Origin of the sequence: Pseudomonas sp. CFBP2511 (assembly GCF_030209255.1) — a bacterium.
In the GTDB taxonomy this organism is placed as follows: Bacteria; Pseudomonadota; Gammaproteobacteria; order Pseudomonadales; family Pseudomonadaceae; genus Aquipseudomonas; species Aquipseudomonas avellanae.
This window is the reverse complement of sequence record NZ_JARVSI010000018.1, coordinates 55,719-113,389: the sequence shown is the minus strand read 5'-3', so window position 1 is coordinate 113,389 and position 57,671 is coordinate 55,719. Positions and strand designations below refer to the sequence as shown.

General features: G+C 58.0%; 48 protein-coding genes and 1 pseudogene (2 of these 49 cut by a window edge). 23 read left to right on the top strand and 26 right to left on the bottom strand.

Annotated elements, in window-relative coordinates:
• Positions 1-1,189, bottom strand: partial view of an McrC family protein gene (locus tag QRN38_RS15605; RefSeq protein ID WP_057419018.1) — the 5' portion only. The gene continues 98 nt to the left of window position 1, outside the view; only the first 1,189 of its 1,287 coding nucleotides appear in the window; the start codon lies at positions 1,187-1,189; its stop codon lies beyond the left edge, outside the window.
• The gene (locus QRN38_RS15600; protein ID WP_057419017.1) at positions 1,186-2,739 is read right to left on the bottom strand and encodes an McrB family protein; all 1,554 of its coding nucleotides are present in this window, start codon (positions 2,737-2,739) and stop codon (positions 1,186-1,188) included. Before QRN38_RS15600 ends, QRN38_RS15605 begins: the two co-directional genes overlap by 4 nt.
• Before the next feature lie 368 nt (positions 2,740-3,107).
• Here QRN38_RS15600 and QRN38_RS15595 point away from each other — a divergent pair, with 368 nt between their 5' ends.
• From QRN38_RS15595 to QRN38_RS15575, 5 genes are all read left to right on the top strand, one after another.
• Positions 3,108-4,574, top strand: a complete 1,467-nt coding sequence (locus QRN38_RS15595; protein ID WP_057419016.1) for a DUF6861 domain-containing protein — start codon at positions 3,108-3,110, stop codon at positions 4,572-4,574.
• Complete coding sequence (locus QRN38_RS15590; protein WP_233594476.1) at positions 4,571-5,143, top strand: hypothetical protein; 573 nt, start codon at positions 4,571-4,573, stop codon at positions 5,141-5,143. Before QRN38_RS15595 ends, QRN38_RS15590 begins: the two co-directional genes overlap by 4 nt.
• Before the next feature lie 36 nt (positions 5,144-5,179).
• Positions 5,180-5,740, top strand: coding sequence for a hypothetical protein (locus QRN38_RS15585; protein WP_081025497.1), 561 nt, complete (start codon positions 5,180-5,182; stop codon positions 5,738-5,740).
• Positions 5,741-5,845: 105 nt separating this feature from the next.
• Positions 5,846-6,346: a hypothetical protein gene (locus tag QRN38_RS15580; protein WP_057419028.1), complete on the top strand. Its 501-nt coding sequence runs from the start codon at positions 5,846-5,848 to the stop codon at positions 6,344-6,346.
• A gap of 466 nt (positions 6,347-6,812) precedes the next feature.
• Complete coding sequence (locus QRN38_RS15575) at positions 6,813-7,388, top strand: BRO-N domain-containing protein (protein ID WP_057419015.1); 576 nt, start codon at positions 6,813-6,815, stop codon at positions 7,386-7,388.
• 52 nt (positions 7,389-7,440) lie between these two features.
• Here QRN38_RS15575 and QRN38_RS15570 read toward each other — a convergent pair whose 3' ends face one another.
• The 5 genes and pseudogenes from QRN38_RS15570 to QRN38_RS28315 all read right to left on the bottom strand — a co-directional run.
• Positions 7,441-7,731 (bottom strand): hypothetical protein, encoded by a 291-nt coding sequence (locus QRN38_RS15570; RefSeq protein WP_057419014.1) that lies wholly within the window; start codon positions 7,729-7,731, stop codon positions 7,441-7,443.
• Positions 7,732-8,122: 391 nt separating this feature from the next.
• Entirely contained in the window at positions 8,123-11,239 is a 3,117-nt protein-coding gene (locus QRN38_RS15565) for an autotransporter serine protease (protein ID WP_057419013.1), read from the bottom strand.
• 107 nt (positions 11,240-11,346) lie between these two features.
• Positions 11,347-14,352 carry an autotransporter serine peptidase EprS gene (eprS, locus tag QRN38_RS15560; protein ID WP_057419012.1) on the bottom strand — a complete coding sequence of 1,002 codons (3,006 nt, stop codon included), beginning with the start codon at positions 14,350-14,352 and terminating at the stop codon, positions 11,347-11,349.
• A gap of 756 nt (positions 14,353-15,108) precedes the next feature.
• Entirely contained in the window at positions 15,109-16,143 is a 1,035-nt protein-coding gene (locus QRN38_RS15555) for a methyl-accepting chemotaxis protein (protein WP_375233361.1), read from the bottom strand.
• A gap of 249 nt (positions 16,144-16,392) precedes the next feature.
• Positions 16,393-16,662, bottom strand: a pseudogene (locus QRN38_RS28315) (PAS domain-containing protein); the annotation flags it as partial.
• 274 nt (positions 16,663-16,936) lie between these two features.
• Here QRN38_RS28315 and QRN38_RS15550 point away from each other — a divergent pair.
• On the top strand, positions 16,937-17,281 hold the full coding sequence (locus tag QRN38_RS15550; RefSeq protein ID WP_057419010.1) for a topoisomerase DNA-binding C4 zinc finger domain-containing protein: 345 nt from the start codon (positions 16,937-16,939) through the stop codon (positions 17,279-17,281).
• A gap of 43 nt (positions 17,282-17,324) precedes the next feature.
• Here QRN38_RS15550 and QRN38_RS15545 read toward each other — a convergent pair whose 3' ends face one another.
• The 3 genes from QRN38_RS15545 to recQ form a co-directional block, all read right to left on the bottom strand.
• Complete coding sequence (locus QRN38_RS15545; RefSeq protein WP_057419009.1) at positions 17,325-19,517, bottom strand: motility hub landmark protein FimV; 2,193 nt, start codon at positions 19,515-19,517, stop codon at positions 17,325-17,327.
• 96 nt (positions 19,518-19,613) lie between these two features.
• The gene (locus QRN38_RS15540) at positions 19,614-20,048 is read right to left on the bottom strand and encodes a MarR family transcriptional regulator (protein ID WP_003381003.1); all 435 of its coding nucleotides are present in this window, start codon (positions 20,046-20,048) and stop codon (positions 19,614-19,616) included.
• Between the two features lie 93 nt (positions 20,049-20,141).
• Positions 20,142-22,271 (bottom strand): DNA helicase RecQ, encoded by a 2,130-nt coding sequence (recQ, locus tag QRN38_RS15535; RefSeq protein WP_003381004.1) that lies wholly within the window; start codon positions 22,269-22,271, stop codon positions 20,142-20,144.
• A 176-nt stretch (positions 22,272-22,447) separates the two neighbouring features.
• Here recQ and QRN38_RS15530 point away from each other — a divergent pair, with 176 nt between their 5' ends.
• The 3 genes from QRN38_RS15530 to QRN38_RS15520 all read left to right on the top strand — a co-directional run bounded on the left by QRN38_RS15530 (position 22,448) and on the right by QRN38_RS15520 (position 23,855).
• Positions 22,448-23,035: a UPF0149 family protein gene (locus tag QRN38_RS15530; protein WP_005767637.1), complete on the top strand. Its 588-nt coding sequence runs from the start codon at positions 22,448-22,450 to the stop codon at positions 23,033-23,035.
• A 10-nt stretch (positions 23,036-23,045) separates the two neighbouring features.
• Positions 23,046-23,447, top strand: a complete 402-nt coding sequence (locus QRN38_RS15525) for a YbaN family protein (RefSeq protein WP_007245678.1) — start codon at positions 23,046-23,048, stop codon at positions 23,445-23,447.
• A gap of 174 nt (positions 23,448-23,621) precedes the next feature.
• On the top strand, positions 23,622-23,855 hold the full coding sequence (locus QRN38_RS15520; protein ID WP_230857739.1) for a hypothetical protein: 234 nt from the start codon (positions 23,622-23,624) through the stop codon (positions 23,853-23,855).
• 51 nt (positions 23,856-23,906) lie between these two features.
• Here QRN38_RS15520 and pap read toward each other — a convergent pair whose 3' ends face one another.
• Positions 23,907-25,403 (bottom strand): polyphosphate:AMP phosphotransferase, encoded by a 1,497-nt coding sequence (gene pap, locus QRN38_RS15515; protein ID WP_057418506.1) that lies wholly within the window; start codon positions 25,401-25,403, stop codon positions 23,907-23,909.
• Between the two features lie 147 nt (positions 25,404-25,550).
• Between pap and mnmC the strand changes: the two genes are divergently transcribed.
• The 4 genes from mnmC (at position 25,551) to QRN38_RS15495 (ending at position 31,974) form a co-directional block, all read left to right on the top strand.
• Positions 25,551-27,533 carry a bifunctional tRNA (5-methylaminomethyl-2-thiouridine)(34)-methyltransferase MnmC2/FAD-dependent 5-carboxymethylaminomethyl-2-thiouridine(34) oxidoreductase MnmC1 gene (gene mnmC, locus QRN38_RS15510; protein WP_057418505.1) on the top strand — a complete coding sequence of 661 codons (1,983 nt, stop codon included), beginning with the start codon at positions 25,551-25,553 and terminating at the stop codon, positions 27,531-27,533.
• A gap of 226 nt (positions 27,534-27,759) precedes the next feature.
• Positions 27,760-28,428, top strand: a complete 669-nt coding sequence (locus QRN38_RS15505; RefSeq protein WP_057418504.1) for an ABC transporter ATP-binding protein — start codon at positions 27,760-27,762, stop codon at positions 28,426-28,428.
• Entirely contained in the window at positions 28,428-30,905 is a 2,478-nt protein-coding gene (locus tag QRN38_RS15500; protein WP_011103640.1) for an ABC transporter permease, read from the top strand. The genes QRN38_RS15505 and QRN38_RS15500 overlap by 1 nt, the downstream gene beginning before the upstream one ends.
• The gene (locus QRN38_RS15495; RefSeq protein ID WP_057418503.1) at positions 30,895-31,974 is read left to right on the top strand and encodes a lipocalin-like domain-containing protein; all 1,080 of its coding nucleotides are present in this window, start codon (positions 30,895-30,897) and stop codon (positions 31,972-31,974) included. The genes QRN38_RS15500 and QRN38_RS15495 overlap by 11 nt, the downstream gene beginning before the upstream one ends.
• A 15-nt stretch (positions 31,975-31,989) precedes the next feature.
• Here QRN38_RS15495 and QRN38_RS15490 read toward each other — a convergent pair whose 3' ends face one another.
• Together QRN38_RS15490 and QRN38_RS15485 are read right to left on the bottom strand one after the other, a co-directional pair.
• On the bottom strand, positions 31,990-32,394 hold the full coding sequence (locus tag QRN38_RS15490; RefSeq protein WP_057418502.1) for a type II toxin-antitoxin system HicB family antitoxin: 405 nt from the start codon (positions 32,392-32,394) through the stop codon (positions 31,990-31,992).
• A 35-nt stretch (positions 32,395-32,429) separates the two neighbouring features.
• Complete coding sequence (locus QRN38_RS15485; protein WP_011103638.1) at positions 32,430-32,612, bottom strand: type II toxin-antitoxin system HicA family toxin; 183 nt, start codon at positions 32,610-32,612, stop codon at positions 32,430-32,432.
• 284 nt (positions 32,613-32,896) lie between these two features.
• On the opposite strand from QRN38_RS15485, the gene QRN38_RS15480 reads away from it, so the two are divergent.
• The 4 genes from QRN38_RS15480 (at position 32,897) to QRN38_RS15465 (ending at position 38,000) form a co-directional block, all read left to right on the top strand.
• A complete protein-coding gene (locus QRN38_RS15480; RefSeq protein WP_057418501.1) occupies positions 32,897-34,669 on the top strand; it encodes an N-acetylglutaminylglutamine amidotransferase in 1,773 nt (590 codons plus the stop codon).
• Positions 34,670-34,672: 3 nt separating this feature from the next.
• Entirely contained in the window at positions 34,673-36,421 is a 1,749-nt protein-coding gene (ngg, locus tag QRN38_RS15475) for an N-acetylglutaminylglutamine synthetase (protein WP_044392447.1), read from the top strand.
• Positions 36,422-36,503: 82 nt separating this feature from the next.
• Positions 36,504-37,700 carry an osmoprotectant NAGGN system M42 family peptidase gene (locus QRN38_RS15470; RefSeq protein WP_005616285.1) on the top strand — a complete coding sequence of 399 codons (1,197 nt, stop codon included), beginning with the start codon at positions 36,504-36,506 and terminating at the stop codon, positions 37,698-37,700.
• A gap of 72 nt (positions 37,701-37,772) precedes the next feature.
• Positions 37,773-38,000, top strand: a complete 228-nt coding sequence (locus tag QRN38_RS15465; protein ID WP_004879420.1) for a YheU family protein — start codon at positions 37,773-37,775, stop codon at positions 37,998-38,000.
• Between the two features lie 2 nt (positions 38,001-38,002).
• On the opposite strand, the gene csrA is transcribed toward QRN38_RS15465, so the two are convergent.
• The 4 genes from csrA to QRN38_RS15445 all read right to left on the bottom strand — a co-directional run bounded on the left by csrA (position 38,003) and on the right by QRN38_RS15445 (position 40,220).
• Complete coding sequence (gene csrA, locus QRN38_RS15460) at positions 38,003-38,197, bottom strand: carbon storage regulator CsrA (protein WP_010220168.1); 195 nt, start codon at positions 38,195-38,197, stop codon at positions 38,003-38,005.
• A gap of 169 nt (positions 38,198-38,366) precedes the next feature.
• Complete coding sequence (locus QRN38_RS15455) at positions 38,367-38,699, bottom strand: YnfA family protein (protein WP_011103636.1); 333 nt, start codon at positions 38,697-38,699, stop codon at positions 38,367-38,369.
• 223 nt (positions 38,700-38,922) lie between these two features.
• Positions 38,923-39,738, bottom strand: coding sequence for an SDR family oxidoreductase (locus tag QRN38_RS15450; protein WP_057418500.1), 816 nt, complete (start codon positions 39,736-39,738; stop codon positions 38,923-38,925).
• A gap of 104 nt (positions 39,739-39,842) precedes the next feature.
• Positions 39,843-40,220, bottom strand: coding sequence for a DUF2784 domain-containing protein (locus QRN38_RS15445; protein ID WP_057418499.1), 378 nt, complete (start codon positions 40,218-40,220; stop codon positions 39,843-39,845).
• Between the two features lie 324 nt (positions 40,221-40,544).
• Here QRN38_RS15445 and QRN38_RS15440 point away from each other — a divergent pair, with 324 nt between their 5' ends.
• Positions 40,545-40,703, top strand: a complete 159-nt coding sequence (locus QRN38_RS15440; RefSeq protein WP_002552554.1) for a DUF3309 family protein — start codon at positions 40,545-40,547, stop codon at positions 40,701-40,703.
• A 130-nt stretch (positions 40,704-40,833) separates the two neighbouring features.
• On the opposite strand, the gene QRN38_RS15435 is transcribed toward QRN38_RS15440, so the two are convergent.
• The 3 genes from QRN38_RS15435 to QRN38_RS15425 form a co-directional block, all read right to left on the bottom strand.
• The gene (locus tag QRN38_RS15435; RefSeq protein WP_010202721.1) at positions 40,834-42,492 is read right to left on the bottom strand and encodes a cation acetate symporter; all 1,659 of its coding nucleotides are present in this window, start codon (positions 42,490-42,492) and stop codon (positions 40,834-40,836) included.
• Positions 42,489-42,800, bottom strand: a complete 312-nt coding sequence (locus QRN38_RS15430; protein WP_002552552.1) for a DUF485 domain-containing protein — start codon at positions 42,798-42,800, stop codon at positions 42,489-42,491. The genes QRN38_RS15435 and QRN38_RS15430 overlap by 4 nt, the downstream gene beginning before the upstream one ends.
• 247 nt (positions 42,801-43,047) lie before the next feature.
• Entirely contained in the window at positions 43,048-43,902 is an 855-nt protein-coding gene (locus tag QRN38_RS15425) for a glycine betaine ABC transporter substrate-binding protein (protein WP_057418498.1), read from the bottom strand.
• A gap of 1,065 nt (positions 43,903-44,967) precedes the next feature.
• Here QRN38_RS15425 and mlaY point away from each other — a divergent pair.
• The 3 genes from mlaY to QRN38_RS15410 all read left to right on the top strand — a co-directional run bounded on the left by mlaY (position 44,968) and on the right by QRN38_RS15410 (position 47,804).
• The gene (gene mlaY, locus QRN38_RS15420; protein ID WP_007245694.1) at positions 44,968-46,266 is read left to right on the top strand and encodes a lipid asymmetry maintenance lipase MlaY; all 1,299 of its coding nucleotides are present in this window, start codon (positions 44,968-44,970) and stop codon (positions 46,264-46,266) included.
• The gene (locus QRN38_RS15415) at positions 46,259-47,071 is read left to right on the top strand and encodes an MlaA family lipoprotein (RefSeq protein WP_005767596.1); all 813 of its coding nucleotides are present in this window, start codon (positions 46,259-46,261) and stop codon (positions 47,069-47,071) included. Before mlaY ends, QRN38_RS15415 begins: the two co-directional genes overlap by 8 nt.
• A gap of 133 nt (positions 47,072-47,204) precedes the next feature.
• Positions 47,205-47,804 (top strand): DcrB/PsbP domain-containing protein, encoded by a 600-nt coding sequence (locus QRN38_RS15410; RefSeq protein ID WP_010202718.1) that lies wholly within the window; start codon positions 47,205-47,207, stop codon positions 47,802-47,804.
• A gap of 26 nt (positions 47,805-47,830) precedes the next feature.
• On the opposite strand, the gene QRN38_RS15405 is transcribed toward QRN38_RS15410, so the two are convergent.
• Positions 47,831-48,739 (bottom strand): LysR family transcriptional regulator, encoded by a 909-nt coding sequence (locus tag QRN38_RS15405; protein WP_057418497.1) that lies wholly within the window; start codon positions 48,737-48,739, stop codon positions 47,831-47,833.
• A 110-nt stretch (positions 48,740-48,849) separates the two neighbouring features.
• Between QRN38_RS15405 and QRN38_RS15400 the strand changes: the two genes are divergently transcribed.
• Positions 48,850-50,067, top strand: a complete 1,218-nt coding sequence (locus tag QRN38_RS15400) for an MFS transporter (RefSeq protein WP_007245697.1) — start codon at positions 48,850-48,852, stop codon at positions 50,065-50,067.
• A 296-nt stretch (positions 50,068-50,363) separates the two neighbouring features.
• Positions 50,364-51,440, top strand: coding sequence for a diguanylate cyclase (locus QRN38_RS15395; RefSeq protein WP_057418496.1), 1,077 nt, complete (start codon positions 50,364-50,366; stop codon positions 51,438-51,440).
• Positions 51,441-51,444: 4 nt separating this feature from the next.
• Here QRN38_RS15395 and QRN38_RS15390 read toward each other — a convergent pair whose 3' ends face one another.
• From QRN38_RS15390 to QRN38_RS15370, 5 genes are all read right to left on the bottom strand, one after another.
• Positions 51,445-52,317 carry a hypothetical protein gene (locus tag QRN38_RS15390; RefSeq protein ID WP_044392429.1) on the bottom strand — a complete coding sequence of 291 codons (873 nt, stop codon included), beginning with the start codon at positions 52,315-52,317 and terminating at the stop codon, positions 51,445-51,447.
• Positions 52,318-53,149: 832 nt separating this feature from the next.
• Complete coding sequence (locus tag QRN38_RS15385; protein ID WP_007245701.1) at positions 53,150-53,869, bottom strand: hypothetical protein; 720 nt, start codon at positions 53,867-53,869, stop codon at positions 53,150-53,152.
• Positions 53,870-54,057: 188 nt separating this feature from the next.
• Positions 54,058-54,336: a helix-turn-helix domain-containing protein gene (locus QRN38_RS15380; protein WP_161797814.1), complete on the bottom strand. Its 279-nt coding sequence runs from the start codon at positions 54,334-54,336 to the stop codon at positions 54,058-54,060.
• Between the two features lie 484 nt (positions 54,337-54,820).
• Positions 54,821-56,137: an MFS transporter gene (locus QRN38_RS15375; protein WP_005767577.1), complete on the bottom strand. Its 1,317-nt coding sequence runs from the start codon at positions 56,135-56,137 to the stop codon at positions 54,821-54,823.
• Positions 56,138-56,311: 174 nt separating this feature from the next.
• Positions 56,312-57,671 carry the 3' portion of a TonB-dependent siderophore receptor gene (locus QRN38_RS15370; RefSeq protein ID WP_057418495.1) on the bottom strand. It continues 815 nt past the right edge of the window, so only the last 1,360 of its 2,175 coding nucleotides appear in the window; its start codon lies off the right edge, out of view — the gene reads right to left on this strand; its stop codon occupies positions 56,312-56,314.

The following is a 57,671-nucleotide window of genomic DNA, read 5'->3' as shown; positions in this document are numbered from 1 at the left end:
CCTCCGAAAACTCAAAAACCGGCAACGCCTCCTGAAACGCCCCTCGCTTCGGATAGATCAGCACCAAATCCCCCTGCCCACCCAGATACTTCTGCCCATAAGCAAACAACTGATAAAAATCAGCCTGGCTCAGACCATAGTTTTTGCTGCCCATCTCGCTGTCGAGCCGCTTCCATTTGGTGTCCAGCACCCAGCTCTTCTCTCCCTGCGTAATCATCAGATCAGGCCGCAGTTGAAAAACCTTCTTGCCCTCATGAGTACACAGATACTCGCTGCTGCGCTGGGTATGCAGCGTAGCGTCTGGCGGCAGTGAATCCCTCAGGCATGCGGCCACGTAGCGTTCAAACAGTTTCTCCATCGGAAACAGCAGGCTCATGCCTTGCCACTCACCTGCAATCGCCAGTGGCGTTTGCTGTTGGATGATGAGTTCACACCACGGCTTTACCGGTTGGTAGTGAGCCATCAGCCGATCGCGACGCCACTGTTTAAAATCTTGAGTCGTATCTCGGCTGGAGGGGATCTCTAGCAGCAGTGAGCGCAGCTCATGAGCCAAGCGCCAGTTAATAGGGTCTTGAGTGGTTTTGCAGACGATGTCTAACGCTGTTTTGATGAGGCGGTTCTCTGCCCGATCGGGTTGGAATATGTCGTGGCGGATTTGGAATTGGTGCTGTCGGCCAGGTGGTTGGCGCATCTGTCGGGCGGTGTTGAGTTGGCCGCGTAGATACCGCTGTTCTTCTTCCACGCGCTGGTAGTCGAAGCGAAGGCCGCGCTTTATTAGGTGGTCGAGCGCTTCTAGAAAGCTGCTCATAATCCATTCAGTCAAAGGTGCATCGAAGCGCTGCAACGCGGTTGCACCAACCTTGCGGGTCGGCAGGTCCAGTGACTTCTGAATCATGCGTCTGAGCAGAGCACGGCTTTGCCGGACGCAATCACCTTGTTCGAAATGCTTGGGCAGGATTTCGATTCGCGTGCCGCAGGGTGTTTCAAGCGCGCCAACGTAATTGTCGAGTTTCAGCCAGCAGCGGCCTTCAACTTGCACCAGCGCTGCGCCAGCTTTGCTAAAGCGTGAACTGGTTTCGCAGAGCCAGTCGAAGGCCGAGGGCGACACTTGGGCTACGTCGAGCGTCGGGTTGGGAATATTGCCGGTGGTTAGCCGAGCATATTCTCGGACCGTAACAGTGGTTTTCACCCCTGCTGCTCGCTGAGAAACTTAATGATCTTGCGTCCGAGGCTCCGCGTATTCAGCTCGCTACCCGACGCGGACGTAATGGAGATGCCGTGCTTGCTCGCAAGTTCGCGCAACAGCGGCATTGCGGGCTTAATGTGCTGACCTCCGCGATACACATCGATACGACCATCGGCAGACTGCCTTATATCTATCCCGTCTGCTCTGACGTTTTTTGCTTCCAGCGGCGCACCGACTTTCAGGTTGTGATCAATCACACCCAGGTACGATTCAATCTTCTGGAACGCTGGCAGATTCAACTCCCAACGCTCATTGCTCTGGCCAACCGTGACCGTATCCCCAAACAACGCAATGAGGTCTTGGCTCGGCTGAATCAGAAAACTATTTTCCGGGGCCTTGCGCTGATCGTTGAGAACCCACTGAATGCGCTGCCAATCTTCGAAGAAATACTCCTGAAGTAGCGGCAGGATTTGCTCACGGAAGATGCCTTCCAACCGCTCCAACGTAGGCTCATCCTTGAGCGGCATGAAGTACGCGTGGCCAAGGCAGTGGTCTCGATCAAGCAGGGCCGCTATGCGTTGATTCATCACGCTGAGCAATTCGTCGATGGCGATGCCATCAACTTCTACTTCATCAAGCAACTCTGGATTAGGCGGGACTTCGATGAAGGTGAAGCGACGACGCAGGGCGATATCCAGCGCGGCCAAGGATCGGTCAGCGGTGTTCATGGTGCCGATCAGGTGAATGTTGCCGGGGATGCTGAAACGTTCTTTTGAGTAGGGCAGCGTGACTTCCAAAGCCTCGTCTGCGCCTGCTCGCTTGGAAGGTTCAATGAGCGTAATCAGCTCACCGAAGATACGCGAGACATTGCCACGATTGATCTCATCAATGATCAACACCTTCGCGTCGCTATGTTGAACGAGGGCAGGCTCAAATAAGCCCTCCTCGTTTTTGCCCAGCATGTGCTCGACCATTGATGGCAAGAAGTTCTTGTAGCCGTTCACCAAGAACGGATCAAGGACGGAGCCCGGCACTTTCTTGTCCCAGCGACCATTTCCCAGTTCTTCGATAGTGAACGTGCCGGCGTCTACATAAGAAGCGAGCGTATTCAGCAGGCTCATGCCGATGGGGAGGTGTTTACCTTGGGGCTTCTCTATCTCAACCACGTCAGGCGTGGCGCGGGTCACTTTATAGCCTGTGCCGTAGCGATCACCGACCTTGAATGCACGGTACTTTCCGCTCAGTTCAGTCGCAACTGACTCGCAAAGACTCTTAAAGACGCCAGACACCACTTCGTAACGGATCTGACCTTGCTCGTCAGTTGTAGCGCGTAGCCCTTCGACAAAATCTTCATAGCTGAAGCTCTGATGAAAGGTCACAAAGCGTACGTCGCCTGCTGCGAGCAGTTCGTCGAAACGAGCCTTCAGCGCTGATCGGCTACCAGCATTTTTAGCAAGAAAAGGCTGATCAAGGATCTGCAACGTCGCTTCGACTGTGGCGTAGGTTTTCCCCGTACCGGGCGGACCGAAGAAAATCTGATTAAGCGAAGGCATTGCCGAACGTCCTTGTAGGAAAAGTCCGACAACAGTATCTAGATCGCCAGCATGGGTAAAGCGAAGTTCCGAGAACAGCCGCTCTGGATGAGGCATGCGAGCAGTCCGCCAAAGGTGCAGCACTTCTCTTTTTTGATAATCCACCGAAAATTTTTTAAAGCGTTACGCTCAGATAAAATGTAGATAAATCAAGGCACAGCGGTCGATACGTCTCTGACGATATCGAATGATGACTTATTGGCATTATTGCCGTCCGTTGCCCTGATGAGAAAAATGGCGTTGCCCGAAACCTTATCGGGCACGTTAGAATTCGAAGGCTCAGGGAGCGAGGCTCGGGACTTACCTCTTTCAAGGACAGGGATGAGTGAATGGATCTTTTAGCCAATGTTCCCAGGTGGGACGATGTCGAGCGAAATCTCGAAAACAAATTCAGCCATCTGAATCAGTCTTTCGATCAAGGCTGGGAGAGCGCTTACGATGGTTGGAACGGCTTCACGCGACGAGTCAGTAACGAGGCCACGCTGGCCTTCGGCAGTATCGGCGGAAACCGCATCGAGTCGGTGAGATCGGCGATGGCCAAGTCCTACCCGATCATTCAGCTGAATCTGATGCGCAAGTGGGCTTCCATTGATATCACGGAAATTCTTCCTGTCTTGCTGCAACTGGTCAAAGAGGTCGCCATGATCATGGGCGGCAGCGTCGCCGTCGGGACTCTGGTTGGTGGCGCTGCTGGATCGCTTGCATTCGGGCTGGGTGCTGTACCCGGAGCCATAGTCGGTGGTGGCATAGGCGCTCAAGTAGGCAACTTGATTCTTCTGGGCATGGGGCTTTCAGCCATCGCCGAGTATTTCTATCAAGGGCTGCCTGCTTGTCTCGCAACCATTTATGACGGCATGGTCACAGCCTGGAACGCAGAAGAAGGTGTCAAACCGCCAGGGCTTGATCCCACAGGGGCTTCTGCATGGTTGATTGATGAGCGTATCGACGCAGCCGCACGGCAACTTGCCAGAGGTCAGGAGCAATTAGTCATGCTCTTACTGACCGCTATTGTTACCTACATCACACGAGGTCAGATCAAGGCCGGGGTCGTAGGCAGCCTGGATGGCATTGCGGCACGCAGCGCGAAGCTTCAAGCGGACATGACCAACAAGCAAATTGCAGGTTGGCTGGCTCGCAACGAGCAGAAGCTGCTGGCGCACCCAGAATTGCGGGTTACGGAATCAACGCCGCTAAAAATGACAGAGCCCAGATCTGACAGCATTGGCCGACCGTCAAACACTAGCAACGACGCGGTCAAAAATCCCGAACCAATACCTAAACCGGTCTACGAGAAACCGAAACCTCCAGAAGAGATGCCGGATGAAATTCCGGCAACCTCCGCCTTAGCCAGAGACGGTTTGCGTGAAGACCTGGCCGAACAGGCAGGCATACCTCGAAACATCGTGGACAAACCTGAGAGTATTTGGGGAAAAACCATAGAGGATATCAAGCAGTCGTTTACTATGGATGGCGCAACAGTGACTGATGTGCCGCCTAGGGCTAAATCTTCAAAAAACGCTCAAATATTTGAAATTAAAGGTAGTGCTACGGGAATAAAAGAGATTCAATACAGCCCTTCAACTGCCGGAAAATTCACACCTTCAAAACATATTGGCGAATACTACAAGATCACTTACATAGACAAAAGCAAAATAAAAATAATTGACCCTATCGAATACAAACCAACATTCGAAACCGGCGGAATCGTAAACTACGATAACAACACCATATATTTAAACCCACAAGGCCGGCGCGTTTTATTTGACTCAACTAAAAATATTTGGACACCAGAATGACATCAATAAATGATTATAAAATATCATGGGACGCACCGATTATTCCTTGCCGCTCACTGGCTGGCATACCTTTAAACGCATGTGCTGGCGCACTCGAGAAAATACTATCTAGCTATCTCATAAACACCACAGATAAGCTATATAGATTCAAAAATGGCCCGACACTTCGTTTACACTTATATTCCATGGATGATAACGGCGACGGCGGCTATCAATTTAGGCTTTCCGATGAAGGAATAATACATAAAAACCTTAAAGGAACACCTGCTTTATCTATTGAAGTCAGAAACAAAAAAGTCTTTACTTTAACCGCATATAATTTCAGCTTTCCGAACGATCCTGCAAGTGACTTTATTTACAAAGGATCTTTACCAGGCGGTATAAAGCTAGGCAGCCCAGTGTCGGATCTCCTCCCTCTGACGCAACTAGATTTCGATGAAGGCGAAGAGTGGTTTTATACAGACCGACTTTATGGGGAGGTTGAAATCACAGGTTGGTGTGTTCCCCTAGAGGACAAACCCAACCAGATCATTACAGCAATATGCGTAGTACCGGATGAGCAACCATGAATACGAAATTATTTAAGGAGCCAGGAGGTTAAAACCATGTCAACTGAAGACTTTAAAATCTCATGGGAAGCGCCCATCATCCCATGTAAATCGCTGGCTGGCATCCCCGTGCATGCCAGTGCAAAACTCTTGAAATCTGTACTCGCTCGGTATGTGGTGGATGAAGAGGGCCTGCTGTATCAGTTTGAAGACTCTCCAATTCTAAAGATGGAAATTTACGAGCCTGATTCAGATGGCGATAGTGGCTACGCATTCTCGCTTTCTGACGACACGGTAATAAACAGACTACTTAAGGGTAAGCCAGCGCTGTCCATTTCATTAAGAAACGATAAAGTCACTTTTATAAAAATTTATACCTTTAGCTTCTCTGGAGATGAAGCTGAAAACTATATTTACAAGGGGACTCTTCCTGGAAATATCGGTCTGGGGAGTTTAGTTTCCGAACTTCTACCCTACACCCGACTTGAGCTCGATGAGACCGAAGAGTTTTTCTACACTGACGCTAAATATGGTGAGGTCGAGGTGACTGGTTTGGGTGTCCCTCTTGAAGACGAACCAGATCAGCACATCACCGCAGTTTGTGTTATACCAAAATGAAATCGAAAATCCAAAACCTAAGGAGATGCACCAGTGTCAACTGAGGATTTTAAAATCTCATGGATAGCACCCATAGTTCCATGCAAATCGCTGGCTGGCATTCCCATGTATGCCAGTGCAAAGCTCGTGAGTTCCGTGCTTGATCGGTACTTGATAGATGAACAGAACTCACTTTATCAATTCGAGGACTCCCCAATTCTAAGATTAAAAACTTACAACCCGGACTCTAATGGCGAAAGCGGTTACGAATTTTCGCTTTATGACGATACAGTTATAGACAGACTACTCAAAGGGATACCTGCGCTATCTATTGTGTTGAGGCACGAGAAAGTCACTTTTTTAAAAGTCGATAACTTTAGCTTTCCGGGCGACTCTGCTGAGCAATTTATATACAAGGGAGAATTGCCCGGAGGACTTGTTTTAGGAAGCAATGTATCAAAGCTACTGCCGCTAACAGATCTGGATTTCGATGACGCCCTGGAATGGTTCTATACCGATAGTAAATATGGAGAAATCGAGATAGGCGGATGGGGTGCTCCACTCGAAGAAGAACCAGATCAGATAATTAACAGTATATGTATCATACCTAGCCAGGCTCCGGCATGAGCTATTATTTATAAATAGCTTTCAATATACAGCTTACACACTACCTGTATAAGTACCTTTTGAAAACCCTATATCTTTTCTTTGTTATTCGCACACGGCCAAACTTAGATTTAAAAATTCTCATTCACGCCCTGAAATTTTGGTCCCTAGACAGCAGTTGAGCATGCGACGCAGAGCGTTGGAACGATAGGAGTTGCTGAGATCCGATGTACGCCTGAAAAATCAGAAAACCCTGACAGCCTCACCCTCCTCAGTCCGATATCTAAATATCGCTACCGCCCGTATCGTATGCGCCGGTGCCTAAGAAACACCCAACGTAGACACAGTGAGTTCAAGCATTAGCTCCAGATTCCAATCGTTCTGATTGAACGGGAATCTCGACTTTGCTGAGCCGCTCAGTTGGGATTTCTTACGCCCGCTCTGCGTTGGTCTTTAACGTTATTTCAGCTCATACGTAGAGGTCAGCATGTTAAACAATCTTTTCCGGGGCAGTGCTCGTCAGGCACAAGAGGTTTTTACCGGTTTTACCCCAACCCCCTTCCACCGCCACAACCGCCAGCTCCTCGCCCTCCTCCTCGAAAACCAACCTTGGTTCAGCGCCCGCGATCTGGGTCGCATGATCGGCTGGCCATTGAACGAGCGGACGCTGCGCAAGCTGGACGCAGACCAACACCGGACGATCACGCTCGACCTGCACGGCGAAGCTGAGCCGGAACTGATGATCAGTGAGTCGGGGGCGTACGCGATGATGGTGCATCACTATCACGCGGAGAATCGTGGCTTGCGGCAGTGGATTACCAACGAGGTGGTGCCTGCGTTGCGAGATGGGCAGGTGCCGTTTGATGACTGTACGCCGAACCTGAGCATGCTGCAGTGGCCGGGGTTGTCGGTGAGTATGTTGCACTGGCACGGCGAGCCGTGGATACGGTTGCGGGATATGCCGATGCTGTTGGCGCACCCGCAGATGCAGGGTGATGCGCGGCCGCATCGCTTGGCGAAGTCGTGGTGGCGGGCGGTGCTGCCTGTTTCTCGGTTGGGTTGAATGCGGAGTGATGGCCGTGACATGTCGGTGACGGCAATTGTGTCTCGTCGGATCAGTTTTTCAGGCGGCGGCGGTAGTCGCTGATCATTTCTTTGGTGACGTCTTCCTTGAAGCAGGTGGGTGCGTAGCCGCCTTTGCGGCTGTACGCGCTGCGTTTGCCACATTGACTGCCATTGCTGGCAGAGTTGTAGGGGCACGGGCAGCGGCCGGGGTAGCTGTCGATGGATTCCTGGATGATGGCGTTGACGATTGAGACGTCTGTAACTTGGGTTTCTCTGGCGTGTGCGGAGAAGGCGCAGAGCAATGCGAGTATGGCGACGAAGCCTGTCCCTGTCTTTTTCATGGCTATTCCTTAGCGAGTGCAGACGGGTGTCTGTTGCAAGGTTTTACCATGATGCTATTGGGCCATCAAACTTTGTTTATTGAGGTGGTTGTTGGGGATTCGGGTTATTTGAGAAGATATTTTTTGGAGAGGTTTGAATAGCCCGACCTTGAGACTTGGTTTGCAAATGATGTACCGCATACATAGGTCTTGCTGCCGGTTCCCGGCAGATCGCGAACAAGTTCGCTCCTACGCCCTCCGGGCAGAAGCTTGGATTCGTGGGTAATCTGATATTTGCCTGATGGCTTGAATGTGACGCGGAGCGTCACGAAATGCATGCCAACGCGGAGCATTGGCACGATAGGTATTACCGAGTACCTGCGGGGCTACTGCACCCCGCAAGCATCCTCCATCAGAACTGCCAATCCAGCGACAAGCCCACACCGTGGGTCTTATCCCGCGCACCCAGCAAGCCGTTGTAGTCCAGGTTGATGCGTGCGTCCTTGCCCAGCGCCAGGCTGGCGCGGGCGCCGACTGCGGCGGCGTCGCGGTCCATTGAGACGCTTTGGGTGTTGAAGCTGTTGCCTGCGCTGGCGAAAGCCAGGTGTTGTTCGGCCGAGGTGTCGCTCAGGTTGTGCTGCCAGCCGAGGGTGGCGGAGACGTCGAGTTTTTGGGTGTCGTTGAGGTTGAAGCGGTTGCCGGCGCGCATGCCCAGGGTCGAGAGCACGGTGTCGCGGGTGTCGTCGCTGCTTTTAAGAGCCGTGGCGCCGCCTTTTTCGGTGAAGCTGTCGCTGTCGAAGTGCACGTAGGCCAGGTTGGCGAACGGTTCCAGTGTCAGCGGTTGCAGGTTGAGGCGGTAGGCGGCTTCGGTGAAGACCTGGCTCGACTGGGCATCACGTTTGACTTTCTGGCGGTCGGAAAACGCGCCGAATTGCAGGTCGCGTTTCACGTCGATGCGGTGCCAGCTGTGCGAAGCGCCAGCGGTCAGGCGCAAAGGGCCCTGTTCGTGGCCGATATACGCGCCCAGGTGGTAGCTGTCTGCCGAGGCACGCGAGTGGGTGTCGTCGCCCAGGCTGAGCGAGGTGTCGCTGTAACCTGCCATTGCGCCCAGTCGGGTGTGATCGTTGATCAGGCCATCGACGCCTGCCAGCAGGCCACCAAGCGATGAGGTAGAGCTGGCAGCGTCGCTGCTGCCGGCGTTTTTGCCCCACGCGCCGAGTGCCTTGACCCACACCGAGTTGTCTTCGCTGCCCGGCACTGGCTGGTCGTACAGCCCAGCGACGCGCAGGCGATCACCCACGGCGTCGCGCAGTTGGCGGCTGTCGTTGATCAGTTGCGTGGCGATGGCTGGATGCACTTCGCCCGACAGTTGGGTGAAGGCGCGGCGGGCGGTGGCGGTGTCCGGGCTGAGGATGACGCTCTCGTACACCGAATTGCCAACACTCAGTTGTTCGATGGCTTGGGCCACGCTGCGCTGGTTGTCGGTTTGCGCAGCGCTGGCGAAGCTGTCGCCGTTACGCTCAAGGGCCAGGGTTACGCCGCTGCCGGTGTAAGCCAGGTTGCCAGCGAGGAACGCGTAATCGTCGGTGACCGAACCGAACTGGCCCTGAATGCCCCCAGCCGCTTGCAACACGTTGTATTGGCGGCCGATGACGCTGCGGGTCTGGTTGCTGCTGAGCAAAGCGGCGTTGTCGTTTTCCAGCGTCAGGGCCATGTTGGCGCCGCTTACGGTGGCGGTGCCGCCGACCACGATGCGGTCGCTGGCGGTGGGTGACAATTCCACCGCGTAGGTCGAGCCCGGCGTCAGGTTGAGGTCGCCCGCCACTTGCAGGGTGCCGATGGAGTTGCCCGGCGCGACGGTGCCGCCCTGGTTGGCGGTCAAGGACGCAACGCTGCCGTTGCCGCCCAGTACGCCGCCGTTGTTGACGGTGACGGCCGAGGCCAGCGAGCCGTTGATGGCCAGGCGTCCTTGATTGACCAGCGTCGGGCCGCTGTAGCTGTTGGCCCCGCTCAACACCAGCGTGCCAATGCCTTGTTTGGTCAGGCCACCGTGGCCGGCGATGGCGTTGCTCCACACGTCCAGCCCGCATTGCAACCCGGTGCAGGTGCGCTGGGTCGGTTTGCCGGCATCGACAATCGCGCCGACGCCGGGTAAATCCACGACGAACTGACTGTCGCCATACGCGCCGTTGATGCGGAACTCAGCCGGAATGTCTGCCTCGGTGACGAACATGCTCGGGCCGTTGACGGCTTTGCCGAGGTTGATCATGCCCCAGCCGTATAGCGCATCGACGCCCGGTGCGCCGAGGTCGGTGGCGGTGGTTTTCAGCACGTCGGCGACCTGTGCGCCGTTCATGTACGGGAAGCGCTCCATCAACACGGCCATGCTGCCTGCCACGTGCGGTGCGGCCATCGAGGTGCCGTTTTTGTTGGCCCAGCCGACGGTCAGGTCTTCGAGGCTGGTGCCGTTGAGGACCGAGCTATAGATGCGCGTGCCCGGTGCCGAAACGCAGAAGCTGGCGGTGTAGCCGCAGCGCGACGAGAAGGTGCTCAGCGTGTAAGGCGTGGTCGCGGCGGCGGCAGCGTCGGGGTTCTGTTGCAGGGCTGCAACGGTCAGCCAGTTGGGGGCGATGCCCGGTACGAAGTAACCGAGCCCGGCCATTGCGTCGGGGTTGTTGAGGTTGTAGTCGTTGCCCGCGGCGAAAATGGTCACGACACCGCTGCGCGCTGCGTCAATCGCACCTTGATACGCGCCGCCCGGGCGGGTGCCGAGGATCTGGCGGATCTGGTCGAACTGCACTTGCGCGTCCTGCACGGTGAAGTGCGGGAACGCCGGGTCGCGACCGCCTTTATCGAAGCGATCAGTGATGCCGATGCCCCAGCTGTTGTTGATGACTCTTGCGCCGCTGTTGACCAATGCGTTCCAGCCCGCTTGATACACCGCGCCGTCGTTGCCCAGCACGATACCGTCTTCCGGGCCTGGGTCGCCGTTGTCGGCGCTGAGGATTTGCGCGTTGTAAGCCACGCCGTGCATCGGCCCGCCATCACGGTCGCCACCGGCGATGCCGCCCACGTGGGTGCCGTGGTTGCCAAGTTTGCCACCGGAGTCCAGGGTCGGTGCGCCGTCGTAGCGGAAGGCGTCGCCCGCCTTCACCGGGATGTACGGGTCGGTGTATTCGCGAATGCCGCTGGTGACCAGATTGACCACTTTGTTGGCGCTGGAGAATTCCGGGTGCGGGGCGTAGACCGGCTGGTCGAAGATGCCCAGTTTGATGCCTTTGCCACTGTAGCCAGCGGCGTAAGCCTGATCGGCGTTGATCGCGCCCAGGCCCCAGTCGGCATTGAATTCGGCGCTGCGCCAGCTGGCGGCAGTGCCCGCCTGCCCTGCTTCCACGTAGGGCGCAGCATGTGCCACGCCCAAGGTCGCGAGGTAACAGGCCAGTGCGCCGCAAGAAGCGCGGTTGATGGCCCCAATGGCATGGCGCAGCGGTGTGACAGAGGTGTGTCGGGTGGTGGATGCATCTTTCATGAAACTACCGTCCTTAGTTAACGCGCACGAATCCGCGCGCGCATGCATCTGCATGCGCGTCGTTCTTTTTGGTTGGGGGCTTGGGTTGGAGTTGGGTACTGCCTGCGTCAGAACTGCCAGTCAAGGCTCAGGCCAACACCATGACTTTTTTCACGGCTGGCCAGTTGGCCGCTGTAATCGAGGCTGATCCTCGCGTCCTTGCTCAGCGCAACGCTGGCGTGGGCGCCGACCAGTGCCGCATCGCGGACCAGCGGCGAGCTTTCGATGCCGAAACTGCCACCACCCGAGGCGAATGCCAGGTGCTGTTCGGAATCGATGCTGCTCAGGTTGTGCTGCCAGCCGAGGCTGCCGGTCAGGTCGACCTTTTGCCGTTCGGTGATTGCGATTGTTTTCAATGCGCGCAGGCCGAGGGTACTGAGCACGGCATCACGGTTATCGCTACCGGCAGACAGCGCCGCCGCATCGCCCTTCTCGGTGAAGCTGTCGGTGTTGAGGTGGACGTAGGCCAGATTAGCGAACGGCTCGAGGGTCGCGGGTTGCAAGCGGATGCGATACGCCGCTTCGGTGAACACTTGCGTGCTCTGGGCATCGTGTTTGGTTTTTTCCTTGCCTGCTGCGCCGCCGACCTGCACGTCACGTTGTGCATCGATGCGGTGCCAGCTGTGTGCGCCGCCGAGGGTCAGGCGCAGTGCGCCGATTTCATGGCCGACGTAAGCGCCCAGATGGTAGCTGTCCACCGAGGCCCGGGAATGTGTGCCCGAGCCCATGTTCAACGAGCTGTCGCTGTAACCCGCGACGGCGCCCAGACGCGTGTCGTCGGCAACGTTGCCATCGACGCCCGCCAGCAGGCCGCCAAGCGAGGTGGTGTAACCGGCGGTGTCATCACGCGAATCGGTCTTGCCCCAGGCACCCAGGGCCTTAATCCATACATTGTCTTGCGCTGCAGTGTTGCCCTCGCTGCCAAACACGCTGGCCCCAAGACGCTCGCCCACCGCATCGCGAATCTGCCGGCTGTCGTTGATCAGCACGCTGCCAATCGCCGGGTAAATCTCGCCGGACAATTGCTGAAAGCTGTCGCGGGCAGACGCCGGGTTTTGCGTGAGTAACAGGTTTTCGTACACCGCGTTGCCTGCACCGAGTTGTTCGGCGGCCGTCGCCACGGCAGCTTGGTTAGGGGTTCGTGCAACGCTGTTGAAGGCGGCTGTTTGCTCGATGTTCAACGCAACGCCGGTGGCTGCGTAGTCGAGTCGGCCGCCCAGAAAAGCGTAGTTTGAAGTGACTGAGCCGAACTGGCCGTTGATGCCATTGGCGGCCTGCAGCACGTTGTACTGACGGCCTGCAACGCTTTGGGTGGGTACAGAATTCAAGGCAACCGGGGTGTTGTCCAGAAGCGCCAGGGTCATGTTGGCACCTGACACGGTGGCACTGCCGGTGGCGACGATGCGGTCGCTAGCGGCGGGCGAAAGCTCTACGGCGTAGGTCGAACCTGGCTCAAGGAGGACGTTGCCGTTGACCTGCAAGGTGCCGATGGAATTGCCCGGCGCGACCACGCCGCCGTTACGCGCAGTCAGCCCGCCGATCTGGCCATTGCCGCCCAGCGTGCCGCCCGCGTTGACCTGCACGGCGGACACCAGCGAGCCGTTGACCGACAGCACGCCGCCGTTGACCAGCGTTTCGCCACGATAAGTGTTGGCACCTTGCAGAATCAGCCGGCCCGCACCGGATTTGATCAGGCTGCCTTGGTACTGGCGCTGTGCAGCGGCGGCAGTACGGGCGCTGCCGGTGGCGTAGTCGGCCTGGTCCTGCTGGCTGGCAGTGCTGGCGACGCCGTTTTGCCAGCCTTTGCTGATCAGTGTTTGCTGCCATGTGGCGTGTTCGGCAGTGTCTTCGGCCTGACGCTGAATCAACGCCTGATCGGAGATATTGTTGCTCCATGTATCGGTCAAGCCTGTGCCGAGGTTGGCGTCGAAGGTGCCGAGCAATTGACCGGGACCGCGCATCGCCCGCTCCAGATTGGCCACGCCCCAACCGACGCTGGTGGTCGGTGCCTGAGTGACCGAGCCATCGAGCTGGGTGGCGGTGGTCAGCAGCACTTGCAGCGCCTGCTCGTTGTTCAGGTACGGGAAGCGTTCCATCACCAGCGCCAGTGCGCCGGTGGCATGCGGTGCAGACATTGAGGTGCCGGACTTGATGCCGTAACCGCCGCCTGGCACGGTGCTGTTGATCAGCCGGCCGGGCATGGTGATGCACCAGTATTTGGACAGGCCGCACTGGTTGTAGCGTTGACCGTTGGAGGCGTCGAGGCCCGACACGGCCAGCCAGTGGCCTTCGAGGTCCGGCTCGAAATACGGTAAAGAGGCGCGCACGCTGGCGTTGGCGTAGCCGGAGTTGCCAGCGCTGAACACGTTGATCACGCCCTTGCGTGAGACGTTGGCCGCTTCATCCAGCCAGGTGCCACGGTTGTAATGCTGGGCATAGGCGGCGCGCACGCCCGACTCGGTGGCGTAGGTCACGTCGGCCGGCTGGCTGCCCCAGCTGTTGTTGATGGCGCGCACGCCAGCATCAGCCAGTGCGCCGTACACCGCCTTGAAATACTGCGGGTCCGGGTTGGGGCCGAACAGGAAGCTGTCGTTCTGATTGGTGTTACCAACGTAGATTTGCGCGTTGTACGCCACGCCATGCATCTCCACGCCATCGCGCGCCGCGCCCATGGTGCCGGTGACGTGCGTACCGTGGGTGTCGTTGTTGGGGTTGATCGCGCCGGTGACGCTGAACGGTGTGCCGTTGACGTAAGTGCCCGTGGCGGTTACTGCCTGAAAGCGGGACGGGCTGGCTTCTGGGTGAGACGGATCGAAACCCGAGTCCAGCGCACCGATCTTGACCCCTGCGCCCGTCATGCCAGCAGCGTAGGCCTGATCAGCCTGAATGCGGCCCAGGCCCCAGTCACTTTGGAACTCTGCTGAACGCCAACTGGCCGCATCACCCAACTTTCCCTGCTCGACATAATCAGCGTAGGCCGAACAGCCGAAAGTAAAAGACAGCGCGCACAATGCACCAGCTGCTACGGTTTTTGAAGAATAACGGGCAGCACTCACACACTTCGACTTTTGCATCCCTGCACACCTGCTAATGGTCGGCTCCTGATTGAGCGCAGCCAAAACATAGTCCGCAGTTACATACTTGGCAACCGTTTTATTTCAGTTTTGATACAGAGTGACAGGTATTCACGAGTGCCATCTTTGGGTATTTAATCCAGTGATATCTGCATGAATTTATTGAACTTATTTGGTTTATTAACGCAATCCACTCAAATCGATAGTGGCTATTTAGTTGTACACAAATGTATTCGAGCGTTGATTAAAACCTTCAAGGTCAACACTAACTTGATGGGCGACGATGGAATTGTCGGACAATATAAATTATTGATTAAAACTGTTATGCCTTGTCGCACAGCAAGGAATAGGCATTAAGGTAATTAGTGACACACGTTAACTAAAGTAATAAGAGGACGCAGAGCGTCCGGAACGGCATGCGACGCAGAGCGGCGCACGATAGTTGATATCAATCATCGTTCCCTACGCTCCAGCGTGGCAATGCAGTTCGCGACGTTCTGCGTCGCAAAAGAGGACGCAGAGCGTCCGGAACGGCATGCGACGCAGAGCGGCGCACGATAGTTGACATCAATCATCGTTCCCTACGCTCCAGCGTGGGAATGCAGTTCGCGACGTTCTGCGTCGCAAAAGAGGACGCAGAGCGTCCGGAACGGCGTGCGACGCGGAGCGGCGCACGATAGTTGACATCAATCATCGTTCCCTACGCTCCAGCGTGGGAATGCAGTTCGCGACGCTCTGCGTCGCACGTTGTTGAAATTACCGGCTGAAGCGCTCTGCCAGGCTGTGCAGGTATTGCGCCATTTCTTCCAGTTCGGTGCTGATCTGCGAGCCTTGCTGTGCCTGGCCGGCGCTTTGGTCGCAGAGTTGGGCGATGCGGGTGATTTGCTGGCTGATGTTTTCCGCGACGTGGCTTTGCTCTTCCGACGCCGAGGCCATTTGCTGGCTCATGCCGGTGATGCGCGTTACCGATTGGCTGATACCGTCCAGGGCTTTCTGCACGGCTTCGACACTGGCGACGCTTTCCTTGGAGATCTGCTCGCCTTTGTTGGCAGTCAGGACCGCACGGGCGGCGCCGTCGCGCAGGGAGGTGATGATTTGCTGGATCTGTTCGGTCGAGGTCTGGGTGCGTGACGCCAGCGAACGAACTTCGTCGGCGACCACCGCAAAACCACGCCCTTGCTCACCGGCACGCGCCGCTTCGATGGCGGCGTTGAGCGCCAACAGGTTGGTTTGCTGGGCAATCGAGGTAATCACATCGACCACGCTGCCAATCGACTGCGTGGCATCGGCCAGTTCGCCCACCGCCTGACCGATGTCAGTAACCGAGTTGGCCATGTGCCGAATCGCCAACAGGCTGTCATCAGCCAGACCACGCCCCTGCTGCGCCAGCTTGTCGGCTTCTTCGGCAGCATGGGCAGTGCTCTGTACGTTGTGCGTCACTTCCTGAATGGTCGCCGCCATCTGGTTGATGGCCGTGGCCGACTGATCGGCCTCGCTGCGTTGCTGATCAAGCGACTCGGCCTGGCGCAGCGACAATTGCGCCGACCGACCGGCATGCTGGCGCACGCTCTCGCCAGTATCGGCCAGGCGCGTCAGGGCCGTTTGCAGGCGGGCTTCTTCGCTGAGCATGGCCAGATCGAGCTGCGCCTGCGGGCCACGGTTGTCGCTGTAGGTCAGCGCAACCAGTGAACTGGTGAACGCTTTGGGGTGTTCTTCAAGGGTGCTGCGAATGCTGCGGCGCTGGCGCATTTCCAGAAAGCCGCCCAGCACAACCATCACGATCGGAATCATGATGATCGAAGGCAGATCGTCCAGCAGGTAGACGCCGGCAGCCAGTGCCAGGGCGCAGAGGATCATCGGCAGTTGGCGAACCAGGTGATAGGCAGCGGTGCTGGTCGCCGAGACCGACGATTTACCGGCACGCAGCCGTGCATACAAGGCATCGGCGCGGCGCACTTGATCGCGGGTCGGCAGCGAGCGCACCGATTCGTAGCCGACGATCCGACCGTTTTCGTAGACAGCAGTGACGTAGGCGCTGACCCAATAATAATCGCCCTGTTTGGAGCGGTTCTTGACCACGCCCATCCAGGGTTTGCCCTGTTTGATGGTTTCCCACATATGAGCAAAGACCGCGGCGGGCATGTCCGGGTGGCGCACCAGGTTGTGCGGCTGGCCGATCAGCTCTTCGCGGGTGAAGCCACTCAACGTGACGAAGGCGTCGTTGCAATAGGTGATCTGGCTGTTGAGGTCGGTGGTGGAGATGAGGCGTTCAGATGCCGGAAAAGTCCGTTCAGTCTGGGTGATAGGCATGTTGACGCGCATTGAAAATCCACTCCCTGATAATACTCGATAGTCCGGGTAATCCCTGAAGGTTTAGCACAGTCGTTCAAAGTGGCAACCAACAGCCCGAGTGCAGAGTTTATCGCCCGCGCAGGGTCGGTCTTTAGCGGTGTCCGGGAATTAGCGTCATCGGCAGGTAACATTGAGGTACGCGTCACAGTGCAGGTGCGCGTCGACGGTTTGCTTCATGCCGCAGATGCCTGCACCATGCCGACCTTTAGCGAACACGGCTTCGAGCATTCCAATGGCAGGTCATACACCCTCAGCGCTGAAAGCCCTGATCAGCCAATTGCGCAGGCTGTTGAGCCGGGTTGCCGGTTCGACATCGAATCAGGAAAGGCCTTCGGCAGCGCCCGAGACACTATCATCCGAACCCACGCAACCTGCCAAAAGCAGCCCGGCCAAGCGCACGAAAAAGCCGCGCAAGCCCGCGGCTACAAAGCCACAGCCCAAGCCCGTGGTACCCACCTGCCCGCACTGCAAGAAGCCGATGGTGATCAAGGTCGCCCGCACCGGCCAGAATGCCGGAGAGTTCTGGGGGTGCGCGGGGTATCCGAAATGCCGGGGGATTCGGCCGATCTTTCGTTAGGCGTCAGACCGGTCAGGCCCCCTCAATACTCGAAAACGCTGAATCAGCTGATGCCCGCCAACAGCTCGCGCGCCATGCGCCGATGCTCTTCGTCGGACTCGTCAATCACCTGTTGCAGGATTTCACGAGCCGACTCCAGGTCGCCCTCCTCGATCAGTACCTGAGCTTGATTGATCTGGCTGAGCGGCGGCTCTTCAAGATCCAGCAGGTCGAAATCCCCGTCATCGTTCATGAAGCTGTCGAGAAACTCGTCGCTCAGATCGTCGGCAGCGGCGGGTGCAACCACTTCGATTGGCTCGATCGGCTCAATGCCATCCGGCTCGGAGAAATCACTGAGAAATTGCTCATCCGACAGCTCGAAGACTTCCGGCAATCGAGTCAGGTCCGAAGAAAAGCCGGGGTCGACTTCAGCGGGCGCAGGCGCTGTCACGGTCTCTGGCTTGCTGCGCGGCGGCGTGTCGAACGGATCGACCAGATCCCAGTCGGCGTCCATCGACAGGTCATCCAGGTTCAGCTGGAATTCATCGGTTTGCTGCGGGTTGAGGGACGCGGCGGCTGTTTCGTCCAGTTGCGCCGGGGGCTCAGGCTCCAGGTCCGGTTGCAGGTAGGCAGCTGGCTCTGGTTCGGCTTTGTCGAAAGACAGCGTGGACGCTGCTACGACCGCAGCAGCGGGGAGGAACGCAGCAGGGGCCGCCTCCGCCGCTTTGAGTTGTGGAAAGCGATCGCGAATGTCCTGAATGGTCTGCGGATCGACGCCGTGCTCAAGCGCTGAGCGCTCTTCGCGAACAAAGCCGCTGCCATCGCCCTGCTCGGCCAGTAACTCCAGCAACCTGATGCGAATGTCGCCGCGCTCCGGCTGGGTTTCCAGGGCGCTGCGCAGAATGCCCATTGCCTCGCTGAATCGCCCGTAGGCAATGTAAATGCTGACACCGTCCAGCGCATCGGGCACAGCGCCAGCCGGACGTTGCGGCGTCGCAGCCTTGACCAGCGTCGATGGCGATGCCTGGGCGGCAGGCTGCGGCGCAACGGCGGGCACCTCGAACACAGGGAGCATGGCGGCCTGGGCAGGCTTGATCAGCGGGTCATCCTGCGCAACGACAGGTGCCGTGGCCTGACGACGCTGACGGCGTTTCGAGTAGGCATACACCAGCAACAGAAGCACCAGCGCCAGTATCGCGAGCAGTATTGGCAGGCTCACGAGAGGCTCGCTGCTCGGTGCAACGGTCACCGCCGGCTGAGCCGGGGCCGAGGGCGGCGTGGCGGGTGCGGCAGGTCGGGCGGCGGACTGCGCCAGGGCAAGGTCGCTGCGCAACGCAGTGATCTGCTTGTCCTTGCCACTCATCTGCTCTTGCAGTTCCTGGGTCTGAGTTTTAAGCGCTTCCAGAGACTGCGCCAACTGCTGGTTTTCGATAGCAGCCGCCGACAGCTGCTCGGCGGTGCGCTGCAACTCGGCAGGCGGCGCTACAACTGCGCTTGCAGCGGGGGCTGTGGCAACGGCGGGCATTACGGCAGAATCAGGCAGTAACAGGTCCTGACCGACTTTAAGCGCGGAACCTGCCCCTGCAGCAAATACCTGAGGGTTGAGCGCGCGAATGGCTTCGGCCATCTGGCTGGCCGACACTTTCCCGCCCGGCCCTTGCAGGCGGCTGGCGATGCCATTCAGCGTGTCGCCACTGGCGACCTTGTAATGTTTGCCTTGCAGCGCTGCCGGTGGCGCGACCGGCATGCGCGATTCCTGCGCAGCATTCAGCGAACGCTGCTGATTGCGGCTGCGCGTGGCAGCGAGCCCTTGCGGTGACGTGGCAGGGTCGAGCAGCACGGTGTATTCGTGCAGCAGATCGCCGTTCGGGCGCGCCAACTGGACGAGGAAACTCAGGTAAGGTTCGGTGACCGGCTTGTTGGAAACCACCCTGATCACGCCACTGTTACCGCGCAGCACGGGGGTGAAACGAAGGTCATTGAGAAAGAACACCCGTTCGATGCCTGCCTTGGCGAAGGCTTCGGGCGATGCGAGCCTGGCAATAACGTCCTCATTGCTGAGACCGCCGGTCTCCAGCAACTCGATTTCAGCATTCAGCGGCTGGTTGAGCGCCGAGTGCAGCTTCATTTCGCCCAGCCCCAGCGCGGACGCCATCGTTGAACAGCTCAGCAACGCTGCCGCAATGGCGCCCTTGCAAAACAACTCGCGCGCCATACGGCCTGCACCTTCGACAGCAGCCAGAGAACTCTTGAGCATGCAAACCCTTATTGAAACCACAGCAGGCTTCTCACGTTAATCAGATGGACTTGAGTATCCGTTGCACGATTATGGTTGAGAACCCGCCGCTTCGTCTCAGGATCTTTCGAGATTGGCCAGAATCTGCGAGTGCACGCGCATGCTGACTCGCAAATCGTCCTCGCTGACCCCCTCCAACAGCTCGATGCGCAAGACATTGGCGATGGTTTCGATCTTTTCGATGAGGGGCAAGGCGGTGTCGCTGAGCAGAATCTTTTTCGCCCGGCGATCCTCGACCACTGCCTGGCGCTGAACCAGCCCCTGTTTTTCAAGGCTGTCGAGCAGACGCGCCAGGGTGGGGCCTTCTACTCCCACACTCTGCGCCAGCTCGCGCTGGGTGGGCGACTCGGTGAAACGGGCGAGGTGCAACAGTACCAGCCAGCGCGCCTGAGAAAGGCCGAGATCAGCCAGCCGACGATCCAGCTCGGCGCGCCAGCCCCGGGTGAGGTGTCCGAGTTGCATCCCGAAACGATGTTCGTCAGTCAATGGCATAAGGTAACTCGTGATTCAAACTAATTATTAGCGAGCTAAGCATGGTCCTTATGATCAGGCAAGCATGGGGCGGTGACGTTTCGTCGCACGCCGTTATACCTCAAATTCAGATTGCAGCGCCGCACGTACGCAATACAGCACGCCCTCCGGCACGCGACCGGCAAATTGCTCGGCAATCGCCGCGACCGGCGGCAGCTCACCTTCGCCGTCGAGAAAGGCATCCTGCACCTCGCCCAACAGATCTTCCGGCAAATCGAGCGCCTGCTCGATGGACAACTGCTGCTTGCCGATGGCCTCGGCCAACAGGGTGTAGACATTCTTTTCCGAGCACTGCAACTGGCCGGCGATCTGTGTCGGGGTCATGCCCGCACGCGCCAGGCTGATCAGCTCATGGCGAATGTCGGCAACCACTTGCGGCGCCTCGGCCTTGCCGCTGAGCACTTCAAGGAAGGCCTCGCCGTAACGCTCCAGTTTGCGCGCACCCACGCCACTCACTTTGGCCATCTCGGCCATCGAACCCGGTTTGCTGCGCAGCATTTCCAGCAGGGTCGAGTCCGGGAAAATGACATAAGGCGGCACGCCGTGCTCTTCGGCCAGCTTGCGGCGCAGGGCACGCAGGGCTTCCCACTGCTCGCGCTCTTCGCCACGCACCAGTTGACTGGCCGGGCTGCCGGAGCTGCTTCTTGAGGTGGTTTGTGGTTTGAGGTCGCGGCGCAGTTCCAGAGAAACCTCGCCACGCAGCAACGGGCGGCAGGTGTCGCTCAGGCGCAGGCCGCCATAGCCTTCAAGGTCGATGTCGGCGAGGCCGCGCGCGACCAGTTGGCGGAACAGCGAACGCCACTCGGCTTCGGTGCGCGCTTTGCCGACACCGAACACCGACAGGTGCTGATGACCGAAGCTTTGGACCTTGTCGTTGGATTTGCCGAGCAGTACATCGACCAGATGACCGACGCCATAGCGCTGGCCGGTGCGGTAGATGGCCGACAGCGCCTGACGCGCGGGCTCGGTGGCGTCCCAGGTTTGCACGCCATCGACACAGTTGTCGCAATGCCCGCACGGGTTGGGCATGTCTTCGTCGAAATAGGCCAGCAGGGTCTGACGGCGGCAGCGGGTTTCTTCGCACAGGGCCAGCATGGCATCGAGCTTGTGCTGCTCCAGGCGCTTGTGGCGCTCGTCGCCTTCGGAGTTCTGCAACATCTGCTTGAGCATCAGCACGTCTTGCAGGCCGTAGGCCATCCAGGCATCGGCGGGCAAGCCGTCGCGCCCTGCCCGGCCGGTTTCCTGATAGTAGGCCTCCAGCGATTTGGGCAGGTCCATGTGCGCAACGAAGCGCACGTTGGGTTTGTCGATGCCCATGCCGAACGCGATGGTCGCGACCATGATCAGGCCTTCCTCGTTAAGGAAGCGTTTCTGGTTGGCGGCGCGGGTTTCCGATGGCAAGCCGGCGTGATACGGCAACGCGGGATAACCGTTTTCACTGAGGAACACAGCCACTTCATCGACTTTCTTGCGCGACAGGCAGTAGACGATACCGGCATCGCTGCGCCGCTCGGACAGGAACGCCAGCAGCTGTTTGCGCGGCTGTTCCTTGGGCACGATGCGGTAGAAGATGTTTGGCCGGTCGAAGCTGGACAAGAAGCGTTCGGCGTTCTGCAGGTGCAGGCGCGTGACGATTTCTTCACGGGTACGCTTGTCTGCCGTGGCGGTCAGGGCGATGCGCGGCACATCCGGAAACAGTTCGGCCAGTTGCCCCAGTTGCAGGTATTCAGGGCGGAAGTCATGGCCCCATTGCGACACGCAATGCGCTTCGTCGATGGCAAACAGGGCGATTTTCAGGTTTTGCAGGAATGACAGCATGCGCGGCTGAACTAGGCGCTCCGGGGCGAGGTAAAGCATTTTCACTTCGCCCAGACGGATACGGTTGGCCAGTTCGCGCTGTTGCTCGGCATTGAGAGTGGAATTGAGCGCCGCGGCAGAAACGCCCAGCTCATCGAGGGTGGCAACCTGATCGTCCATCAGCGCGATAAGCGGCGAAACGACCACGCAGAGACCGTCCCGCAACAGCCCGGGCACCTGAAAACACAGGGACTTGCCGCCACCGGTCGGCATCAGCACCAGTGCATCGCCGCCGTTGGCTACACGCTCAATAATGGCACCCTGGCGACCACGAAAGCTGTCGTAACCAAAGATGTCTTTAAGTACGCGTTGTGCCTGCTCAAGCATAAAAACCCCGGAATATCCTGCTGCACTGCAAAACGCAGGAGTATACCCGAGCGCTCGGGAGCATTGGATGGCTCGGACATCAGCGGTCGAAATTAACTGCAATTGGCCTGCGCGCTGGCGCCACGGACGCTCAAGGCCTAGAATCCAGCATCGTTTATTTTCAAGGTAGCGCTTCCATGTCCTTCGCTGAGCAATTAACCCGCCTGCAAGTCTTCCTCGATGCAGATGAACTGCACGAAGAAGCACTGGACTACGTGGCCGCGCACGGCTACCTGACCGCCTTGTCCATCTGTGCCGAAGACGTGCCGGAGCGCGAGTGGATCGACGCGCTGTTCTCCGAGCCGCCACAGTATTCCGACATAGCACAACAAACCGAGGTCGAAGCGACACTGGTTGCACTCAAGGCGCACATTGCCCGCCAACTGGCATCGGACGAAGAGTTCGAACTGCCCTGCGACCTGGACCTGGGCGACGACCCGGATGATTCGGACTTGCGCGGCTGGTGCATCGGCTTCATGGAAGGCGTGTTCCTGCGTGAGAACGCCTGGTTCGAAAGCGCCGAAGAAGAAGTCAGCGAAATGCTCCTGCCGATCATGGTCGGTTCGGGGCTGTTCGACGAGCAACCTGAATTCGCCGACATCGCTCAGGACGCCAACCTGATGGACGACATGATCGTGCAGATCCCTGAAGCACTGACGGCCCTGTACCTGCTGTGCCAGGCACCGGACGAAAAACCGGCGATCCTCAAACCCCGCCACCACTGAGTCAGCGCCTATGGCGCAAGACCCACCGCGCACCAGCCGTCACGGGTGGGTGCGCTACCTGCTCATGGCCGTTGGCTGGTTGAGCGTGGCATTGGGCGTCATCGGGATATTCCTGCCGGTGCTGCCCACCACGCCCTTTCTGCTGCTGGCCGCCGCCTGCTTCGCCCGCAGCTCTGCGCGCTTCTACCACTGGCTGATCAACCATCGGCAACTTGGCCCGTGGATTGGTGACTACCTCGAAGGCAACGGCATCCCGCTCAAGGGCAAGGTGTACGCTATCGGCATGATGTGGCTGAGCATCGGCCTGTCGTGCTATCTGGTGCCCTCCAACTGGGCTCGCGGGTTCATGCTGACCAGCGCCGTGTTGGTGACGATTTACATCCTCAGGCAAAAAACGCTGCAAAAGCGTTGAACGCAACAGCCGTGTATCCCCCCTGAAACACCGTTTTTTCTGGCATAGCGCCTATGCGAAAACCGTCTGAGGTCGCGCAGAAACTCGCTTAGGCTTCAGTGAAACGCCTCGAACGGATTGAGGCGGATGATTGGCCATCCATCGGCTGCCGAAGCTGTTTTCAGGGAGAACAACATGCGAGATCTGAACCCTCTTTACAGCGCTGTCCTGCAAGCCGTGGAGCAGATGGCCCCTGCCGGACAGGCGCCAACACTGAAGGACATCGCGCCTGACGGGCATGCGACGCAGACGCGACACTACACCGAATCGCAATCACGCCTGCATCGACTGCTGAACGGCGACTTCAAGCCAACGACTGAAATAGCAGATGAAGACTCGATTGCAGAGCCTGCGCATGAACGGCATTGACCGTTCACGCTGCGCGCAATCAGACAGCGAGCCGAAGGCCCCTGAAAGCGATCACTTCTTCTTGTCTCTGGCAAAGGCTTTTTCCAGCGCCTCGTTGATGGTGCGCAACACCTTGACCCTGGCCCAGCGCTTGTCATTGGCTTCGATCAGTGTCCACGGTGCAATCTCGGTGCTGGTGCGGTCCACCATGTCGCCGACGGCCTGACGATAATCGGGCCATTTCTTGCGGTTGCGCCAGTCGTCTTCGGTGATCTTGTAGCGCTTGAACGGGATCTTTTCGCGCTCCTGAAAACGTTCTAGCTGGGTCTGCTCGTCAATCGCCAGCCAGAACTTGACCACCACCACGCCGGCTTCGGTGAGTTGCTCTTCGAAATCGTTGATTTCGGCGTAGGCGCGCTTCCAGTCGGACTCGCTGCAAAAGCCTTCGACCCGCTCGACCAGCACCCGGCCGTACCACGAGCGGTCGAAGATGGTGAATTTGCCGCGTGCCGGTATCTGCCGCCAGAAACGCCACAGATAAGGCTGCGCACGCTCATCCTGAGTCGGCGCAGCAATCGGCACGATGGCGTACTGACGCGGGTCCAGCGCCGCCGCGACCCGGCGAATTGCCCCGCCTTTGCCAGCAGCGTCATTGCCTTCGAACACCGCCACCAGTGCGTGGCTTTTCATGCGCTTGTCACGCAGGTTGCCGGACAGGCGCGCCTGCTCGGCGATCAGTTCGTGCTGGTAGTCTTCTTTGCTCAGGTGCAGGCTCAGGTCGAGGCTGTCGAGCAACGTACGTTCATCGTTATGGATCGCCAGTGGCCCTACCGTCAGCGCGCTGGACTCGGGTTCGACCTTGTTGAGCGCGGCCTGCATGCCTTCCAGCAGCAGGCGGCCGACGGTCAGGCTGCGGTAATTGGCGTCCACACCCTCGATCACATGCCAGGGCGCGTAGTCACGGCTGGTGCGGCGCAGGACTCGCTCGCCGAAGCGCACGAACTTGTCGTAGGTCTTGGATTGCTGCCAGTCCAGCGGGCTGATGCGCCAGCTGTGCAGCGGGTCATCCTTGAGGGTCTTGAGGCGCAGCTTCATCTGTTTTTTGGACAGGTGAAACCAGAATTTGAAGATCAGCGCGCCTTCATCGCAGAGCATCTTTTCCAGACGTTCGGCGCCGCTGATGGCCTGATCAAGCACCGCGTCCTTGTACTGCCCATGCACACGGCCCTGAAGCATCTGGCTGTACCAGTTGCCGAAGAAAATCCCCATGCGCCCTTTGGCAGGCAGTTGTCGCCAGTAGCGCCAGGCAGGCGGATGGGCCAGTTCTTCGTCGGTCTGCTGATCGAAGGTGCGTACTTCTATCAAGCGCGGGTCCATCCATTCGCTGAGCAATTTGACCGTCTCGCCCTTGCCCGCGCCTTCTATGCCGTTGATCAGCACGATGATCTGCCGGCCGGCCTGCTCGTGCAGGTCTATCTGCGCCTCCAGCAACGCTTCGCGCAGCTCAGGCAAAGCGGCCTCGTAGGTGTCATCGTCAATGGCATGACCGATTTCAGCGGATTCAAACATGCACAACTCCTGATGAGTGATGGCTCAGTGACGCCCGATGAAGAGTGTGACCACCGATTACCGGCATCGGTCAATCCACGCAGTCTTGATAGCACTTTTATCTGCGCAGACGGCTAAAATGCTGCCACTGCCTAAGCCGAGCCCGACATGACTATTACCCGCCACGCCCGGATCGACTGGGACGAACAAGGCAACCCGCGTTCTCACGATTTTTCCGACGTGTACTTTTCCACTGAGTCCGGTCTGGATGAAACCCGCCATGTGTTTCTGGTGCAGAACGACCTGCGTCGGCGGTTTACCGAATTGCCGGTCGGCGGACGGCTGATCATTGGCGAAACGGGCTTTGGCACCGGGCTGAATTTTCTCTGTGCCTGGCAGTTGTTCGATGAGTGCGCGCCGGTTGATGCGCGCCTGCATTTTGTCAGTGTCGAGAAGTACCCGCTGAGCCAGGGCGACCTGCAACGTGCTCTGGTGTTGTGGCCGGAGCTGTCGCGTTTTGCCGATCAACTGCTCGGGCAATACGTGGCGATACATGAAGGCTTTCAGCGCCTGGTATTCGATAACGGCCGGGTCACCCTGACGCTGCTGATCGGCGATGCGCTGCAGATGCTGCCGCAGTTGGACGGGCAGATTGACGCATGGTTTCTCGACGGCTTTGCGCCGGCGAAAAATCCGGACATGTGGACCCCGGAACTGTTCGCCGAACTGGCGCGACTGTCCGCACCGGGCACCACGATTGGCACCTTCACCAGCACCGGCTGGGTGCGGCGCTCGCTGAATGCAGCAGGTTTCAAGATGAAGCGGGTGCCGGGTATCGGGCATAAATGGGAAGTGCTGCGCGGTGCTTTTATCGCCTGGCCGGAGGGCGTCACATCGGTGCCTGCCGCCAAGCCCTGGTTCGCCCGTCCCACTCCGCTTGCAGGCGAGCGCAAGGCGTTGGTGATCGGCGCTGGGCTGGCCGGTTGCGCCACGGCGCAGAGCCTGGCGCAACGTGGCTGGCAGGTCAGCCTGCTGGAGCGTCACGCGGCACCCGCGCAGGAGGCCTCAGGCAACCCGCAGGGCGTGCTGTACTTGAAACTGTCAGCGCACGGTACAGCGTTGTCACAGTTGATTCTCAGTGGTTTTGGCCACACGCGCAGGCAGCTTGAACGCTTGCAGCGGGGTGTCGAGTGGGACGCATGCGGCGTGCTGCAACTGACCTTCGACGACAAGGAGGCACAACGCCAGAAGCAACTCGCCGAGGCCTTCCCTGAATCGCTGCTGCACCTGCTGGATCGGCGCGCCGCCGAGGTGCAGAGCGGCATCGCGCTAAACAGCGGCGGGCTGTTTTACCCTGAGGGCGGCTGGGTGCATCCGCCAGCGTTGTGTCACGCGCAGATCCAGCACGCGAATATTCGCCTGATCGCCCATCATCAGGCGCTGGAGCTGCGACGCGTCGATGATCAGTGGCAGGTGTGGAGTGACGCGCAGCTGATCGACAGCGCGCCTGTCGTCGTACTGGCCGGGGCGGCGGACATCAAGCAGTTCTCGCAGAGTGCCGAGCTGCCGCTCAAACGCATTCGCGGGCAGATCACCAGCCTGCCGCAGACCGGGGCGAGTGCTGCGTTGCGCACGGTGGTGTGCGCGGAGGGTTATGTGGCTCCGGCGCGTCTGGGTGAACACACGTTGGGCGCCAGCTTTGATTTCAACAGTGTCGATTTGACCCCCAACGTGGCGGATCACCTTGGCAATCTGACGTTGTTGCAGGAAATCTCGGCAGACCTGGCGTCTCGCCTTGAGGCCGCTGACAGGCCGCCCGAGCAGTTACAGGGGCGCGCGGCGTTTCGTTGCACCAGTCCGGATTATTTGCCGATCGTCGGTCCGCTGGCAGACCGCGAGGCGTTCGTTCAGGCCTATGCTGCGCTGGGCAAGGATGCGCGTCAGGTGCCGGATATCGCCTGCCCGTGGCTGGACGGCCTGTACGTCAACAGCGGCCACGGCTCACGTGGGCTGATCACCGCGCCGCTGTGCGCCGAACTGATCGCCGCCTGGCTCGATAACGAACCCCTGCCCTTGCCGCGCAGCGTTGCCGAAGCCTGTCACCCTAACCGGTTTGCCCTGCGCGGGTTGATTCGCGGCGGCGGGAAGTAGCCTGAAAAGCAGGACCAACGTGGAGCATCGCACGATAGTTGAGATTATCGTTCCCTACGCTCCAGCGTGGGAATGCAGCTCTCGACGCTCTGCGTCGCAAAAAGAGGACGCAAAGCGTCCTGAACGGCATACGACGCGGAGCGTCGCACGATAGTGGGCATCTACCCGCGACGCGCTCGCGCTCAGGCGCTACTCTTTGAACTCAGTCAGGAATATTGAGCCGCTCATGCTGCAAGTGCGAAACGTATTCAAGCGCTACACCACGGCACAGGGGCCGCTGAATGTATTAAGGGGCGTGGACCTGCACCTGACACAGGGCGAAAGCCTGGCGTTGATGGGCGAATCCGGCAGTGGCAAGAGCACATTGCTGCATCTGGTCGCGGGCCTTGATCAGGTCGATGACGGCAGCATCGAGATTGCCGGCCAACGCCTGGACCTGATGAACGAAAGCCAACTGGCTAACTGGCGGCGCACCGAAATCGGTCTGGTGTTTCAGCAGTTCAACCTGATCGGCAGCCTTAAAATCGCCGACAATCTGGCGTTCCAGGCACGACTGGCCGGGCGTTTCGATGCGCGCTGGCAGACGCACTTGATCGAACGTCTGGGGCTGGGCACGCTGCTGGATCGTTATCCCGAGCAACTGTCCGGCGGACAACAGCAGCGGGTAGCGATAGGTCGCGCCCTCGCTTCACGGCCCAGCCTGCTCCTGGCTGACGAGCCCACCGGCAATCTCGACGAGACCACCAGTGACGAAGTGCTGCAATTGTTGCTGGATGTGCTCGCCGACAGCCCCACCAGCCTGTTGATGGTCACCCACAGCCCGCGGGTCGCTGACCGACTGGCGCGCAGAGTGGTGCTGCATCTCGGTCGTCTGGCAGTCGAAGGCGAGCGCTGATGCGAGTTTTCTACTGGACCCTGCGCGCATTACTGAGCCACTGGCGACGTCATCCCGTGCAATTTTTCAGCGTGCTGACCGGTTTGTGGTTGGCCACCGCACTGCTGACCGGCGTGCAGGCGCTCAATAGTCAGGCACGGGAAAGCTACCAGCGTGCCAGCCAGTTGATTGGCGGCGAGCCGCAGACCAGCATCGCAGCGCCCGACGGCGGGCTGTTTGCTCAGGAACTGTACATACAGCTGCGCCGTGAAGGCTGGCCGGTGTCGCCAGTCATACGCGGACGAATCACGCTCAAGGGGCTGGAAGGCCAGCGCTTGCAATTGCTCGGCATCGAGCCGCTGACGTTGCCGAACAGCACACTGGCCGGACAGACACTGGACTCTGATCAGGTCGTTGATTTTCTCACCCCGCCGGGAGCGACCTGGGTATCACCGCAGACCCTTGAGTCGCTCGGGCTTGAAGAAGGCCGGCAGCCACTGGGCGAAAATGGCGTTGCCTTGCCGCCGCTGCGCGCCAAACCCGATATGGCCCCCGGCGTGCTACTCACTGACATCGGCTTCGCTCAAGCATTGCTCGGCCAGCCCGATGAATTGTCCAGCCTGCTGCTGCACAAGGACTTCGCGGCGCGCAACCCGCAGTTGCCGCCAGCACTGAACGGTCAGTTGGTCATCAGCAAGACGGGCGAAGAAAACAATCTGCAGCGGCTGACAGAAAGCTTTCACCTGAACCTGAGCGCCTTGGGCGTTCTGTCGTTCGGAGTGGGCCTGTTTATCGTCCACGCGGCCATTGGCCTGGCACTGGAACAACGCCGCGGCCTGCTGCGTAACCTGCGTGCCTGTGGTGTCAGTGCGCGAATGCTGATCACGGCCCTGAGCGTCGAACTGGGCGCGATGGCCCTGCTCGGTGGTCTGCTGGGTGTGGTCAGCGGCTATTTTCTGGCCAGCTTGCTGCTGCCGGATGTAGTGGCCAGTTTGCGCGGTCTTTACGGTGCCGAAGTCGCTGGCCAACTGAACCTCAGCCTGTGGTGGTGGCTCAGCGGCATCGGGCTGAGCCTGCTTGGCGCTTTGCTGGCCGGTATCAACAGCCTGTTGCGTGCGGCACGTCTGCCTTTGCTTGCCTTGGCAGATGCCCAGGCATGGCAGCAGGCCCACGCACGCTGGCTGCGGCGACAAGCCTGGGTTGCAGCGGCCGGTGCGCTCGTCGCACTACTGGCTTTGCTGTTCGGCAACAGCCTGTTACTGGGTTTTGTGTTGATGTCCGCCGTGTTATTCAGTGCAGGGCTCGGGCTACCGGTGCTGCTGGATGCCATGCTCGGCGGCCTGCTGACACGCAGTCGTTCGGTGCTGGGGCAATGGTTTCTGGCTGATTGCAGGCAGCAGTTGCCCTCGTTGAGCCTGGCATTGATGGCCTTGCTGCTGGCGATGGCGGCCAATATCGGCGTGGGCAGCATGACCTCGGGCTTTCGCCAGACGTTCAATAGCTGGCTGAACCAGCGTCTGACTGCCGAGCTCTACGTCAGCCCGCAAGACCCGACGCAGGCTCAACCTTTACAAACCTGGCTGAGCCAGCAAGCGCACATCAGCGCAGTGATACCCAACTGGCAAGTAGCGGTACAGGTTCAGGGATGGCCCGCCGATCTGTTCGGCGTGGTCGATCACACCATCTACCGCCAGCACTGGGAGCTGCTTGAATCAGTAAAGGGTGATCCGTGGAACCTTTTGCGTGACGGCGATACGGTGATGCTCAGCGAACAACTGGCGCGCCGTCTCAAGCTCACGCTGAACGATACCTTGAACATCCCCGTGCCCAACGGCCAATGGACGCCGCGCATCGTCGGGATCTACGCCGACTATGGAAACCCCAAGGGCCATCTGCTGGTCAACGAAAAACATCTGCTTGCCCACTGGCCGCAACTGAGCCCGTTCCGTTTCAACCTGAGGGTCGATCAGGCCGCGATTCCGCCTCTGGTCAAGCAACTGCAAGACCGCTTTGCGCTCGACGACAATCACATCATCGATCAGAGCCAGATCAAGCGTTGGTCAACCCAGATCTTCGAACGTACATTCTCAGCCACCGCCGCCCTCAATAGCCTGACGCTGGGCGTGGCTGGCGTGGCGCTATTCATCAGCCTGCTGACCCAGAGCCAGAGCCGCCTCGGGCAACTCGCCCCGTTGTGGGCGCTGGGTGTGACGCGACGGCAACTGATGTTGCTCAACCTGGGGCAAACCTGGCTGCTGGCCCTGTTGACGCTGGCATTCTCCATACCGCTGGGCCTGATGATCGCGTGGTGTCTGGATGCGGTGATCAATGTTCAGGCGTTTGGCTGGCGCCTGCCACTGCAAGTATTCCCACTGCAATTGCTGCAACTCATGTCACTGGCAATACTAGCCACCCTGCTGGCCTCGGCCTGGCCGCTGCTGAAGCTGTACCGCAGCCGCCCAGCGGATTTACTGAGGACCTTTGCCAGTGAACATTAAGTGGCTGATGCCGTTGGCTATCGCATTGCTGCTCGCGGCCTGCGATGACAAACCGCAGCCCGAAAGCGGCTTCGCCGGGCTGGGCAATGCCGCCGACGCCTACACTCAGGTGACGCCGGGCAAGGTCTTCTCATTTCCCGAGGACCACGGCCAGCACCCTGGCTTTCGCATCGAATGGTGGTACATCACCGCGACATTGAAAGATGACACCGGCCAACCCTTCGGCGTGCAATGGACGCTGTTCCGCAGCGCCCTGCGACCCGGCAAACAGCCGGGCAGCGGCTGGAACGAAGGCACAATCTGGCTGGGCCATGCGGCGGCCACATCCAGCAGCGGGCACTACGTGGCAGAGCGTTATGCCCGGGGTGGAATCGGCCAGGCGAACGTCACACTGGCGCCCTTCTCGGCCTGGATCGACGACTGGGCATTCACCAGTGATACGCAAAACAACGACCCGCTCGCCATGATGCAACTGAAAGCCAGCGGCAAGGATTTCCGTTACAACCTGCAACTTACCTCCAGCAAACCGCTGGTGTTACAGGGCGAACAAGGCTACAGCCAGAAATCGGAAGCGGGCCAGGCTTCCTATTATTACAGCCAGCCGTTTTTCGACGCCAAAGGCAGTGTCGTCATCGAGGGCAAAACCCATCAGGTCACCGGCAAAGCGTGGCTGGACCGGGAATGGAGCAGCCAGCCACTGACCGCCAACCAGAGCGGCTGGGACTGGTTCTCCCTGCAACTGGCCGACGGCGAGCGCCTGATGCTCTACCGCATCCGCTACAAGAACGGCACGCCCTACCTGACCGGCAACTGGATCAGCGCCGATGGTACGACCAAAATGCTCCACGCCAACGAACTCAGCCTCGAACCTGTCAATGAAACGTCAATCGGTGAGCACAAGGTGCCCACCCGCTGGGCAATCAAAATTCCCGGCAGAAACCTCGACATCACCACCCAGGCACTGAACCCCAAAGCCTGGATGGGCACCAGCATCCCCTACTGGGAAGGCCCGGTGAGTTTCAGCGGTAGTCAGGAGGGGGTCGGGTATCTGGAGATGACGGGGTATTGAGCACCTCGACTGCCGTCACGCTCGACCGAGCTTTTCCAGCGCAGCATCAGCCAGGAAGGTCGAGCGACTTTTGATGCTGTGATCCCTTACGTAGCTGTCGATCTGTCTGATCACAAAGCCAGGCAAGGTGACGTTGACCTTTTCCGTCTTGCCTAGATAAGGCGTTACATCGATTTCCAGCATGCCCCAGCCCATTCCAGAAAAATCAGGGTTTTTGGCATGCTCGGCAACGGTCCCGACTTTCGGAATAGACCCGCCACTGGCTGCAATCTCCTGCAGCATGATATGAGCGATCTCAACGGCTGCCGCATGAGCCTCCTCAAAGGTATCGCCTGCGGTGATAGCACCAGGTATGTCCGGTATCTGAATGCCGAACGCTGTGGTCTCATCGCCCCACTCTATGCATATTGGATATTTCATTTTTTCTCCGAAAAGGTTGCAAGATAAAGGCTGAACTACGCCAATCCGGCAAGCTTTCTGATGGCCTTTACTGTTCCAAGCGGCAAGTCTTTCTTGGGATGCGGCACCGGAACTGTTTGAGACTTTTCTGGGTGTTTGAACATATGGTGACTGCCGGTGACACGATCAAGAACCCAACCATCTGCTTCAAGCTCCTTTACCAATTGCCTGCTTTGCACCTCCACCTCCTTGCCAATCGATACAAAAATATAACCCTGGACGCATATTAAAACAATGTAGAAAAGTGTTCCCAGGGTTATGTTTTTTATTTCGTTACACCACGCTTCACGAAAACCCATGGTTGTTCCTTACTGCTGGCTGTCGGGCCAGCTGATGCGAACTCGACAACTGTACTTGCCTGCTTATAGCTTTTTGATCTAAAACTACCCTGTCCTCACTGGGTCAGTTTCTGGGTGACTGCACTTTCTCAGTCACCTCCCCAACGGAAACCCGGTAAGGACTTATGTGCGGATTAGCAGGTGAACTTCGTTTCGACCATCAACCAGCGGACCTTGCCGCTGTTGAACGCATTACCCATGAGCTGGCGCCTCGCGGCCCGGATGCGTGGGGGTTTCATAGCCAGGGGCCGATTGCCCTTGGGCATCGCCGTCTGAAAATCATGGACCTGTCGGACGGCTCGGCGCAGCCGATGATCGACAGCAACCTTGGCCTGTCGATGGCCTTCAACGGTGCGATCTACAATTTTCCCGAATTGCGTGCCGAGTTGGAAAGCCTTGGCTATCAGTTCCATTCCGGTGGCGACACCGAGGTATTGCTCAAGGGCTACCACGCGTGGGGCGCAGAGATGCTGCCCAAGCTCAATGGCATGTTTGCCTTTGCCATCTGGGAGCGCGACAGCAAGCAGCTGTTCATTGCCCGTGACCGCCTCGGCGTAAAGCCGTTGTACCTGTCGAAAACCGACAAGCGCCTGCGCTTCGCGTCCTCGCTGCCTGCCCTGCTCAAGGGCGGTGATATCAGCGGGATGCTTGATCCGGTGGCGCTCAATCATTACCTCAACTTCCATGCTGTGGTGCCTGCACCGCGTACGCTGCTGGCCGGCGTCGAGAAGTTGCCGCCTGCCAGCTGGATGCGCATTGACGCCAGCGGCAAGGTCGAGCAGAAAGTCTGGTGGACCCTGCCTTATGGTCCCCACGAGGACGAGAAAAATCTCACTCTGGAAGACTGGCGCGACCGTGTATTGGACAGCACCCGCGAAGCGGTGGCCATTCGTCAGCGTGCGGCAGTGGATGTCGGCGTGCTGCTTTCCGGCGGTGTCGATTCGAGCATGCTGGTCGGCCTGCTACGCGAAGTGGGTGTCGAGGACCTGTCAACCTTCTCCATCGGCTTCCAGGATGCTGGCGGCGAACGTGGCGATGAATTTCAATATTCGGACCTGATCGCCAAGCATTACAGTACGCGTCACCATCAGTTGCGCATTCAGGAAAGCGAGATCATCGAACAGTTGCCTGCGGCGTTCCGCGCCATGAGCGAACCAATGGTCAGCCACGACTGCATCGCCTTTTATCTGCTGTCGCGCGAAGTGGCCAAGCACTGCAAGGTCGTGCAGAGCGGCCAGGGCGCTGACGAGCTGTTTGCCGGTTATCACTGGTACCCGCAAGTCGATGGCGCAAGCGACCCGGTCGCGGCCTACCGTGACGCCTTTGTGGACCGCAGCTACGCCGAATACGCGGACACTGTTCAGCCAAAATGGCGTACTGCCAACGATGCAGCCGGAGACTTCGTTCGCGATCACTTCGCCCAACCGGGTGCCAACGCTGCGGTCGACAAGGCGCTGCGTCTGGACAGCACGGTGATGCTGGTCGACGACCCGGTCAAACGTGTCGACAACATGACCATGGCCTGGGGCCTGGAAGCGCGCACGCCGTTTCTCGATTATCGTCTGGTCGAGTTGTCGGCGCGTATTCCGGGCAAGTTCAAGCTGCCCGATGGCGGCAAGCAAGTGCTGAAAGAAGCGGCGCGGCTGGTCATTCCATCAGAAGTGATCGACCGCAAGAAGGGCTATTTCCCTGTGCCCGGCCTCAAGCATTTGCAGGGCGATACACTCAATTGGGTACGTGAACTGCTGACCGATCCGAGCCAGGACCGCGGCCTGTTCAACCCGACCATGGTCGACAAGCTGCTGACCAATCCCGAAGGCCAGCTCACGCCGCTGCGCGGCTCCAAGTTGTGGCAGTTGGCCGCGCTGAACCTGTGGCTCAGCGAACAAGGACTGTGATTGATGAAACAGAACGCGACGACTTATAGCCAACGCCTGTTGCGCGGACAGTCGCCCTCGTATGAACGCCTGCAAGCGCGCCTAGCCGAAGATGGCAGCCAGATCGATGCAGAGCCGTTGGCCCTGCATTGTGGCTGGGGGCGCCTGCTGATCGGTCATACGTATCCTGACCCGGCAGCGCTGGCACAGGACCTGCTTAACGAGAAAGCCGGCGAACGCGACATTGCCTTGTATGTGGCCGCGCCACAGCAGGTGCTGGCGCAAGCGCCGCAACAGTTGTTTCTCGACCCGTCGGACACGTTGCGTCTGTGGTTCAGCGACTACCGTCCGGCGCAGCGCGTGTTCCGCGGTTATCGTATCCGCCGGGCGCACAACGAAACCGACTGGCAGGCCATCAATAACCTGTACCTGGCACGCGGCATGTTGCCCATCGACCCTGCCCTGCTCACCCCGCGTCATCAGGGCGGCCCGGTGTACTGGGTGGCCGAGGACGAAGGCAGCAACACGATCATCGGCAGTGTCATGGGCCTGAATCATCAAAAGGCGTTCAACGACCCGGAAAAAGGCAGCAGCCTGTGGTGCCTGGCGGTTGACCCGCAGTGCACACGCCCAGGTGTGGGTGAGGTGTTGGTTCGCCATCTGATCGAGCATTTCATGAGCCGTGGCCTGAGCTACCTTGATCTGTCGGTGCTGCATGACAACGAGCAGGCCAAGGCGCTGTACGCCAAGCTGAATTTTCGCAATCTGCCGACCTTCGCCATCAAACGCAAAAACGGCATCAACGAATCGCTGTTTCTAGGCCCTGGCCCGAAGGCGGACTTCAATCCGTATGCGCGGATCATCGTCGAAGAGGCCCATCGTCGCGGTATTGACGTGCAGGTAGACGATGCCGATGCAGGGCTGTTCACGCTTTGCTATGGCGGCCGTCGTATTCGCTGCCGGGAATCGTTGAGCGACCTGACCAGCGCGGTCAGCATGACACTGTGCCAGGACAAGAGCCTGACCCACCGCGCCCTGAAAGCGGCCGGGCTGCGTTTGCCGGCGCAGCAGCGGGCGGGCGATGAGGCCGACAATCGTGCGTTTCTCGAAGAGCACAAGCAAGTCGTGGTCAAGCCGCTCGATGGCGAGCAAGGCCAGGGCGTCGCGGTTGACCTGCGCACGCTTGAAGACGTGCAGAGCGCCATCGAACAGGCCCGTCAGTTCGACAGCCGGGTGATCCTGGAAAGCTTTCACGAGGGCCTGGACCTGCGCATCGTGGTGATCGGCTTTCAGGTGGTGGCCGCTGCGATACGTCGCCCTGCAGAAATCATTGGCGATGGCCGTCACACCATCAAGCAGTTGATCGAAGCGCAAAGCCGTCGCCGTGCTGCCGCGACCGATGGTGAAAGCCGTATCCCGATGGACCAGGAAACCGAGCGCACAGTGCGTGAGGCCGGTTTTGACTATGCCGATATCTTGCCGATGGATCAGCGTTTGGCCGTACGCCGCGCTGCCAACCTGCACACCGGAGGCTGTCTGGAAGATGTCACGGCCATCTTGCACCCGGTACTCAGTGACGCAGCGGTACGTGCTGCCCGAGCGCTGGATATTCCGGTGGTCGGCCTGGACCTGATGGTGCCCGCTGCCGATCAGCCCGACTATGTGTTCATTGAAGCCAACGAACGCGTCGGGCTGGCCAACCATGAACCGCAACCTACTGCCGAACGTTTCGTCGATCTGCTGTTTCCGCACAGCCTGCCTGTGCATATCTGATCGCAGCTGCGAGTAACAGGCTGCACACCGGGGTTTTGACCCTGGCAGCCTGTGGCTTGCAACTGCTCCATAAGGAGCATTCATGACCCCTGCAACCATTCCCGATCCGGATCTGAAATACCTGCAGAAAGTTCTGTTGGAAATGCTCGCGATCCCAAGCCCCACGGGCTTCACCGACACCATCGTGCGCTACGTGGCCGAGCGTCTGGAAGAACTGGGTATCCCGTTTGAATTGACCCGTCGCGGCACGATTCGCGCAACCCTCAAGGGTAAACAGAACAGCCCCGACCGCGCAGTATCCGCGCACCTGGACACCATTGGTGCCAGCGTTCGGGAGGTCAAAGACAATGGCCGTCTGGCGCTTGCCGCCGTCGGCTGCTGGTCCAGCCGGTTTGCCGAAGGCAGCCGGGTCAGCGTGTTCACGGACACCGGCGTGATCCGTGGCAGCGTGTTGCCATTGATGGCGTCCGGGCATGCCTTCAATACCGCTGTGGATGAAATGCCGATCAGCTGGGACCACATCGAGCTGCGCCTGGATGCCTACTGCACCACCCGCGCTGATTGTGAATCACTGGGCATCGGCATTGGCGACTTCGTGGCATTCGACCCGCTGCCGGAGTTCACCGAGAGCGGCCACATCAGTGCCCGCCATCTGGACGACAAGGCTGGTGTTGCCGCGCTGCTGGCGGCGCTCAAGTCGATCGTCGAAAGCGGTGCCGAGCCGCTGATCGACTGCCATCCACTGTTCACCATCACCGAAGAAACCGGCACCGGTGCAGCGGGCGTGCTGCCCTGGGACGTGAGCGAGTTCGTCGGTATCGACATCGCACCGGTCGCACCCGGCCAGCACTCCAGCGAACACGCGGTGAGCGTGGCGATGCAGGACTCGGGCGGTCCTTATGATTACCACCTGTCTCGTCATTTGCTGCGTCTGGGCGTGGAAAACGAGCTGCCGGTCCGCCGCGACCTGTTCCGCTACTACTACAGCGATGCGCATTCTGCGGTGACGTCGGGGCACGATATTCGTACCGCCCTGCTGGCTTTTGGCTGCGACGCCACCCACGGCTACGAGCGCACCCATATCGACAGCCTGGCCGCGCTCAGCAAGCTGCTTGGCGCGTACATCCTCAGCCCGCCAGTGTTCGCCAGCGATGCCAAACCGGCGCAGAGTTCACTGGAGCGGTTCAGTCATCAGATTGAACATGACGCGCAGATGGAGTCCGACACCCGCGTGCCGCCGGTAGACAGCCTGATCGGGCAGAATCGCGAGGAGAGTTGAGGCTCCGTGAATTGAATTGCGGTGCCTGGCACCGCAGTTCTATCATCGCCGCTCATCGACAAGAGAACCGCCATGCTTATCCCCTACGATCAACTGGAACCTGACACCCTCACCCGCCTGATCGAGGACTTTGTCACCCGCGAGGGCACTGACAACGGCGACGAAACGCCCCTGCAAACCCGTGTATTGCGCGTCAGACATGCGCTGACCAAAGGTCAGGCGGTGATCTTTTTCGACCTTGAGAGCCAACAATGTCAGTTGATGCTCAAACACGATGTGCCCAAAGAGTTTTTTGACTGAGGCTATGGCTGCGTCTGCACGGCCTGCTGCGAAAGCTTGTTGGCGATTCGCTTGTACACCTCGGCCCGGTGAACCTTGATGTCCTTGGGCGCACTGATGCCCAGTCGGACCTGATTGCCGTTCACGCCCAGAATCTGCACGGTGATGTCATCACCAATGGAAAACGTTTCGCCAATGTCCCGCGTCAATACCAGCATGTGTTTTGCCTCTTCGTTACGCAAAAGAGGCAGGGTGCATCGCAAGCGAAGGGGCTTCAATGCACTGATGGCAAATCAGTAACGTCCTGCAACCGCATCGGAAAAGACTGAAGGAAACGTCTTACTTTCTAGTCAAAATTGTAGGAAATGCCGCTGTTGGCTGACCGTTTCAGGGCGCTGACCAGCGCGGCCCCAGCAGAATGATCGTCGCGCCGATCACGCAAAACGCCAGCCCCAGCCAGTCGGTGCCCAGCGGCCTGACCCGCTCCACCAGCCCCAGCCAGGCAATCGACGCCACAATGTAAATCCCGCCATACGCCGCATAGGCTCGCCCGGCATAAGCCGCTTCCACACGCGTCAACAGCAAGGCGAACAGCGTCAGGCTGATCAGCGCCGGAATCACCCACAGCGCACTTTTACCCTGACGCAGCCAGAGCCAGAAAGCGTAGCAGCCAGCTATCTCGAACAGGGCGGCGAGGAAAAACCACAGGTAATTGAGCATGAAAGGTTCTCGGGACAGGGCTGAACGATGCGCGCAACCCTATCAGAAAACTGTGCGGTCATGACCGAGATGGCTTCTGACCGGTGGGCGCGCGTAGGGAGCGATAATCTTAACGACCACTATCGTGCGACGCTCCGCGTCGTATGCCGTTCTGGACGCTCCGCGTCCTCTTTGGCGACGCAGAGCGTCGCGAACTGCTTGAGCGTGCGCAACGATGTCTCAGTCAGGCGTGCCCTTTCTGGGCCTTTGCGCGCATTTTGGCGCACATCACGGTCATCTCGTCGTACATCGCCTGTGGCTGCTGGCGCTTCATGTCCCAGGCCAGGCGGCCTTCTTCGTGGGGCAGGATCATGAATTCGCCTTCGGCTACCTGCGTGAAGATGTAATCGGCAATGTCTGTAGCGGTGATCGGGGATTTTTCCAGCAGCCTGCCGATCTGCGCTTTCATCGCCGGGGTGGGGCCGCGAAAGGAATCAAGCAGGTTGGTCTGAAAGAACGACGGGCAGACCACATGCACGCCGACATCCTGATCGCGCAGTTCAACCAGCAGGCTCTCGGAAAGCGCCACCACGCCCGCCTTGGCAACGTTGTAATTGCTCATGGCCGGGGCCTGCATCAGCGCGGCCATTGAGGCGATGTTGATGATCTTGCCCTTGCTCGCCTGCAACATCGGCAAGAACGCTTTGCAGCCTTTGACCACGCCCATCAGGTTGATTGCAATCTGCCAGTCCCAGTCTTCCAGCGACAGCTCGTTGAAGAAACCACCCGACGCCACGCCTGCATTGTTGACGATGATGTCCATGCCGCCGAAGCGCTCTTCGCAGGTCTGAGCGAATGCGGTGAGCTGGCTGTAATCACGAACGTCGCAGCGCTGAACAAAACCGTCACCGCCCGCCTCGCGTACCAGGGCCAGGGTTTCCTGCAAACCGGCATCATTGATATCCGACAATGCCAGCCGCCATCCATCGCGCGCCCAGCGCAGTGCCATTTCACGGCCCAGACCAGAGCCGGCGCCAGTAATCATGATGCGGTTTTGCATAACCGAGTGCCTTGTGAGATGCCGAAGTTGCCTGAGTGTAATCACAGCCAAGGCCCGACAAACCCACCATCAAGGTGCTGAATGCCTGGAGCAAACCCGCAGCCTCATGAGCGCCGCGCGCGGGACACGTAATGCACCAGCAGCCTGCCGTACACCATCACATTGACCAGCACAACAATGCCGCCCAGCCAGAGTTGCACGCCAGGCGTCAGCCCTGCCGGGTAAATCAGCGGGATCAGGTAATGCTCGACAAAGCCCCCGTCATAACCCTGCTCGCCAGCGCTACTGCGCAGGGCATTTTCCAGCGGTGTCAGCGGGCAATAGAGGTGCAGAAACTCGACTGCCGCCCCCCAGATGATGGCCGGAACGTGCAGCAAGGCCAGCCAGGGCCTTTTCCATACCAGCAGCCCGCCAAACAGAACGAACACAATGAACAGGAGGTGAAACGCCACTACCGCATCTGCCGCTATTCGATAAAACATCGGCGTGCCCTCAGCCGTGACAGAATGTGGGAGGTCTAGCCCACCGACACCAATAAGCGAGAGCTTACACGCCATTAAGTTCAATGATTTCTAAGACTATTTCACGTTATTACTTGCTGATAAGACTGAATTATTGTCGGACAAAAACGCATCAAACCCATGATTTTAATGATTTTTTGAAGATGTAAGAAAATGTTGAAAATAAGCCGAACCTTTACCGAACACGCGCAGTCGGATGTTTCAAGCAGGCAAATAAAGCGCCCTTCGTGGCAAACGATTTAACTGCAATAGCTATTTAACTGGAATTCAAAGAGGGAACTCGTCATGGGCATCGGCACTATTCTTATCATCGTTCTGATTCTGCTGCTGGTCGGCGGTCTTCCGGTATTCCCGCACTCGCGCAGCTGGGGCTACGGTCCGTCGGGCATCATCGGTACGATCCTGGTGATCCTGCTGATTCTGGTGTTGCTCGGCAAGATATGACCCGCTGCTTCAAGCAGTGAGTAGTAACGAAAACCCCGCTTTCTCAAGCGGGGTTTTTTATGGCCCTAAAAAAACCATCGCCCATGAAAAAGCAGCCCATGGGGGCTGCTTCGTTCGTTGCACGTGCTACTTAGTGAGAAACCGCACCGCTGGCACCCAGCCCCGTCTGCGACCGGACGAACTGCGGGTAGAACAAGGCGCGTTCGCCCTCTGCCGCTTTCGACTTGTCGGTGATGGAGAAGAACCAGATACCCACGAATGCGATGGCGATAGAGAACAGCGCCGGGTATTCGTAAGGGAAGATGGCTTTAGGGTTGTGCAGGATCTGCACCCAGATGGTCGGGCCGAGCACCATCAGCACCACAGCGCTGATCAGGCCCATCCAGCCACCAATCATGGCGCCACGGGTGGTCAGGTTTTTCCAGTACATGGAAAGCAGCAGTATCGGGAAGTTGCAACTTGCCGCGACGGAGAACGCCAGGCCCACCATGAACGCGATGTTCTGACTTTCGAAAGCAATACCCAACAGGATCGCCACGACAGCCAGTGCAATGGTGGTCATTTTCGAGATGCGGATTTCGTCTTTCTCGTTGGCTTTGCCCGCCTTGATCACACTGGCGTACAGGTCATGGGAGACCGCCGACGCACCGGCCAGCGTCAGACCGGCAACCACCGCCAGGATGGTCGCGAAGGCGACGGCAGAAATGAAGCCCAGGAACAGACTGCCACCGACCGCATCGGCCAGGTGAATCGCCGCCATGTTGTTGCCGCCCAGCAAGGCACCCGCTGCATCCTTGAATGCCGGGTTGGTGCTGACCAGCAGGATCGCGCCAAAACCGATGATGAAGGTCAGGATGTAGAAGTAGCCGATAAAGCCAGTGGCGTAGAGCACCGACTTACGGGCTTCCTTGGCATCACTCACGGTGAAGAAGCGCATCAGAATGTGCGGCAGACCCGCCGTACCGAACATCAACGCCAGACCCAGCGAGAACGCCGAGATCGGGTCTTTTACCAGCCCGCCCGGGCTCATGATCGCTTCACCTTTAGGGTGAACCTTGATCGCCTCGGAGAACAGCATGTTGAAGTCGAAGTTGACGTGTTTCATGACCATCAGCGCCATGAACGAGGCACCGGAAAGCAGCATCACCGCTTTGATGATCTGTACCCAGGTGGTCGCCAGCATGCCGCCGAACAGCACGTAAAGGCACATCAGAATACCGACCAGCACCACTGCAACGGTGTAGTCCAGACCAAACAGCAACTGGATCAGCTTGCCCGCACCGACCATTTGCGCAATCAGATAAAACGCCACCACCACCAGCGAACCACAGGCAGACAGTGTGCGAATCTCTTTTTGCTTGAGGCGATAAGAGGCTACGTCGGCAAAGGTGTATTTACCCAGGTTACGCAGGCGCTCGGCGATCAGGAACAGAATGATCGGCCAGCCCACCAGGAAGCCGATCGAGTAGATCAGGCCGTCGTAGCCGGAGGTGTAGACCAGTGCGGAAATACCCAGAAAAGAGGCTGCCGACATGTAGTCACCAGCAATCGCCAGACCATTCTGAAAGCCGGTGATCTTGCCACCCGCCGAGTAATAGTCCGATGCGGTCTTGTTCTTCTTTGAGGCCCAGTAGGTGATGTACAGCGTGAACGCGACGAAGATCACGAACATGACGATCGCAGCGACGTTCAGGGGTTGTTTCTGTACTGCGCCAGTCAATGCATCTGCCGCCCAGAGGGTCGGCGCGAATGCGGCCAGGCCAAGTGCTGCTGATAGGCGCCGGATCATTGCTGAGCCTCCTTCAGGATGGCGTTGTTCAAGTCATCGAATTCGCCATTGGCACGGCGAACATAGATGGCGGTCAACACAAACGCAGAAAGGATCAGCCCTACGCCTATCGGCATTCCCCAGGTAATGGTTGAAGTCGGGCTCAACTTGGCACCCAGAATATGGGGCCCGTAAGCAATCAAAAGAATAAAGGCCGCATACAGGCCAAGCATGATCGCCGAGAGAATCCAGGCGAAACGCTCTCTTTTGGATACCAGCTCCTTGAAACGGGGGCTGTTTTGAATCGAGAGGTAAATGCTGTCGTTCATTGTTTTTGTCCTCGCAGCACAGATGAGATGTCACGTAACGCACTTTAGTCGGGTCCGGCGCGCACTCCAGACGACCTTAGTATTAGAACGACATTAGCCGTAGATGCCTGGCTCTGCACAGCGCAAATGCACCGCCAGTCCGTAGCTTGAGAAAATACCCTGATCGCGCAACGTAAAAAGCCGTCTGGCGATAACACCAGACGGCCTTGACAGGTTCTTGAGAGCCTCTTTGCAGAGCGTTTCGAGACTATTTAGCGGTCCATGCAGCGACCCGGTCCGGGTGCTTGGCCACCCAGTCTTTTGCGGCAGCTTCGGGCTTGGCACCGTCCTGAATAGCCAGCATCACTTCACCGATTTCATCCTTGGACGCCCACTGAAATTTTTTCAGGAAGGCGACGACTTCCGGCGCTTTTTTCTCAAGCGTCAGGCTGGCGACGTTATCGACGGTTTCAGCAGCGCCATAGACGCCTTTAGGGTCGTCGAGGAAACGCAGTTTCCACTTGGCGAACATCCAGTGCGGTACCCAGCCCGTCACCACGATGGCCTTTTGCGCCTTCTCGGCGCGGGTCAGCTCGGCAATCATGCCTGCGCCGGAACTGGCCTGCAGTTTGTAGCCATCCAGGCCGTAATCCTTGATGGCCTGATCGGTCTTGAGCATCACGCCCGAGCCCGCATCGATCCCGGTGATCTTCTTGTTGAAGGAGGCGTCGGTCTTCAGGTCTTCGATGCTTTTGGCTTTTACATACTCGGGCACGATCAGGCCGATCTTCGCGTCCTTGAAGTTGGGGCCATAGTTGACGACCTGGTCCTTGTACTTGGTGTAGTACTCACCGTGAGTGCCCGGAAGCCAGGCAGACAGCATCAGGTCCAGCTTGTCGGTCGCCACTGCCTGCCACATGATCCCGGCCGCGACTGCCTGCAGTTTGACGTCGTAGCCCAGCTTCTGCTTGATCACCTCGGAGGCCACGAAGGTCGTTGCAACGCTGTCGGACCAGCCTTCTACATAGCCGATGGTCAGGGTTTTGGTTTCAGCAATCGCTAGCGTGGAGCTGACCGCAAGTACCAGAGCGGCACCCGCCCCCAGTATTTTTCGCATCATCATTATCGCTTCCCCGGAAGTCTGCACCGACGGTTGTCGGGCTTCGTCAACGTTGTTTTCAAAACCGCTCCCACACCCCGCACGCTTTGATCGCCGCCACGCGCAGTGACACGCAGCAAATGCGACCGTAATCATCAACCTGCCGGGCAAGCAGGCATGCTCTGGCTACGACACTGGGGCAATGGGAAACGACAACATGAAGTCATCAGCGACAAGCGCTGCAGAAAAACGTCTGAACCTGCTCGTTTTATAAAAGGAAACAGGATGTGTTACCGCGACTCACATCCACCGGCCCGAACGGGTAACACGGGAACAGTTTTTCCAGCGTAGCCCACTCATCTCGCCCCATAGCACAGCTAAGTCATTGTTTTAAAAGGCTTTGAAAAAGTTGGCACAGCTTCTGCTATCTCTCTTGCACAACAAAAACAAAAAACGACGCAGCAAACCAATAAAAACAAGACGTAACGGCTCTGACATAACAAGAACAAAACGGACAGAGGCGCAGCTAACAGATTTTTTTGGAGTGGATCAGCTTTACAGGGACCTTTCGGTGAAAGGCCTCGCGACCGGACAGAGAACAATAAAACTACCGTCAGGTAGCTCCAGAACCGGTGGGATCAGGCTGTTGTGCAGACAGATGATTAAAGTGAATCAGCGCTCAAAAAAATACGTTTGCTCTTGACCCTGATTGGGGGTCGCACAAGAACGCTGTAAAGGGACTGGTCGCCAACAACAAGAACAGGCCGCCCTATAACAATAAAAAGAGCAGGTAAAACACATTGGAGGAGAGCCACGGCTCTCCTTTGTGCTTTGTGCCTTCTGAAAAACCGCCGCACAAACCCGGCATTGTTGCTGGATATAGCGGCGACGAGCCCCGACCGCTTGGGCATAGCGCCCAATCTGCGCCGCATGCGAAAAAATAAACCGCATATCTGCGTTGAAAAATCCCCGAAACGTGTATTGTTCCGTCATATTTACACGGTTAACCGGTGGATGCGGCACTTTGGCACTACACCTTGGTCATAGCCTGCGTATCTCATCAGCACTTCTTTCCCAAGGGATTTAGTCATGCTCCGTTTTCTGCGCTTCGCTACCGTTATAGGTGGCTTGTGTTTAAGTGCGTCCGCTCTGGCGACCAACGTCGACCCCGCCACCTATGGCTACCCGCTGACTAATCCGTTTGAAGCGACCATTGCCAGTACACCGCCCGATCTGCGCCCCGACCTGCCCGACGATGAAGACATCGATCAGGACGTCTACACGCTGAATCTGCACCCTGAACGCGAGTTCACGCTGCCCGACAACTTCTGGGCCGTAAAAAAACTGCACTACCGTCTGGCCAGACAGGATCATGCCGCACCGCTGATCTTTTTGATCGCTGGCACCGGCGCGCCTTATAACAGCACCATCAACGAATTCCTGAAGAAGCTGTATTACGGCGCGGGCTACCACGTTGTGCAGCTGTCTTCGCCGACCAGCTATGACTTCATGAGCTCGGCGTCGCGCTTTGCGACCCCTGGTGTTTCCACCGAAGACGCAGAAGACCTTTATCGCGTGATGCAGGCCATCCGTGCCCAGCAAGCGCAGTTGCCAGTCACCGACTACTACCTCACCGGGTATAGCCTCGGGGCGCTGAACGCCGCGTTCGTCAGCAAGCTGGATGAAACGCGACGCAGCTTCAACTTCAAGAAAGTGTTGCTGCTCAACCCGCCGGTCAACCTCTACACCTCGATCAGCAACCTCGACAAACTGGTTCAGACCAACGTCAAGGGCATCAACAACACCACCACGTTCTATGAGCTGGTGCTGGCCAAGCTGACGCGCTACTTCCGGCAAAAAGGCTACATCGACCTCAATGACGCACTGCTGTTCGACTTCCAGCAGTCCAAGCAGCACCTGACCAACGAACAGATGGCCATGCTGATCGGCACATCGTTCCGCTTCTCGTCGGCCGACATCGCGTTCACCTCGGACCTGATCAACCGTCGTGGCCTGATCATTCCGCCGAAATTCCCGATTTCCGAAGGCACCAGCCTGACGCCGTTCCTCAAGCGCGCCCTGCAATGCGACTTCGATTGCTACCTGACCGAACAGGTCATTCCGATGTGGCGTGCCCGCACTGATGGTGGCAGCCTGCTGCAACTGGTGGATCAGGTCAGCCTGTACGCGCTGAAGGATTATCTGCACAGCAACACCAAGATCGCCGTTATGCACAACGCGGACGACGTGATTCTGGGCGCAGGTGATCTGGGCTTTCTGCGCAAGACATTTGGTGATCGTCTGACCGTTTATCCTTACGGCGGGCATTGCGGCAACCTTAACTACCGCGTCAACACCGACGCCATGCTGGAGTTTTTCCGTGGCTAAACGTCTTTTACTCCTTGCCGCACTGCTGTGTGCTGGCACGGTCCAGGCCGCTGACGCGGACACCGGCAACAAAGCTCAGCACCCGGCCACGGTAGCGCGCCAGACCGATGCGGACGGCTTTACTCAGCCGCTGAAGTCGCTGCAGTTCAACCCCGGGCTGGATCAGCGTGAGTTCGAGCGCGCCTCGATCAACGCACTGGAAGTCTACGATCCGCTGGAATCGTGGAATCGCCGGGTCTATCACTTCAACTATCGCTTTGACGAGTGGGTGTTCCTGCCTGTCGTGGATGGCTACCGCTACGTCACGCCCGGCTTCGTGCGCAGCGGCGTGAGCAACTTTTTCAGCAATCTGGGCGACGTCTCCAACCTGCTGAACAGCCTGCTGCAGTTCAAGGGCGAGCGTTCGCTGGACACCACTGGTCGTCTACTGCTCAACACCACGATCGGTATCGCCGGCCTCTGGGACCCTGCGACCATGATGGGTCTGCCACGCCAGAGCGAAGACTTCGGTCAGACACTGGGCTTCTATGGCGTGCCTGCCGGCCCTTATCTGGTGTTGCCGCTGTTCGGCCCGTCGAACCTGCGTGACACCGGCGGTATGCTGTTCGACTACACCGCAGAAACGCAGATCAACTTCCTCAACGTCGCTGAAGTCAGCAGCGATCACCCGGAAATCACCCTGCTGCGTGCAATCGATCGTCGCTACGTCACCAGCTTCCGTTATGGCCAGCTGAACTCGCCGTTCGAATACGAGAAGGTGCGCTACGTTTACACCGAGTCGCGCAAGTTGCAGATCGCCGAATAAGCGCAGACGCAATAAAAAACGGCCAACCGAGCAATCGGGCTGGCCGTTTTTCATGGGCACTTTTAACTGCCCGGCTACTCACATGCCTCAGGCGCAAGTGCCTCGCTCCATTAACAGTCAAAAAGGAATTTCCATGCGGTCTTTCGGTTTCAAGGCAATAGCGGTGTGTGTCGCGCTGGCTGCCAGCCAGGTTGCAATCAACGTACAAGCGGCCACCAAGGTCGAGGCTGCTGCACCTGTAAAGGCGCCAGTGCCTGCTGCGCAGAAGGTTTCGTTGTTGGGCGGCAAACTGGCGTTTACCGTGCCTGCGGGCTATGTGCAGGGTGAAATGCCAGAAGTAGACGCGAAGGCAAAAGCTCAGGGCGTATACGGAAAGATGTACACCAATGCTACGGAAAAACGCGTGCTCATTGTCACGGAAACAACGCTGCCCATGAGCGTTGAGGCTAGCGATAACGATTCGGCCATGCTCGACGGCATAGCGGCTGGCATCGTTGACCATCAGAGCGCTGGCTACAAGGACTTCAAAAAACTGAGCGAACGCAAGATCGTCAAGAAAAACGGCCTAGGTGTGCGCCAAGTAGACAGTTCAGCCACGATGAGTGACGCGAAGGTGCTGACCACGTCGATCATTGCCGCATCGGGTACTCGCGCAGCTGTTTTGAACGTGGTGTCCAACGCGAAAAATCCGAAAGAGCAGGCAGCACTGGTGAAAACAGTCATCGGTGAGTGATGCGAGACGCAGCCTGCTAACCCGATTCAATCCACCCGTAACACGCCGGACAACCGCTCAACCAGAGCCTGCACCTTGGGCAATGACTCGCGGTTGCGCGGCCAGGCCAGGTGCAGGGCCAGGCCTTCGGTGGCGAGCTGTGGAAGAATCTCCACCAGCTCGCCACGCTGCAACTGATCCTTGATCAACCAGGTCGCCAGTTGGGCAATGCCCCATGCCGATGTCACCGCAGCGACCTGGGCTTCACCATTGCCGATCACCAGCCGTGCCTCGATCGCGCGCGCCTCTTGCTGCCCCTGTTCATCGACAAATAGCCACGGGCTGGTGCTGCCATCGCCTCGGCCAAACAGAATACAGGCGTGACGGGCAAGGTCCTCGAACGTCGTCGGTGTGCCATGCCGTTGCAGATAAGCCGGCGCCGCGCAGAAGATCACCCGTTCAGTGCCCAGGTAACGGTGCGCCACGCCTGCTGGCCAGATGAGCGGGCCGCCGATGCGCACGGCGAGATCGATGCCCTCCTCGAGAATATCGACGAACCGGTCGGTGAACGTCACCCGCGGACGCAATTTGTGATGCTGCCCGGTAAAGTCGAGAATCAATGGCAACACATGCAGGCGGCCAAACGTGGCAGGCAGGTCGATGCGTAACTGCCCGGCTGGCTCGGAACGCTGAGCGGCAAGTGCGGTTTCAGCGGCCTCAAGTTCGGCCAGCATGCGCGTGCACACCGCGTGATAAGCCACACCCTCCTCGGTCAGCGCCAGGCTGCGCGTGGTGCGCTCGAACAGGCGCATGCCCAAGCGGCTCTCCAGGCGCGAAACACTTTTGCTAACCGCCGAATTGGTCAGGCTCAGACGTTCGGCGGCTGCGGTAAAACTGCCTGCGCTGGCAACGGCGACGAAGGTTTCGATGCCTTTCAAACGATCGGTAGACAGCACCTTGAGTTCCCATTGATGAATCTGATTCCATAATGTACGGAATATTTGCCAAAGATAGGAATCGATTTCTGCAATAAGCTTGCGGACATATTTTTTAACAGGTTTGTATCATGCCGTCTCTGGAAACTGCCGCCTCTGGCACCACGAGCGAAAGCTCGACCGGTGCTGGTTTGTCCATCGCGATTCTGGCGCTGGCCGGCTTCGTGATTGTCACCACTGAATTTCTCATCATCGGGCTGTTGCCATCACTGGCCCGCGATCTGGGAATCTCCATCTCAACGGCCGGCTTGCTGGTCACACTGTTCGCCTTCACGGTGATGCTCTTCGGCCCGCCGCTGACCGCCATGCTTTCGCACCTGGACCGTAAACGCACCTTTATCGTCATCCTGCTGATCTTCGCGGCATCCAATGCGCTGGCAGCGGTGTCGAGCAATGTCTGGATACTCGCACTGGCACGATTCATCCCGGCACTGGCATTGCCAGTGTTCTGGGGCACCGCCAGCGAAACCGCAAGCTTGCTGGCCGGGCCCAAACGCGCGGGCAAAGCCGTTGCGCAGGTGTACCTCGGCATCTCTGCCGCAATGCTGTTCGGTATTCCGCTGGGCACTCTGTTTGCTGACGCAGTGGGCTGGCGCGGCGCCTTCTGGGCGCTGACTGTCCTGTCTGCCTTGATGGCCCTGCTACTGGCGCTGTCGATGCCACGTCTGGAACCTACCGCCAAGGTCGGCCTCGCCGAGCAAGCGAAAATCCTGCGTGACCCGCTTTTTCTGGCCAACCTGCTGCTGTCCATTCTGCTGTTCACGGCGATGTTTGGTGCTTACACCTACCTTGCAGATACGCTGGAGCGCATCGCCGGTATCGAGTCGGCTCAGACAGGCTGGTGGCTAATGGGCTTCGGTGCGGTCGGCCTGATCGGCAACGCACTGGGTGGTCGTTACGTAGATCGCAGCCCACTGGGCTCGACCATGGTCTTCGCGCTGCTGCTGGCGCTGGGCATGACGGCGAGCGTACCGGCAGCAGGCTCGCTGCCACTGCTGGCGGTGGTGCTCGTGGTATGGGGGATTGCCCATACGGCGTTGTTCCCGATCTGTCAGATCCGGGTGATGAAAGCCGCACCTCAGGCTCAGGCCCTGGCCGGCACCTTGAACGTGTCGGCGGCCAATGCCGGAATCGGGCTGGGCTCGATTATCGGCGGCCTTACCATCGAGCATCTGGGCCTGAACGCAGTGGGGTATGTCGCCGCCATCGTGGCATTGCTGGCTATCGCCGTCGCATGGATGACCAGCGTTCAGCAAGGCCGGATTGAGAAACACAACGTCTGCGCGTAATGTTGCCCCGCCCTTCTGAATGTTCCGAACAGTATGTCTGTCAACACGCAGACACACTGTTCGGTTATTCCGCTTGAATCGCCCTGTAAGTATCGTCATATTTTTGAACAGCGTTCCAGGCTGGTTCTGTCAGTTAATTGACTTTGAAACAGCCATGCCTCTGCAATATGTAGCTATTTGACATCCCCCAGCAAAATATTCTTCCCATGGCACTGGTGAACGCTCAAACTCCTGCCTTTCGGTCAAGTGACGATGTTTTCTGACCGATTCAGAATAGTCATGTCTGGTGAGAAACCATGAGCACACATCACCGTAGGGGGCTGGCGTTCGCAAAGCGAATTTACGCCCCGAGAGCACTCGGTGTCAGTGTTGGTTTTATTACTGTCGCTGTGTCCTTGTATTACATGAATGCCGCGCACTGGCTTTGGTCACTGGCGCTGCTCAATTCATTGACATGGCCTCATATTGCTTACCAGATCGCGAAAAAGTCACGCCAACCCTACCTGGCTGAATGGCGCAACATACTGTTCGATTCGCTGATGGGCGGGTTCTGGATTGGCGCAATGGGGTTCAGTGCCATTCCAAGCGTCACGGTAATAGCCATGATGGCCATGCACAACATGGCGGCTGCAGGCCCGCGCCTTATGCTGCAAGGCTTTGGCGCCCAGGCACTGGGTGTGCTGATCTCGCTGGCGGTGCTCAACCCCGTCGTCAACCTGAACGGCAACATGACGCAGATCTATGCCTGCCTGCCCGTTCTGGTGATCTACCCCATCTTCATTGGCTGGATGAACCATCAAGTCACGCTCAAGCTCTGGGAACATCGCAACATCCTGCGCAAGCTCAGCCGCACCGACAGCCTGACCGGCCTGCTCAATCATGGCGCCTGGAAGGACCTGCTTGATCTTGAGTTCGCCAAGAGCCAGAACCAGCATCAGGAATGCGTGATTGCGCTGATCGATATTGATCACTTTAAGATCATCAACGACACCTACGGCCACCTCATGGGCGATACGGTGCTGCAGAACATCAGTGAAGCACTGATCGAAAACCTGCGCGATTCCGACCTGATCGGACGCTGTGGCGGCGATGAGTTCTGTGTGATTCTGCCCAACACCAGCCTGCTCCAGGCACGGGAAATCCTTGAACGCATGCGCCTGGCGATCGACGAACTGACCTATTCACTGCATTGCGACCTCAAGGCCAGCCTCAGCGTCGGCATCGCCGCCTACTCACCTGAACTGCCCGATGCCTCATCATGGCTGCATGAAGCTGACAAGGCCCTGTACCTCGCCAAAAGCACCGGCCGCAACCGCGTGGTCAGCGCCGAAGATGCCGCCCCGGAAAGCCAGATCGCCAGCGCCGGCATCTGAGCGGTCAACGTTTGTTCTTGAACAGCACATCGAACAGGGACGAGAAATTCTCCACGCCCATCGCTTTCATGAACGACTTGCGTATGTCATCGCGCAGGCTTTCCAGGGTGATTTCTTTTGGCTTTGTGGTTTTGGGGGGCGCAGGGGTGGTTTCGCGAATATCGCCTTCGCCAAGGGTGTACTTTTCCTTCGACAGGGTTCTTATGTAGTCACCTTTCTGACTTTTATACACAGCGAAATCAGGCCCCAGTTGTTGGCTCTTGTCTCCCGTCGTTGAAAACTGACTGATGACCTTCTCCATGAATTCAAAGTGGTTGTGACCGAGAGCGCCGAAATCTTTGTCCGTGATGAAACGAACAAAGCCCTGATCCAATCGTGTGCTTTTCAAAGCGTCTCCATTAATAATACGCTTAGCCGTCTCCGCATTTTTATCTGTAAAACTGTAAGAAACTTTATGCCCTTCCAGGTCATACGTTTTGCCTTGGTTATGACGAGCCCAGATCCTTCCGTCGTCTTTCTCCCTGTACGATGCCAGCCCGAACGCCAGGTCATCGACATAGGAAAGATCAGCACCCTGATCTCTCGCAAACTCATAAATATCACCAAGAAGCCTCCGATCATCCCGCGTCAAAAAGGATGCTTCAGGCATGGATGTTCCACACTCGGCCTTTCCAAGCAACGGGGCAGAACGATTGGGGTCTGTGAGCCCGAAAACTCTTTGTTTGAGAAGAGCCTCACCACTGATCGTTACTGAAGAGTCCTGAGGGTTTGTTCGGATGGACGAATCAGCAAAAGTGGAGGTTGTTTTCAACGCTATTTTTTCATCAAGTTGCCGTGCCGCTATCAGCGCCTCTATGCCAGAGCTTATCACTCGCATGATGGTGACTCCTGATATATGGAATCCCTGACGGTTATCGTCAGGGATTGACAATCAATACGTTAAATGAAAGGTGACCGTTTCTGGCCCCAGCGGTTTACTCTGCCAAGGTCCACTTTCAGCGTTGTGTCGGATGATTACATCAGAGGCGTAGCTGAAACCAAGATTATTAAAGGATTCAGAGCTTCCTGGAGTACCTGGAATAATAGTTATACATTCAGCATCGTGAACACCGCGTAGTCGAAAGCAAATATTGGCGCGCTCACCAACACTTTGCGGGAATGATGTCGCTGTCCATGAGACTTTTCGTAATCGGGAGTTATTAGCGGCTCCGCGGGGGTAATCAGACAACTTCAGTTGATGCCTAGAGAAAGCATTATGGCCAGGCCCATTGATAGTCGTGGGGGTTCTAGTGGTTGTCACCGAATAATCCACAGCCTGACTGGCCGCCGATGCAAACAATAAAATTACAGGGAGTAGTCTCTTCATGTATTTTAGTCCAAACATTGCTAATTCAAGTTGAGTTTTCAAAAAATCGCATCATTGACGATTTTAAAATTCTATACTGCTCGTAATTCACTGGGATCAAATAAACATCTCCAAAAACCTTAATCACTCATTAAAAATTTTTTCTTAGAAAAAACAGCTAGTCACTCCCATCCAAACTCCAGCCAGGAAGCCACCCAGGAAAAGTACTGAAATACCAAAACTAAAAAAATCCGCCAAAACTTTTATAAAACTAAAATAAACGTAAAACACGTGAATACTTTTCTGGGATTTATTAAACCTTACGAACTTCATACCATACAAAACACTTCGGCAGAACACACCCTCAATCAATCGAAAACTCAAACGAAGACAGATTCTCAAGAAGCCACTCAGGCGTGTGCACTTCCAGCAGTGCACTAATGGGTTGTTCCATTATCAGTTTGCCGTACAGGGCTTCTTCCTGCTCCAGGTGCGCGTATTGAACGCTGCGGTAGTTGAGTGGGTAGATGCTCTTTTCGATAGGCAACAGCCTGTCGAAGTGTTCCAGCAGCCCGTGAAAGACGATGCGCCGTTCCACGGTATTTCGTGTCGTGGCAATCAGTTTGCTGAAATACTCGCTGTCGTGTCGTCGCAGGGCTTCACTGGCCGCGTAACGCTCGACCAGGGTGTGCAGCGACAGGTCATCGAACATGATGCAGCACAGGTCTTCACGCAGTTTGCCTTTGAAGGGGTTATCGACCTCTGGCCGGCGGCCGTGCAAGCCCAGTGCGAACTGCACGGCGCGCTCGGCCAGCCATTGACGCTTGCGCCCCTCGAGCTGGGCAAGGTCCTCGAACAAGGGCGACTGACGACCCTGCGAGCGGATCTGTCGTATCAGTTTCATGAACAGCCCGGAGGGGCCGGATAACTTCGCCTGTTGCTCGGCAAGTTGCGCCATCGAAAACGCGGACTGGCGGGTTGCCAGGTGATGAAAATCTGTTGTCAGATTCATGCCCGGCCGACGCGGATCGAGCCGCAATGACTGATCGGATCCTGACGCCCCCCGAAGAAAACAAACCGTCATGAATATTGCTCCTTTTTATTGTTTGCAGTGTGGTGTACGGACAGGTGTTTAGACTGTCTTTTTTGGCGACCAGGTAATTGGGTGCCTGAAGAGCAGCCACAGCCCAACCTGTTCGATTGCTTGCTCAACTGCACCAGCCCAGCAACGCTGATGGCACTTTTATAAAATATGTTTTGTGACAAGACACATTATGTAGGCGCTGGCTCGCCGCACAATCCGACAGATGTAGGGGGTCGGGTATTTTTTTCTGGCAGTAACAGAGAAACGCATCGCGCCATCAGCTCGGCACGAGTCTTTACCTGATTTTTTCTGAGCAATGAAGACACGTGATCACGCACGGTATAGTCGCTGATACTGAGCTGCCTGGCGATTTCCTTGTTCGTGCAGCCCTGCAACAACAGGCCAAGAACGTCCTGCTCTCTAATGGTCACCCACATGATATTCCCTCTTGCTATTATCTTGCACACAGACAAATTTGTAGGATGATTCTTACATTCGTCTTCCATGACTTCATGACCTAAAGAGTAAATCGGCACCGAGATCATTTTATTTAGCCTTGTTTTTTTCATTAACCCCGACACACAACCCAAAGCCCTGAAAGAACTGTTACACCTGTAAGAAAATTCGTACCACCGACTTAATATTAAAGAAAACTCCTACAGAAAATAAGGAACGATTACAGTTTTATAGTTATCTAGATCGTGACTGACCCACCAGCTCAAACGCTCCGCGCAGGAACGTTTAGAAAAGCAAACTAATACAAGATGCAATTGATATAGACAGGCGCAAGATAGACTCGGGCAAACAGAATTACAATCAGTTGTTACAATTGAAATGGCGTTACTACAGGAACTTTCCCGATAACGCCCGACTGACGCCGCCCACTGAGGTGAGCGGCGAGTGCGTAAAATTAAATGATTGGATGCGTACCACGGAAACCCGGCGGGTGGTTTATCCAGCCCGGCGTGTGGCGACGTCATCCACCACCACGCCCCGGCGCAGACCGAATACCGCAGCGGTCGTCAGGCCCACGGTGCCCATGATCAGGCTGTAAAGCACACAGACCCAGATATTCCAGGGCATCAGCGCGATCAGCAGCAGCGGAGTGGTACTGGCCCAGAAAGCGTAGGCGATATTGTAGGTCAATGAGATGCCTGACACGCGGATGCTCGCCGGGAACAGTCCGACCATCACCGAAGGCACCACGCCGACGATCCCGCAGGCCAGCCCGGCAATGGCGTAGGCGATGCCAAGCGGCAGCGACTGCTGGATGAGGCTGGTGTAAAGCACGCCGATGCCCAAGGGCAACAGCAGGCTGTAGAACATAACCCCGCGCCAGGCACCGATACGGTCAACCAGCAGCCCCGCCAGCACGCAGCCGATATTGAGAAAAACGATCCCCAAAGCGCTGAGGGCGAAGGTATGGCTAGCGCTGATGCCAAAACGCTGCTGCATGACGGTCGGGGTGATCACCACCAGCACAACCACTGCTGAGGTCAGCACAAAGGTCAGCAACACCGCAGGCAACAGAGACTGGCGGTGTTCGCGCAGCACCTTGCCCAGCGGCAGTGCCGGCAGGTTTTCACGCTGGGCGTGCATGGCGATGAACACCGGCGTCTCGTTCAGCCAGCGGCGCAGCCAGACACCCACCACGCCGAACACGCCGCCGAGCAGGAACGGTATGCGCCATGCCCAGTCGAGAATTTCCGCCGGGCTGAACGCCCTCGCCAGCCATGTTGCGGTCAGCGCGCCGAGCAGATAGCCGAACGTCAGGCCCGCCTGCAGCACCCCCAGTGCGTAACCACGATGCCCCTTGGGTGCGTGTTCTGCCACGAACACCCAGGCGCTGGGCACTTCGCCACCGACCGCAGCGCCTTGCAGAATGCGTAATACCAACAGCACCAATGGCGCCCAGTAGCCTATCTGGGCATAGGTGGGCATGATCCCGATCAGCAGACAGGGCAGCGCCATCATCAGGATGCTGAGGCTGAATACTTTTTTGCGGCCCAGCCGGTCGGCGAAGTGCGCCATCAGAATCCCGCCCAGTGGACGGGCGAGATAGCCCGTCACGAAGATCCCGAAGCTTTGCAGCAGGCGTAACCACTCAGGCATGTCCGGAGGAAAAAACAGCTGGCTGAGGGTCAACGCAAAGAAGACGAAGATGATGAAGTCGTAGATTTCCAGCGCCCCACCCAGCGCCGCAAGGCTCAGGGTCTTGTAATCGGCTTTGCTGAAAGGTTGAGGAGCAGGGTGTACGTTGGCCGTCATGATGCCCCCGAAACATGGCAGAAAAGAGCGCCCGGCACTCGCAGGGCGCGAAGAATAGCAAAGCGTGCCAGCGCATGCGCTGCAATGTCTGGTGCAGCCCGCCTGGCTTGACACTGATCCGACGTGCAACGCGCTGAAGCGGGCCTCACGCGTTGCAACCGTCGGCCCGCTGACTTAGAAGTTGACCGATGCAGACAACCTTGCCGTTCGCGGGGCGCCCATGAACAGGTAATCATCGCCCAGGTATTCCCCGGCGTCGCGCCAGTAGCGTTTGTCGAACAGGTTATCAACGGTCAGGCGCAGCACGGTGTCATACCCGCCCACTTTGGTGCTGTAGCGGCTGCCGAGGTTGAACAGCGCGTAGTCGTTGACCTGTACCAAGCCTGTGCGGTCGGCATATTTGCTGGCGCTGTACTGCATACCGCCAAGCAGGGCCAGGCCGCGAATCGGCAGGCTGTAATCGGCTTGCAGCGTAGCGCGGTATTTGGGCACGTTGAGCGCCTGATGGTCTTCATAGGCCTCGGTGCCGCTGCCTTCGACCCGCGCACGAATAGCGGCCGCACTGACCGATATCTGCAGGCGGTCGGTAAGCCAGCCGCTCGCGCCCAGTTCAAGCCCGGTGTTCTTCTGTTCGCCCTGCTGAACGTAGGTAAAGGTGCCGTCATCGTTGGGCCTGGAATACTGGTAGGCCTGACGGGCCTGAAACAGCGCCGCGGTCAGACTCATGCGTTGCCAGTCGTACTTGATGCCCGCCTCAAGTTGCCGCGATACGGTCGGTGCGAGAATTTCGCTGGCGTTGGTGGTGAACCAGGCGGCTGTCCCGCCCAGCGAGAGGCCCTTGCTGTAGCTGGTGTACAACGAAATGTTGTCCAGCGGCTTGTAAATCAGCGCCGCCTGCGGCAGAAACACGTAACGTTCGGTGTGCCGCGCATCGCTGCCGTCCTCGTTGAAGGCCCGTTCATCAAGCCGGACCTCACGCCCGCCCAGCACCGCCTGCCAACGGTCGTTGAAGCTGATACGGTCGCTGACAAACAGCCCGTACTGGCGGCTGTCCAGACGGCGCTCAGTGTGCGTCAGTGGCAGGCTGGACGGCGCGACCGGCTCAGGCGATTCATTGATGTTGCCCGAGCCCACAAACTCGTTGAAGGTGCCGCGCGTGTCTACGGTGCGCCGGTAGGCGCTGGTGCCGAAGGTCAGTTGATGCTCGAGAGCCCCGGTCGCGAAGGTGCCAGACATCGCCGCCTCGACCTCATCGTTGCGACGCGTGTCGTCGGGGCTGCGGAAGTCATAGATGTCATACCCCCCCTCGGCGCTGAAATGGTTGGGCACAGCTTCTGTTGCGCAACTGGCCGAACCATAGCAGCCCCACGCAAAGGCGCTGTAGTCATCGATGACCACCCGGCTGCGCGATGCACTGAGGCTGCCCTTCCAGCTGTCAGTGAACCGGTATTCGAAGCGCCCGCTCATGTTCAGCGATTCGATACCCACCGGATTGGACCAGTTCTGATAGCCCAGCAGTTTGCGCGGCGAGGCA

Coding starts and splice junctions, on each gene's coding strand:
- QRN38_RS15595 (WP_057419016.1), top strand. CDS start 3,108: ATGGATCTTTTAGCCAATGTTCCCAGGTGGGACGATGTCGAGCGAAAT.
- csrA (WP_010220168.1), bottom strand. CDS start 38,197: ATGCTGGTATTGACGCGGGACATTGGCGAAACGTTTTCCATTGGTGAT.
- QRN38_RS15580 (WP_057419028.1), top strand. CDS start 5,846: ATGTATGCCAGTGCAAAGCTCGTGAGTTCCGTGCTTGATCGGTACTTG.
- QRN38_RS15470 (WP_005616285.1), top strand. CDS start 36,504: ATGACCCCTGCAACCATTCCCGATCCGGATCTGAAATACCTGCAGAAA.
- QRN38_RS15410 (WP_010202718.1), top strand. CDS start 47,205: ATGCGGTCTTTCGGTTTCAAGGCAATAGCGGTGTGTGTCGCGCTGGCT.
- QRN38_RS15590 (WP_233594476.1), top strand. CDS start 4,571: ATGACATCAATAAATGATTATAAAATATCATGGGACGCACCGATTATT.
- QRN38_RS15450 (WP_057418500.1), bottom strand. CDS start 39,738: ATGCAAAACCGCATCATGATTACTGGCGCCGGCTCTGGTCTGGGCCGT.
- QRN38_RS15465 (WP_004879420.1), top strand. CDS start 37,773: ATGCTTATCCCCTACGATCAACTGGAACCTGACACCCTCACCCGCCTG.
- QRN38_RS15505 (WP_057418504.1), top strand. CDS start 27,760: ATGCTGCAAGTGCGAAACGTATTCAAGCGCTACACCACGGCACAGGGG.
- QRN38_RS15570 (WP_057419014.1), bottom strand. CDS start 7,731: ATGAAAAAGACAGGGACAGGCTTCGTCGCCATACTCGCATTGCTCTGC.
- ngg (WP_044392447.1), top strand. CDS start 34,673: ATGAAACAGAACGCGACGACTTATAGCCAACGCCTGTTGCGCGGACAG.
- QRN38_RS15425 (WP_057418498.1), bottom strand. CDS start 43,902: ATGATGATGCGAAAAATACTGGGGGCGGGTGCCGCTCTGGTACTTGCG.
- QRN38_RS15565 (WP_057419013.1), bottom strand. CDS start 11,239: ATGAAAGATGCATCCACCACCCGACACACCTCTGTCACACCGCTGCGC.
- QRN38_RS15500 (WP_011103640.1), top strand. CDS start 28,428: ATGCGAGTTTTCTACTGGACCCTGCGCGCATTACTGAGCCACTGGCGA.
- QRN38_RS15375 (WP_005767577.1), bottom strand. CDS start 56,137: ATGACGGCCAACGTACACCCTGCTCCTCAACCTTTCAGCAAAGCCGAT.
- QRN38_RS15390 (WP_044392429.1), bottom strand. CDS start 52,317: ATGCGAGTGATAAGCTCTGGCATAGAGGCGCTGATAGCGGCACGGCAA.
- QRN38_RS15520 (WP_230857739.1), top strand. CDS start 23,622: ATGCGAGATCTGAACCCTCTTTACAGCGCTGTCCTGCAAGCCGTGGAG.
- QRN38_RS15445 (WP_057418499.1), bottom strand. CDS start 40,220: ATGTTTTATCGAATAGCGGCAGATGCGGTAGTGGCGTTTCACCTCCTG.
- QRN38_RS15455 (WP_011103636.1), bottom strand. CDS start 38,699: ATGCTCAATTACCTGTGGTTTTTCCTCGCCGCCCTGTTCGAGATAGCT.
- QRN38_RS15385 (WP_007245701.1), bottom strand. CDS start 53,869: ATGACGGTTTGTTTTCTTCGGGGGGCGTCAGGATCCGATCAGTCATTG.
- QRN38_RS15550 (WP_057419010.1), top strand. CDS start 16,937: ATGGCAGGTCATACACCCTCAGCGCTGAAAGCCCTGATCAGCCAATTG.
- mnmC (WP_057418505.1), top strand. CDS start 25,551: ATGACTATTACCCGCCACGCCCGGATCGACTGGGACGAACAAGGCAAC.
- QRN38_RS15530 (WP_005767637.1), top strand. CDS start 22,448: ATGTCCTTCGCTGAGCAATTAACCCGCCTGCAAGTCTTCCTCGATGCA.
- QRN38_RS15400 (WP_007245697.1), top strand. CDS start 48,850: ATGCCGTCTCTGGAAACTGCCGCCTCTGGCACCACGAGCGAAAGCTCG.
- QRN38_RS15600 (WP_057419017.1), bottom strand. CDS start 2,739: ATGCCTTCGCTTAATCAGATTTTCTTCGGTCCGCCCGGTACGGGGAAA.
- recQ (WP_003381004.1), bottom strand. CDS start 22,271: ATGCTTGAGCAGGCACAACGCGTACTTAAAGACATCTTTGGTTACGAC.
- QRN38_RS15545 (WP_057419009.1), bottom strand. CDS start 19,517: ATGCTCAAGAGTTCTCTGGCTGCTGTCGAAGGTGCAGGCCGTATGGCG.
- QRN38_RS15395 (WP_057418496.1), top strand. CDS start 50,364: ATGAGCACACATCACCGTAGGGGGCTGGCGTTCGCAAAGCGAATTTAC.
- QRN38_RS15440 (WP_002552554.1), top strand. CDS start 40,545: ATGGGCATCGGCACTATTCTTATCATCGTTCTGATTCTGCTGCTGGTC.
- mlaY (WP_007245694.1), top strand. CDS start 44,968: ATGCTCCGTTTTCTGCGCTTCGCTACCGTTATAGGTGGCTTGTGTTTA.
- QRN38_RS15490 (WP_057418502.1), bottom strand. CDS start 32,394: ATGAAATATCCAATATGCATAGAGTGGGGCGATGAGACCACAGCGTTC.
- QRN38_RS15480 (WP_057418501.1), top strand. CDS start 32,897: ATGTGCGGATTAGCAGGTGAACTTCGTTTCGACCATCAACCAGCGGAC.
- QRN38_RS15435 (WP_010202721.1), bottom strand. CDS start 42,492: ATGATCCGGCGCCTATCAGCAGCACTTGGCCTGGCCGCATTCGCGCCG.
- QRN38_RS15430 (WP_002552552.1), bottom strand. CDS start 42,800: ATGAACGACAGCATTTACCTCTCGATTCAAAACAGCCCCCGTTTCAAG.
- QRN38_RS15555 (WP_375233361.1), bottom strand. CDS start 16,143: ATGATTCCGATCGTGATGGTTGTGCTGGGCGGCTTTCTGGAAATGCGC.
- QRN38_RS15585 (WP_081025497.1), top strand. CDS start 5,180: ATGTCAACTGAAGACTTTAAAATCTCATGGGAAGCGCCCATCATCCCA.
- QRN38_RS15540 (WP_003381003.1), bottom strand. CDS start 20,048: ATGCCATTGACTGACGAACATCGTTTCGGGATGCAACTCGGACACCTC.
- eprS (WP_057419012.1), bottom strand. CDS start 14,352: ATGCAAAAGTCGAAGTGTGTGAGTGCTGCCCGTTATTCTTCAAAAACC.
- pap (WP_057418506.1), bottom strand. CDS start 25,403: ATGTTTGAATCCGCTGAAATCGGTCATGCCATTGACGATGACACCTAC.
- QRN38_RS15575 (WP_057419015.1), top strand. CDS start 6,813: ATGTTAAACAATCTTTTCCGGGGCAGTGCTCGTCAGGCACAAGAGGTT.
- QRN38_RS15525 (WP_007245678.1), top strand. CDS start 23,046: ATGGCGCAAGACCCACCGCGCACCAGCCGTCACGGGTGGGTGCGCTAC.